Below are 57537 nucleotides of genomic sequence, written 5' to 3' on the forward strand. Positions count from 1 at the left end.
ACAAGGCGGAACCGCTGCCCGTGCCGAGCTTCCACAGCCGGGTCCCGTCCGCGGCGAAGCAGTACACCGACGAGGAGGAGTCGCCGGCGAAGACGTGCTGCCCGTCCGGCGAGGTCGCGCACGCGTACACCGCCGCATCGCAGCGGTACGTGGCCTCGATCGCGCCGGTCCCCTTCGCCAGCCGCTGCACCGCGTTGCGCCCCGTGCCGGCGAAGACCGCATCGGCCTCCTGCCAGCCGAACAGCACCCCGCCGCTGGTCGCGGTGTGCCACAACTCCCCGCTGCCGTCCGGGGCGTACGCCGTCACCCCGTGCGTGTGGCCGTGGTAGACCGCGTCCTCGTCCGCCCGTACCATCCACGCGTTCGAGCCGGCGGACCTGCGCGACCACTGGAACTCGTCCTCGTGGTCGATGACCGTCAGACCCCCGCGCGCATCCGACACGTTGAGCACGCCCTCCCGGATGTCCAGCCAGAAGATGTCCACGTCCTCTGCGATGTCGTACGCCTTGAACGGGACCTTCGCCGACAGGTCGTACACGGCGCCGTCGTCACAGCCCGCATAGATCCAGAACTCGTCCGCGACCAGGCACTTCACCCCGTCCGGCAGCGAGTACCGGGCCAGCACCTCGCCGCCGTGGCTCAACGTGTACACATCGCCCGCCTGGTTGCCGACCCAGGCGCGCTCCTCGTCCACATGGATCCCGAACGCCGCAGCGCCCGTGCGGAACCGCCACAGCACCGGGGCCACCGCGCGCGCCGTCGACGGCGCGGACGCCACCTGCCGGCGCGTCACCGGCCGCGCCGCGCGCTGCCCCTGCACCGCCGGCGCGTACCCCTTGCGGACCTTCTCGCCGATCTTCTTGGCGGCGGCCGCCCGCGCCTTCTCGGCGCTCGCGAAGGACGAGCTCTGCACCTGGCCGCCCGCGCCGATGCGCCCGTACCGCACGGTCACGGCCGTGCCGTCCACGGTCACCTCGTAGAACTTGTGCGCCCCGCCGCCGTCCTGCGACAGCTCCAGATACGTCGTCTCGCGAGCCATGACAGACCCCTCCCCAAGGCCGGGCCCGACGGCTCTCTCCCGCCGGTGATCCCTCGTGAAAAACGCTACGGGCGACCACTGACAATGGGCCCGTGCACCTCGAAGCGATCACCTGGCAGCGGATGGCCGAGCGGCTCGCAGGCCATCTGGACGACCACAGGCCCGACCCCGCGGAGCCGGCCTGGCAGCGCGTCGGCATCGACGGCGCGCCGGCCGCCGACACCGGCACGCTCGCCGGACTGCTCGCCGACGCCCTGCGGCTGAACGGGCGCACCGCGCTGGTCGTCCCGACCGACGGGTTCCTGCGCCCGGCCTCCCTGCGCTACGAGTTCGGCCGCCAGGACGTGGAGAGCTACCTCGGCGGCTGGTACGACACGGCCGCCCTGTGGCGGGAGGTGTTCGGCCCGACCGACCCCGGCGGCACCGGCCGCGTCCTGCCCGACCTGTGGGACCCGGTGACCGACCGGGCCACCCGCAGCCCGTACACCGAACTCCCGCCGGGCGCCGTCGTGATCGTCCACGGCCCGCTGCTGCTGGGCCGCTGGTTCCCCTTCGACCTCAGCGTCCACATCCGGCTCTCTGCCGGAGCGCTGCGGCGCCGCACGGAGGAGTCCGCCCGCTGGACCCTGCCCGCCTTCGCCCGCTACGAGGCCGAGACCGACCCCGCGGGGCTCGCCGACGCCGTCGTCAGGGCCGACGACCCGCGCCATCCCGCCTGGACGGGTCTCGCCGGCTGACCTCGCGCGCCCCGGTCCGGGCACGGACGTCAGGAATCCGCAACGAAGCGGTCCCGGCCGGGTGCCGATCGGGATCCGGCCATCGCCCCGGCCCGGGACCGGACCCTACGGTGCTGTCACGCTTCGACGGCGGCCACCCGGTGGCGCCCCGGCAGAGGGAGAGACGGCGATGGGAAGACGGTCGAGGGGGACGGCGCTCGCCGCGCTGGCCCTGGGCGGGGCCCTGACCCTGGCAGCCTGCAACGGGGACACCGGCGGGGGAGCCGCCGGCCCGGCCCCCGGCACCACCCCGGCCACGTCTCCCGCCGCGTCCGCGGCCCCGCCCGGCGGTCCGCTGCCCCCGGCGCCCGCGAAGGCCACGCCGAAGCCGACCGCTTCCACCACCGCCACCCCCGCCGGAAAGCCGAAGCCGCCGGCCCCCGCCCCCACGTGCAACCACAAGATGCCGATCTCGCCGGACGAGATCGCCGTCTACCGCTACACCCCCGAGGGCGGCGCCCACAGCCTGATCGTCAGGCACGGCAACTGGGGCTGCCCCGGACCGGGCGGGGCCGCCCCCTTCGTGACGGTCGGCGAGGAGACCTTCATCTCCGTCAACGAGGACGCCAAGATCAGCGCCCTCACCCCGATCGTCGCCGGCACGGTGAGCAAGCCGATCACCATCAACGAGCTCAGCGAATGGCTGATCGCCCACCCGAACAAGGGCCTGGTGTTCCACTACAACGTGGACCACCACGGCTGGATCGAGACCCTCGGCCAGGAGGAGTACACCCCCGCCCCGTAGCTCCGCAGCCTCCGGATCCGCGACGGCCGTACGCCGCTCCCGTCGGACGCGCTCCCGTCGTACGCCGCTACGGCCGCCCGCCCAGCCGGGTGACGGCCAGCGCCGCCGCCCGGCAGCCCGCGCGGGCCGCCTCCTGCGGGTCGGCGCCCGTGAGCCGGGCCGCCAGGAAACCGCCGGTGAAGGCGTCCCCCGCGCCCGTGGAGTCCACCGCCCGCACCGGCTCCGCGGCGACCTCGGCGGTGACCCGGCCGCCCTGCGCGACCAGCGCCCCGGCCGGGCCCCGGGTGACCACCACCAGCGGCACCCGCTCGCTCAGCACCGCCGCCGCGCGGGCCGCCCCGGCCGGCTCCGGCAGGCCGGCCAGCAGCCGGGCCTCGTCCTCGTTGGGCAGCAGGACGCAGGCCCCCGCCGCGGCGTCGAGGAAGCGCCGCGTGCCGAGGGTGAGCAGGAACCCCGCCGAGGCCGGGTCCACGCTGACCGGCACCCCGCGGGCCCGGGCGGCCGCCAGCGCGACCTGGGCCAGCTCCCGGCTGCTGTCGGCGAAGAACAGGTAGCCGGACAGGTGCAGATGGGCGACCCCGTCCAGCAGCTCGGGCGCCCAGTCGTCGGGCGAGAGCCGCAGGGCGGCGCCGCTGTCGGTCAGGAAGGTCCGCTCGGCGTCCTTGCCGACCAGCGCGACCACCGTCCCGGTCGGCTCCACCGGGTCGACCAGCAGCCGCGGCCGCACTCCCGCGTCCAGGAGCGCCTGCTCGTGCCACTGCGCCGACTCGGTGCCCACCCGGGCCAGCAGCCGTACGTCCGCCGCCCCGGTGCGGGCCGCCCAGCAGGCCACGTTGGCCCCGGCACCCCCGGGCAGGGTCCGGATGCGGGCGGCCGTGTCGGTCGCCGGTGCCAGCGGCTCCGGATGCACCGCCACGACATCGGTGACCACGTCCCCGATGACCAGCAGCGCCCCGGGCCCCGCCCCCGCCGCGGTCACGCCCGCTCCGCCCAGGCCCCCGCGATCCGGGCCCCCAGCACGACGTTGCCGCGCACCGCCGCGAGGTTGGCCTCCAGCGAGGCCCCGGCCGTCGCCCGTACCAGGAAGGACAGCAGGTACGGCGTCACCGCCTGCCCCGTGATCCCCTGCCGCCGGCACTCCTCCAGGGCCTCGGCCAGGACCCGGTCGTGCAGCGCCGGATCCAACTGCTCCGCCTCGTCGACCGGGTTGGCGACCAGCAGCGCCGACTCCGGCCCGTCCAGGGTGTCCTGGGCCGCCATCACGGCCGCGACCTCCTGCGGCCGGTGCACCGTCCAGTCCACCGGCTCGCCCGAACTGGCCAGGTAGAACCCGGGGAAACGTTCCGTTCCGTACCCGAGCACCGTCACCCCCAGCGTCTCCAGCCGCTGCAGTGTGGCCGGCACGTCCAGGATCGACTTCACCCCCGCGCACACCACCGTGATCCGCGTCCGGGCCAGCAGCGACAGGTCCGCCGACTCGTCCTGGGTCTGCGCGAACTCCCGGTGTACGCCGCCCAGCCCGCCCGTGGCGAAGACCCGCAGCCCGGCCCGGGCGGCCAGGAACGCCGTCGCCGAGACCGTCGTCGCGCCGCTCGCGCCGGCCGCGAAGGCGGGCGCCAGATCGCGGTGGCCCAGCTTGCGCACGCCCTCACCGCCGGCGATCCGCTCCAGCTGCTCCTTGTCCAGGCCGGCGTGCGCGACGCCGTCGATCACCGCGATCGTCGCCGGGACGGCCCCTTCCTCGCGGACCAGCCCTTCCAGTTCGGCGGCCACCGCCAGGTTGCGCGGGCGCGGCAGGCCGTGCGTGATGATCGTGGACTCCAGTGCGACGACGGGCCGCCCGTGTTCGAGGGCCTCGCGGACCTCCTCGGACAGGACGACGGGCCCGTCGGACGGGGATGCGGAAGTGGTGTGCTGTGGCATGTCCCCATCCATGGCACAGCAGGTGCGCCCCGAAACGCGCTCCCCGCAGGCCCGTCCGAACACCACCGCATACGGGCGCCCCGTACGCACCCCCTGGCCGAAACCCGCGGTCGGCCCGCTGGACAGGATGCCTCCTGCAGGGCGGCGAACCTGGACGCTGTGGCCACCCCGGCGCGCGTCCCGGCCGCACTACGCTGGCGCCCCATGAGCACCAGTGATCACTCCGCCGCAGCGGCGGCTCCCGCCTCCTTCGCCGTCTCCGTCCCGGACCTCCCGGACGCCGCCCTCGAGCCGGAGGACCTCGACCCCGGGCAGATCGTCTCCGGAGCGCCCGTCGTGACCGGCAAGGTGCTGTGGGAGTCCCCGGACGGCAAGCAGATCCGCGGCATCTGGCAGATCACCCCCGGCGTCGTCACGGACGTCGAGGCGAACGAGCTGTTCGTGGTGGTCAGCGGCCGCGCCACCATCGAGGTCGAGGGCGGCGCGACCCTGGAGGTCGGCCCCGGCTCCGCCTGCGTGCTCCGGGAGGGCGACAGGACCACCTGGACCGTGCACGAGACGCTGCGCAAGGCCTACCACATCAGCTGCTGACCGCCGGGTGTCGGCGCGAGGTGAACAGCGCGAGCGCCGCCAGCGGCAGCAGCAGGGCCGCGCCGATCGCGTTCAGCCAGCCGTAGCCGGCCTGCGACATGACCAGGCCGGCGGCCGCGCCGCCCAGACCCGCGCAGGTGTTCATCGTGAGGTCGCTCAGCCCCTGCACGGCGGCGCGCGCCCCCGAGGGCACCGAGTCGGTCAGCAGCGCCGAGCCGGAGACCATGCCGGCCGACCAGCCGAGGCCGAGCAGGAACAGCCCCAGCGCGCTCTGGCCGTGGTCCGGCCCCGCAGTGCCGGCGAGCAGCGCGGCCAGCGACAGCAGGCCGGCCGCGAGACCGATCACGGACAGCCGGCCGAGCCGGTCCGCGAGCCAGCCCATGACGGGCGAGAAGGCGAACATGCCGGCGATGTGCCCGCTGATCACCAGGCCGATCAGCTGCAGCCCGGCGCCGTGGTGGCCGAGGTCGACCGGGGTCATCACCATGATCGAAACCATGGTGGTGTGCGACACGGCGACGGTGGCCAGCGCGAGGCGGGCGCGCGGGGACGCCTTGACGGCCGCGACCCCGGCGCGCAGCGAGTGGCCGCCCTGGCCCTGCTCGGCGGGCGAGGCCAGCGCCCGGGCCGTCAGCAGCGGGTCCGGCCGCAGCAGGACGCCGATCAGGGTGCCGGTGAGGACGAAGACGGCGCCGGCCCACACGAAGGGGCCCGCCGTCTCGGGAACGGAGGTCCCGGCGAAGCTGCGGCTGGCCGGGGCCGAAAGGTTGGGGCCGAGCACCGCGCCCAGGGTGGACGCCCACACCACCACGGAGATGGCCCGGGCCCGGTGGTCCGGGGCGGCCAGGTCGGCGGCCGCGAACCGGGCCTGCAGGTTGGCGGAGGAGGCGGCTCCGAAGGCCGCCATGCCGAGCATCAGCAGCGGGAAGCTCTTGATCGCGGCGGCCAGCACCACCAAGGCCGCGCCGGCGGCACCGATCCCGTACGCGAGGACCAGCCCGGGGCGGCGGCCCCGGCGGGTCATCAGCGCAGCGAGCGGCAGCGAGACGAGGGCGGTGCCGACCACGGCGGCGGTGGAGGCGAAGCCGGACAGGGCCTCGGTGCCGCTGACCTCCGTCGCGAGGGCGGGGGCCAGGGCGATGCTGATGGGGACGCCGAGGCCGCCCAGCATCTGGGAGGCGATCAGGACGGAGGAGGTGCGGCGGCGCAGCCGGGGCAGTTCCGCGGGGTCGATGGTCGCCGTGCCGGTGCCGGTGCCGGTGCCGGTGCCGGTGCCGGGTATCGCGGTCACGCGGGACATCCCTGGTGCGGCTGGGGCGCGGGGTGGGCGGGGGCAGGGCCTGCTGCGGCGGAAGTAGTCACCGCAGCAGTGTCCCAGCCCTTACCGCCCGGCGGAACCGGCGAAGCGGCCCGACCGCCGCCGCTGCCGCTGCGCGGAGCCGCTTCCCCACCCCGCCCCTTCCCGAAACCGGGTCCTGCGGCCCCGGCCCCTGCTCCGCCTCAAACGCCGGCGCGGCTCAAAGATCGGGGCTCCGCCCCGGACCCCGCGCCTCAAACGCCGGCGAGGCTGGATTTCCCGCCGGGCGGGGCTGGATGGTGCCGGCGGCAATTCCAGCCCGCGCGGCGTTTGAGCGCACCGGGCGCGGAGCGCCCGGGTCTTTCAGCCCCGCCGGCGTTTGAGGCGAACGGGGGTCTGGGGCGGAGCCCCGGTTTCGGGAAGGGGCGGGGAGGGGACTGGCTCCGCGCAGCGGGAGCGGGAGGGGGCCGCCGGGTCCGGGCTACCCCGCGGGGCCCGGCCGGGGCCGAGGGGCGCGGCCGGTCAGAACAAGGGCTGCGGGAGGACGCCCTCCAGGGCCAGGAGGGTGCGCTTGGTCTCGACGCCGCCGCCGAAGCCGCCGATGCCCCCGTCGTTCTCCACCACCCGGTGGCACGGCACGACGAGGGGAAGCGGATTCGACCCCATCGCATGCCCGACGGCCTGGGCCGCCCCCGGCTGCCCGACGCGGGCGGCCAGCTCCCCGTACCCGACGACGGCCCCGTACGGCACCGACCGCTCCAGCTCCTGCAGGACCCTGCGGTTGAAGCCGGAGCTGAACCGCCAGTCCAGCGGCAGCTCGAAGCGCCGCAGCGTGCCCGCGAAGTAGGCGCCGAGCTGCCGCACCGGCTCGGCGAGCAGCACCTCCTCGCCGGGCGGCGGCCGCCACGCATCGGCGCCGAGCCGCTCGACCAGCCGGCGGGCCATCTCCTCGGCCCGGTCCGGGCCGGCGTGGAACCCGACCCGGACCAGCCCTGCCCCGGTGGCGGCCAGCAGCAGCGGGCCGATGTCGCTGGCGACGACGCTCCACTCCAGGTGCGGCCCGGCCGGCAGATCGGTGGTGTCCATCCCCCCACCGTACGGGCCGCCACCGACACCCCGGCCGGGCCCACCCCGACCCGCTCACCCCACCCGGTCCGCGAACGCCCCGATCCCGAGCACCGCCCGCTGCACCACGTCGGGGGCGTTGGTGATGATGCCGTCCACGCCCATCCCCTGGACCTTCCGGGCGGTCACCGCGTCGTCGACGATCCAGGTGTCGACCTCCATCGCCCTGCCGTGGGCCCCCTGCAGCCCGTGCACGGCCGTGACCCAGTCCGTGGAGATGGTGGTGTGCCAGGGGTTGATGCGGTCGGTGAACGCGGCGTACTTCGGCAGGTCCGCCACCGCCGGGGTGCCCAGGAAGGCCGTCACGAGGTCCGGCCGCAGGCCGTGCACGATGCGGACGGAGTCGGTGCTGAAGCTCTGCACGACCAGGCGGCGCCGCACGTGGTCCTCGTCGAGCCAGCCCGCCCCGTCCAGCACGCCCAGGGTCTGCTCCTCGATCCCCGGGTAGAGCTCCGGCTTCTTGATCTCCAGCAGCAGCCGCTGCCGGTTGCGCTGCACCCGGTCGAGGTACTCCCGCAGGGTCGGCACCCGGGCGCCCGCGTAGGAGTCGTCGAACCAGCTGCCCGCGTCCAGCGTGGCGATCTCCGCCGCGGTGAAGTCCTTCACCTTCCACGGCTTGCGGTCCGGGAAGCGCTGCTCGACGTCGGTGGTGCGGGCCAGGGTGTCGTCGTGGATCACGACCAGCTCGCCGTCCCTGGTGCGCTGGACGTCGTTCTCGACCCAGTCGAAGCCGAGCCGCATCGCCAGGTCGATCGAGGCCAGGGTGTTCTCCGGGGCGTACGCCGAGGCTCCCCGGTGGGCGTACACGACGGGGCCCGGCAGCCCCGGCACGGCGGGGGCGCCGGGGTCGGCAGCGGCGGCCGGGGCCGTCCCGCCGAACGCGGTGAGGGTGACCAGGAAGGCGGCGGCGGCCGCTGCGGCGGGTCGGACGTACATGTGCGTTCTCCTCGGGTCGTGACCCTGGTCCTGCGACAAGCGGGCGCAGAACGGCAGACGTTGCCGCGATGCACTTCACTGCGGTGTCCGTTACCGCGATCATGGGCTCGAAGATCACCGGGCCGCCACCGAACTACGACAAACGGACCAGAAAGGGGGAGTTCCGAGGGGGCTGCCGGACCCGCCCGGGCAGCCGCCCGCCCTGCGGGGACGTGAGTGTCAGTGCGGGGTCGTACGGTGGAGTCATGCGGCCTGTATCCAAGATCGAACGCACGGTGGCGCCCTTCGAGGTCGTCAGCCCCTACCGGCCCAGCGGTGACCAGCCCACGGCCATCACCGAGCTGGAGAAGCGCATCCGTGCAGGTGAGAAGGATGTCGTCCTGCTCGGCGCGACCGGCACCGGCAAGTCGGCGACCACCGCGTGGATGATCGAGAAGCTCCAGCGCCCCACCCTGGTGATGGCGCCGAACAAGACGCTCGCCGCCCAGCTGGCGAACGAGTTCCGCGAGCTCCTGCCGAACAACGCGGTCGAGTACTTCGTCTCGTACTACGACTACTATCAGCCCGAGGCGTACGTCCCGCAGTCCGACACGTACATCGAGAAGGACTCCTCGATCAACGAGGAGGTCGAGCGGCTGCGCCACTCCGCGACGAACTCGCTGCTCACCCGGCGCGACGTGGTCGTGGTCGCCTCCGTGTCCTGCATCTACGGCCTCGGCACGCCGCAGGAGTACGTCGACCGGATGGTCCCGCTCAAGGTCGGCGAGGAGATCGACCGGGACCAGCTGCTGCGCCGCTTCGTCGACATCCAGTACACCCGCAACGACGTGGCCTTCACCCGCGGCACCTTCCGGGTGCGCGGCGACACCATCGAGATCTTCCCGGTCTACGAGGAACTGGCCGTCCGCATCGAGATGTTCGGCGACGAGATCGAGGCCCTGTCCACCCTGCACCCGCTGACCGGCGAGGTGATCAGCGAGGACCGCGAGCTGTACGTCTTCCCCGCCAGCCACTACGTCGCCGGCCCCGAGCGCATGGAGAGCGCGATCCGCGGCATCGAGGCCGAGCTCGCCGAGCGCCTCGCCGAGCTGGAGAAGCAGGGCAAGCTGCTGGAGGCCCAGCGGCTGCGCATGCGCACCACGTACGACCTGGAGATGATGCGGCAGATCGGCTCCTGCTCGGGCATCGAGAACTACTCGCTCCACATGGACGGCCGTGAGCGCGGCTCGGCGCCCAACACCCTCATCGACTACTTCCCGGAGGACTTCCTCCTGGTCATCGACGAGTCGCACGTCACCGTCCCGCAGATCGGCGCCATGTACGAGGGCGACGCCTCGCGCAAGCGGACCCTGGTCGACCACGGCTTCCGCCTGCCGTCCGCGCTCGACAACCGGCCGCTGAAGTGGGAGGAGTTCCTCGAGCGGGTCGGCCAGACGGTCTACCTGTCGGCGACCCCCGGTCCGTACGAGCTCTCCCGCAGCGACGGCTTCGTCGAGCAGATCATCCGCCCCACCGGCCTCGTCGACCCCGAAGTCGTCGTCAAGCCCACCGAGGGCCAGATCGACGACCTGGTGCACGAGATCCGGCAGCGGGTGGAGAAGGACGAGCGGGTCCTCGTCACCACCCTCACCAAGAAGATGGCCGAGGACCTCACCGACTACTTCCTGGAGCTCGGCATCCAGGTCCGCTACCTGCACAGCGACGTCGACACGCTGCGCCGCATCGAGCTGCTGCGCGAGCTGCGCGCCGGCGAGTACGACGTCCTGGTCGGCATCAACCTGCTCCGCGAGGGCCTCGACCTGCCCGAGGTGTCACTGGTGGCGATCCTCGACGCCGACAAGGAGGGCTTCCTGCGCTCGGGCACCTCGCTGATCCAGACCATCGGCCGCGCCGCGCGCAACGTCTCCGGCCAGGTCCACATGTACGCGGACAAGATGACCCCGGCGATGGAGAAGGCCATCGAGGAGACCAACCGGCGCCGGGAGAAGCAGATCGCGTACAACACGGCCAACGGGATCGACCCGCAGCCGCTGCGCAAGAAGATCAACGACATCGTCGCCACGATCGCCCGGGAGGAGATGGACACCGAACAGCTGCTCGGCACCGGCTACCGGCAGGGGAAGGACGGCAAGGGGCCCAAGGCGCCCGTGCCCGCGCTCACCGGGGCCAAGGCCGTGTCCGACCGGGCCAAGGCGGGCGGAAAGGCGGCCAAGGGGGCCAAGGGCGCCAAGGCGGCCGTGGTGGCGACGGACCGGCCGGCCGAGGAACTGGCCGCGCTCATCGAGCAGATGACCGAGCGGATGCGGGGCGCCGCCGCCGAGCTCCAGTTCGAGGTTGCGGCCCGGATCCGCGACGAGGTGAGCGAGTTGAAGAAGGAGCTGCGTCAGATGAAGGAGGCGGGCCTCGCCTGACCCGGGGGCCGGTCAGTAGGGTTGGCGGCAGCCGCAGGTACACGCTGCCTGGGGGTGGCTATGAAAGGGGACAGCGCGTGACGGTCAACTTGTCCAAGGGGCAGGCCATCAGTCTGCAGAAGGGCGACGGGGGGACGCTGACCTCCGTCCGCATGGGGCTGGGCTGGCAGGCGGCCAAGCGCCGCGGGCTGTTCGGCTCGCGGACCCGGGAGATCGACCTGGACGCCTCGGCGGTGCTGTTCGCCGAGAAGCAGCCCGTGGACGTGGTGTTCTTCCGGCACCTGCAGAGCGACGACGGCTCGGTGCGGCACACCGGCGACAACCTGATCGGCGGCGCCGGCCAGGGCGGTGACGACGAGTCGATCCTCGTCGACCTCCAGCGGGTGCCGGTCCACATCGACCAGATCGTCTTCACGGTGAACTCGTTCACCGGCCAGACGTTCCAGGAGGTGCAGAACGCGTTCTGCCGCCTCGTCGACGAGACCAACGGCCAGGAGCTGGCCCGCTACACCCTCGACGGCGGCGGCCAGTACACGGCCCAGATCATGGCCAAGGTCTCGCGCGCGGGCGGCGGCTGGCAGATGACGGCCCTGGGCACCCCGGCCAACGGCCGGACCTTCCAGGACCTGATGCCGGCGATCCTGCCGCACCTGTAGGCCCGGCGCGGAAGAACCGAGCACCCGCGACACCGCGTCAGAACGCGTAGGACCGCGCAAGTACACACAGAACGCGCAAGTACGGGACGCGCAGCACACAGCACAGCACGGCACGGCAAGGCCACGGGGGAGGGCTGCACGATGACGGCCGAACTGGTCCGGGGGCAGAACCACCCCCTGTCCCTGAGCAGGGTGGAGATCAGGGTCTCGGCGGGCACGGACGTGCTCGCCCTGGCCTGTGCCTGCGACGACGAGGGCCGGCTGACCGGCCCCGACGCGCTGGCCCACCCCGCCGCCCCGGCCCTGCCCGGGTTCACGGTGCCGGGGGCGGCAGCGGGCGAACACCGCTTCGCCGTCGACCTCGACGCCGTCGGGCCCGCCGTGCAGCAGGTCCGGGTGGTGCTCGTGCTGCCGCCCGGCGGCCCGGCGCGCTTCGGTGCCGTCCCCGCGCCGCGCCTGGCCGTGGCCGACCCGGAGGGCGCCGAGCTCGCCGGGTACACGCTGACCGGCCTGGATGCCGAGACCGCCCTCGTCTCCCTGGAGCTGTACCGGCGCCAGGGCACCTGGAAGGTCCGCGCCGTCGGCCAGGGGTACGCCGACGGGCTGGCCGCGCTGCTCGCCGACGCGGGCCTCGGCGCCCCGGCCGCGACGGCGCTCGCCTCGGCCGTGGCGGGCACCGCCGCGCGCGACGGGCACAGCCTCGCCGCCGTCCCGGCCGCGGCCGCGCCGGGTGCGGCGCAGAGCCTCCCGGAGCCGGTGCCCGTCCCGGAGCCGGGCCCGGTGCCCGTCTCCGGCGTCCCGTACGCCGGTACGCCCGGCCCCGTGCCCGCGGACACCGCCGGCGGCCCGTCCACCGTCGACTACGTGCACCCGCGCCGACGCCGCAGTACCTCCGAGCCGCCCGAGCCGGCCCCGGCGGCCGCCGCTCCGGCGGGTCCGGGCGAGCCGCCCGCCCCCGTCGCGGGTGACGCCACCGGCTGGTCCATGGACGAGCGGCTCTACAACCAGGTCTGGGGCATGTTCGAGGACCTGGCCCGTACGGTCGCCGCCTACCGCAGCGCGTGCGACTTCGCCGACTCCCGCCTCGACCGCGAGCTCGACGAGGCCCTGTCCGACCCCGGCCACCGCCTGGCCGGCTCCGGTGAGGCCGCCCGCGACACCGCGAGGGCCCGCCGGGAGGAGCTCGTCGCCCAGGCCCGGGCCGCGCTCGACCGGGACCTCGCCCAGCTGGCCGCCGAGGCCGAGGTGGTCGAGCCCGCGCTGCCGGCCGCGTACGCCCGCTGGGCGGCCCCGGTCTGGCAGGGCCACCAGGTGCCCGACGAGGCCCCGATGGCCCTGCGCCTGGGCGATCTGCACCTGCCGGAGCGGCCCGGGCTGCGGATCCCCATGCTGGTGCGGCTCCCGCTGGAGCGCGGCCTGTGGATCGACAACGGCCGCACCGGCTCCGAGGCGGCGATGGCCATGGACACCGACCGGCTGCGCCGGGCCGCCATGGACATGGCCGTCGCCCATGCGGCGCGGATGCTCGCCGTCCACCCGGCCGGCGGGTTCTCCGTCCACGTCATCGACGCGGCCGGGGCCGGGGCCGCCGCCCTGGCGCCGCTCGTCCACGCCGGGGTGCTGGCCGCGCCGCCCGCCGTGGGGGCCGCCGGGGTCGCGGACACCCTGGCGCGACTGACCCGCCGGGTGGACCTCGTACAGATGGCGGTGCGGGCCGGTGCCCCCGAGGACCTGCCGCCCGACGTGGACACGGCCGAGCAGCTGCTGATCGTCCACGACTTCCCACACGGCTTCGACGACCGAGCCGTCACGCAGCTGCGCTACCTGGCGGACGAGGGCCCGGCGGTCGGCGTGCACCTGCTGATGGTCGCCGACCGCGACGAGGCCTCCGCGTACGGTCCGCTCCTCGACCCGCTGTGGCGCTCGCTGATGCGGCTCTCCCCGGTGCCCGACGACCACCTCGCCGACCCCTGGGTCGGCCACGCCTGGACCTTCTCGCCGGACCTGCCGCCGCCGGGCGGCCTGGCGCTGGAGGAGGCGCTGGAGCGGGCCGCCCGAGCCCGCCGCCATGCCCGCCCATGACCGGCCCTTGGCCTTCCCTTTACCTTTTCCGCCTCTGACGGGTACCCTGGTGCCCGCGGAGGGGAGTATTCCTGCTTTCCTGCCACGGCGTGCCCGTCAGTACGGACCACTGCGGTCCCGGGGCGCCGGCCCCCGGCCTCCAGGCCGCGCGGGTGGAAGAGACCTCCGGCAGCGATGACGCTGACCTCGTGCTGAGCCATCTGCCGGAGGCGTGGACCAATGGATGTTTCCCTGACCCTGTGGGTGCTGACCGTTCTCGGTCTCGGCATCCTCATCGGCGCCGACTTCATCATCGGACGCAAGCCGCACGACGTATCGATCAAGGAAGCGGGCATCTGGACCGTCGTCTGGATCGTCCTCGCCGTGCTCTTCGGACTCGGCCTGATGTTCTTCGGCCACGGCCAGGCCTCCCAGGAGTTCTTCGCCGGCTTCATCACCGAGAAGTCGCTCAGCGTCGACAACCTCTTCGTCTTCGTCCTGATCATGGCGAAGTTCTCGGTGCCCTCCCACCTCCAGCAGCGCGTCCTGCTCGTGGGCGTCCTCATCGCCCTGGTGCTGCGCGCGGTCTTCATCGCCGCCGGCGCCGCGATCATCACCACCTTCTCCTGGGTCTTCTACCTCTTCGGCGCGTTCCTGATCTACACCGCCTGGAAGCTGATCCAGGAGGCCCGCGCGGGCGAGGAGGAAGAGGAGTTCGAGGAGAACCGCCTCCTGAAGTCCGTCGAGAAGAAGTTCGGCGTCGCCGACAAGTACCACGGCACCAAGCTCTTCATCCGGACCAACGGCAAGCGCGTCCTGACCCCGCTGATGGTCGTCATGCTCGCCATCGGCACCACCGACGTGCTGTTCGCCCTGGACTCGATCCCCGCGATCTTCGGGCTCACCCAGGACCCGTACATCGTCTTCACCGCCAACGCCTTCGCCCTGATGGGCCTGCGCCAGCTGTACTTCCTCATCGGCGGCCTGCTCAAGAAGCTGGTCCACCTCAGCTACGGCCTGTCCGTCATCCTGGGCTTCATCGGCGTCAAGCTCGTCCTGCACGCCCTCCACGAGTCGGGCGTCCACGTCCCGCAGATCTCCATCCCGGTCTCACTGGGCGTCATCTGCGGCGTCCTGGTGATCACCACGATCACCAGCCTGACGGCCTCGAGGAAGCGGGCGGAGGCCGAGGCCGCCGCCCGCCCGGAGAGCATCGGCGCCTGACGCGTCCGCCGGCCCCGCGGGGCTACGCGGGGGCGGCCGCCCCGGCCGCCCCCGCCTCGGCGTCCGCACCCGCCCCGTCCGCCCTGCCCCGTGCGCGCCCGGGGTTGGTCTCGGGCAGCAGCGCGAAGCAGCCCAGGCTCACCACCGCCACCGCGGTCAGGTACGCGGCCACCCCCCACGGCGGACCGGAGCCGTCCGCCAGCGCCGTCGCCACGATCGGGGTCAGCGCCCCGCCGAGGACCCCGCCCAGGTTGTAGCCGACGGCCGCACCGGTGCAGCGGATCCGCGGGGCGTACAGCTCGGGCAGGTACGCGCCGATCACGGACAGCACCGTGCCGATGCACAGCAGCGCGCCCACCGCGCCCACGGCCACCAACAGCGGATGCGCCGTGCCGAGCAGCCCCACGAAGGGGAACATCCACACCGCGCACAGCGCACAGCCCGCCAGGCACAGCGGTCGCCGGCCGAAGCGGTCGCCGAGGACCGCCGCCACCGGGGTCCACAGGGCCATGATCCCGACCCCGGTCAGCACGCAGGCCAGCATCGTGGTGCGCGCCATGCCGAGGTGCTCGGTCCCGTACGCCAGGGCCCAGGTGGTGACCCCGTAGAACACGGCGTACGCGGCGGCCAGCGCCCCGCCGGTCAGCAGGAGCAGCCGCCAGTGCCCGCGCACCACCTCGGCCAGCGGGGCGTCGGCCCGCCGGCCCGTCTCGGTGAGCGCGCGGAACTGCGGGGTCTCCTCGACCGAGCGGCGCAGCCACAGCCCGCCGAGGGCCAGTACGCCCGCCGCCCAGAACGGCAGGCGCCAGCCCCAGGAGGCGAACTGGGCGTCGGTCAGCGTCACCGACAGGGTGAGGGTCATGCCGTTGGCCAGCAGGAAGCCCACCGAGGGGCCGACCTGCGGGAAGCTCGCCCACAGCCCGCGCCGGCCCTCCGGGGCGTGCTCGGCGGTCAGCAGGACCGCGCCGCCCCACTCGCCGCCGAGGCCGAGGCCCTGGAGGAAGCGCAGCACGAGCAGCAGGACCGGCGCGGCCAGGCCGATGGAGGCGTACGTGGGCACGAAGCCGACGGCCACCGTGGCCAGGCCCGTGAGCAGCAGCGAGGCCAGCAGCACCGGGCGGCGGCCGTAGCGGTCGCCGATGTGCCCGAAGAGCGCGGAGCCCAGCGGCCGGGCGAGGAAGCCGACCCCGAACGTGCCGAAGGCGGCGAGGGTTCCGGCGAGCGGGGAGAAGGACGGGAAGAACAGCGGGCCGAGGACGAGCGCGGCGGCCGTGCCGTAGACGAAGAAGTCGTAGAACTCGATGGCGGTCCCGGCGAGCGAGGCCGATGCCAGCCGCAGCATCGAGGGCCCGGCGGGAGAGGTCGAGGGCCCGGCGGGAGGGGAGGAGGCCGAGGCAGCGGGGGAGGAAGGGGCCGCAGCGGCAGGAGGGGCGGGAAGGGAGGCCGGGGACAGGGGCGGGGAGGGGTCGTGTTGCATGGTGCAGCAGTTACCCCTCCCCGCGGCCCCGGGACGGGCGTTCGGTCATCTTCGACCGGAACGAGTGCACGGCGCCCCGGAGATGACCGAGACCTACCAGCCGCGCTCGCGCCACTCGGCCAGATGCGGCCGCTCGGCACCGAGGGTGGTGTCGTTGCCGTGCCCCGGGTAGACCCAGGTCTCGTCGGGCAGCTGCGCGAACAGCTTGGTCTCCACGTCGTCGATGAGGCTGGCGAAGGCCTTCGCGTCGCCCCGGGTGTTGCCGACGCCGCCCGGGAAGAGGCAGTCCCCGGTGAACACGTGCGGGTGCCCGTGCGGGTCGTCGTAGATCAGGGCGATCGAGCCGGGGGTGTGTCCGACCAGGTGGCGGGCGGTCAGCGAGACCCGCCCGACCGTGATCGTGTCCCCGTCCGCCACGGGCACGTCGGTCGCGACCGGGATGCCCTCGGCGTCCAGGGCGCCCGCGTAGGTCCGCGCGCCGGTCGCATCGACCACGGCCTGGAGCGCGCCCCAGTGGTCGCCGTGGCGGTGGGTGGTCACGACGGACGCGATGCCGTCGTCCCCGATCAGGTTCAGCAGCGTCTCCGCCTCGGCGGCCGCGTCGATCAGCAGCTGCTCGCCGGTGGCCCGGCAGCGCAGCAGGTAGGCGTTGTTGTCCATCGGGCCCACGGCGACCTTGGAAATCATCAGGTCCGCGAGTTCATGCACGTCGGCGGGACCGCCGACCTTCACCGCTCCGCTGTACGTCATGTCCTGATCCTAGAGCGGGGGGAGCTCGGGCAGGCCGCCGCCGGCCTCGACGGCGAGGTGGGCGCCCTTGAGGCCGCGGCCGGCCAGCCAGCCGAGCAGCTCGTCCTTGGGGCCGCTGAGGGTCACCGGGGTGCCCTCGGTGCCGCCCGTGCGCGCGACCGGCTCGCCGTCGGAGGTGGTGAGGGTGACCGGGGGGACGCCGGGGCGGCCGGACCAGCGGTCGGCGAGGAAGGCGATCTCCCGGTCGGTGAACTCCTCGGGGAGGTCGGAGAGCCCGTAGCCGATGTTGAGGTCGACGTGGTGGAGCTCGATCTCGACGAGGCGGCGGAACGGCACGTTCGAGGCGAGGTCGGTCACCCCGTTGCGCAGCTCGACGGTGCGCGACCAGTCCTGGTCCCGGTCCGTCTCGGCGAGGAAGCCCTCGTGGGTGGCGCGCAGGTCGGCGAGCTGGGCGTCGAGCGGGCGCGGGGCGTCGCGCTCGATGTCCGCGTCGCGGGCCTCGCCGCTCTCGTACATCGGCCGGCCGGCGAGGACGTTGACGAGGGCGTCGGCGTTGCGGGAGAGGTGGGCCAGGACGTGGCCCCGCGACCAGCCGGGAAGGAGTGACTCCTCGGCGAGGGCGGCGTTGTCCAGTTTCGCGACCGCGGTCAGCAGCCGGTCCGTGGCTTCACGTACAGATCGCAGGTCGTGCACATGATCAGTCATGGAGTCGAGCCTAGTGCGCGGGCACCCCGGCCACACGAACGGGTGAAGCAGACGGCGGAGTGCCGTAAATCGAATGCGCGTGCTATACGCTCGGAAGTCCAGCTCCACTCCATTGCAGAGGCGCCCCCCATACCCTGGGACGGGGGCCCGTGCCCCCCGCTCTCTCAAGAAAGGTGCGGACCGGCGTGACCGACCGTCTCATCGTTCGTGGCGCTCGCGAGCACAACCTCAAGAACGTCTCGCTCGACCTGCCCCGCGACTCACTCATCGTCTTCACCGGACTCTCCGGGTCGGGCAAGTCCTCCCTGGCCTTCGACACGATCTTCGCCGAGGGCCAGCGCCGCTACGTCGAGTCGCTCTCGTCGTACGCCCGCCAGTTCCTGGGGCAGATGGACAAGCCCGACGTGGACTTCATCGAGGGCCTCTCCCCGGCCGTCTCGATCGACCAGAAGTCGACCTCGCGCAACCCGCGCTCGACGGTCGGCACCATCACCGAGGTCTACGACTACCTCCGCCTGCTCTTCGCGCGCATCGGCAAGCCCCACTGCCCCGAATGCCGCCGGCCGATCTCGCGGCAGTCGCCGCAGGCCATCGTCGACAAGGTGCTCGCGCTCCCCGAGGGCAGCCGCTTCCAGGTGCTCTCGCCGCTGGTGCGCGAGCGCAAGGGCGAGTTCGTCGACCTCTTCTCCGACCTCCAGACCAAGGGCTACAGCCGGGCCCGGGTGGACGGGCAGACCATCCAGCTCTCCGAGCCGCCGGTGCTGAAGAAGCAGGAGAAGCACACCATCGAGGTCGTCGTCGACCGCCTCACCGTCAAGGACAGCGCCAAGCGCCGCCTGACCGACTCGGTGGAGACCGCCCTCGGCCTCTCCGGCGGCATGGTCATCCTCGACTTCGTCGACCTCGCCGAGGACGACCCCGAGCGCGAGCGGATGTACTCGGAGCACCTGTACTGCCCGTACGACGACCTCTCCTTCGAGGAGCTGGAGCCGCGCTCCTTCTCCTTCAACTCGCCCTTCGGCGCCTGCCCCGAGTGCACCGGCATCGGTACGCGCATGGAGGTCGACCCGGAGCTGATCGTCCCGGACGAGGAGAAGTCCCTCGACGAGGGCGCGGTCTCCCCGTGGTCGCTCGGCCACACCAAGGACTACTTCCAGCGGCTGATCGGCGCGCTCGCCGAGGAGCTGGGCTTCCGTACGGACATCCCGTGGGCCGGGCTGCCGCAGCGGGCGAGGAAGGCCCTGCTGTACGGGCACAGGACGCAGATCGAGGTCCGCTACCGCAACCGGTACGGGCGCGAGCGGGCCTACACCACGGCCTTCGAGGGCGCCGTGCCGTTCGTCAAGCGCCGGCACGCGGAGTCCGAGAGCGACGCCAGCCGCGAGCGCTTCGAGGGCTACATGCGCGAGGTGCCCTGCCCGACCTGTGAGGGGACCAGGCTCAAGCCGATCGTGCTCGCGGTGACGGTGATGGAGCGGTCCATCGCCGAGGTCGCCGCGATGTCGATCAGCGAGTGCGCCGAGTTCCTCGGGCAGCTGCGGCTCGACGCCCGCGACAAGAAGATCGCCGAGCGGGTCCTCAAGGAGGTCAACGAGCGGCTCCGCTTCCTCGTCGACGTCGGCCTGGACTACCTCTCGCTGAACCGCGCCGCGGGCACCCTGTCCGGCGGCGAGGCCCAGCGCATCCGGCTGGCCACGCAGATCGGCTCCGGCCTGGTCGGCGTGCTGTACGTGCTGGACGAGCCCTCCATCGGCCTGCACCAGCGCGACAACCACCGCCTCATCGAGACGCTCGTGCGGCTGCGCGACATGGGCAACACCCTGATCGTCGTCGAGCACGACGAGGACACCATCAAGGTCGCGGACTGGGTCGTGGACATCGGCCCGGGCGCCGGCGAACACGGCGGCAAGGTCGTGCACAGCGGCTCGCTGAAGGAGCTGCTGAAGAACGGCCAGTCGATGACCGGGCAGTACCTGTCCGGGAAGAAGTCCATCGCGGTGCCGGAGATGCGCCGGCCCGTCAACGGCGACCGCAAGCTCACGGTCCACGGGGCCAAGGAGAACAACCTCCGCGACATCGACGTCTCCTTCCCGCTGGGCGTGCTGACGGCGGTGACGGGCGTGTCCGGCTCGGGCAAGTCGACGCTGGTCAACGACATCCTGTACACGCACCTGGCGCGCGAGCTGAACGGTGCCCGGTCCGTGCCGGGCCGGCACACCCGGGTCGACGGCGACGACCTCGTCGACAAGGTGGTCCACGTCGACCAGTCGCCGATCGGCCGGACCCCGCGGTCCAACCCGGCCACGTACACCGGCGTCTTCGACAACATCCGCAAGCTCTTCGCGGAGACGATGGAGGCGAAGGTCCGCGGGTACCTGCCCGGCCGCTTCTCCTTCAACGTCAAGGGCGGCCGCTGCGAGAACTGCTCCGGCGACGGCACCATCAAGATCGAGATGAACTTCCTGCCGGACGTCTACGTCCCGTGCGAGGTCTGCCACGGCGACCGGTACAACCGCGAGACGCTGGAGGTCCACTACAAGGGCAAGTCCATCGCGGACGTCCTCAACATGCCGATCGAGGAGGCGCTGGAGTTCTTCGAGGCGGTGCCGACGATCTCCCGGCACCTGAAGACCCTGACCGAGGTCGGCCTGGGCTACGTCCGCCTCGGGCAGTCGGCGCCGACGCTGTCGGGCGGTGAGGCGCAGCGCGTGAAGCTGGCCTCCGAGCTGCAGAAGCGGTCGACGGGCCGGACGGTGTACGTGCTGGACGAGCCGACGACCGGTCTGCACTTCGACGACATCTCGAAGCTGATCAAGGTCCTGTCGGGGCTGGTGGACAAGGGCAACTCGGTGATCGTCATCGAGCACAACCTCGACGTGATCAAGACCGCGGACTGGGTCATCGACATGGGCCCCGAGGGCGGCTACGGGGGCGGCCTCGTCGTCGCCGAGGGCACGCCCGAGCAGGTCGCGTCGGTGGGCGCGAGCCACACGGGCAAGTTCCTGCGGGACATCCTGGGCGCGGACCGGATCTCGGACGCGGCGGCCCTGGTGCCGGCCCCGGCCCGCAAGACGGCGGCCCGCAAAACGGCCGCCAAGAAGGCGACCCCGCCGAAGAAGACCACGACCCGGACCCGCAAGGCCTGACGCCGGTCCGGCGCCGACGAGAGGGCCCGACCCGCCCGCCAAGTGGCGGCCCCACCCCCGTGAGGGCCGCCCCCAGGCGTCGGCCGGCCCCGCCGAGCGCCTTCGGCTTCGGCGGGGCCGGGCTGCTGGGGCTTCGCCCCAGACCCCGCGCCTCAAACGCCGGCGGGGCTGAAGTGGCCCACCCCCGCTTCGAAGCGAGGCCTGGACGGCCCAGGCCTGGTCAACGTTCGACGCCGGGTCCGGCAAGATCCGGCCCCCCGGCCCGCCCGTTTCGATGCCGAGGGTCGGCGAATCCAGCCCCGCCGGCGTTTGAGTAGGCGTCCCCCGGACGGAGTCTGGGGGAGAGTCCGGGCGGAGCCCGGTGCCCGGCGGAGCCGGGTTTCTTGGGGCTCCGCCCCAAACCCCGCGCCTCAAACGCCGGCGAGGCTGAAGTGGCCCACCCCTGCTTCGAAGGGGGCGGGAACGGCCCATGCCTCGCCACCGTTCGAAGCCCGGCCCGATAAGTCCCACCTCGCCGGCGTTTCGAAGCTTGGGTCCGGCGAGGCTGAAGTGGCCCATCCCCGCTGCGAAGGCGGGAGGCGGGTTTGGGCCTACCCGGCGTTCGAAGCCGGGGTCCGGCAAAACCAGCCTCGCCGGCGTTTGAGGCGCGGGTCTGGGCAGAGCCCAGTGCCCGGCGGAGCCGGGATTTTTCGGGGCTTCCGCTCCTCGGCCCGGAGACGGGTTCAGGCGGCTACGCCCACCGGGCGGCGGGCGGTCGCCGGGTCGGTCAGGGACACCAGCAGGGCGTCCGCGACATCGGCCCGGGAGATCACCCGGCCGCCGGGCACATTGGCCCCGATGACCCGGCGGTAGCTCCCGGTCCGCGGCCGGTTCAGCAGCCGCGGCGGCCGGATCACCGTCCACTGCACCCCGCTCGCCCGGAGCTCCGCCTCCATGACCTCCAGGTCCGCGTACAGATCCCGCAACGCCCGCCGCAGCAGCGGCAGGAACACCTTGCGGGCCACCACCCCGTCACCCGGCACGTCCGGCCCTACCGGCGCCGCACTCACCGCCGCGAGGCGGCTCACCCCCGCCCGGTCCATGGCCGCCAGCACGGCCCGCAGGGCCGGCCCCGTCACCGGGCTCAGCCGCGCCTGCTTGTTGCTCGCGGCGCCCAGCGCCGAGACGACCGCGTCCCGGCCGGCCAGCACCGGTACCAGCGCGTCCTCGTCGGTCAGGTCGGGCACCACCGCCACCCGGAGCCTGTCGTGGTCCGCCACCCCCAGCCGGGCCGGGTCGCGGACGACCGCCGTGACCTCGTACCCCGCCTCGAGCGCCTGCCGCACGACTTCGCGGCCCACCCCACCCGTGGCCCCGAACACCGTCAGCCTCATGGGTCCCATCGCCGTCATCGTCGACCTCCGCGTCCATCTCCGGTCTCAAGGGTGGGTGAGTACTCACTCACCCCTCCGTCCCTTAGGGTGAGTGAATGCTCACCTCGAAGTCAAGCCGGCCCACCCCCGAGCGGCTCCTCGACGCCGCCGAGACACTCATGCGCACCATCGGCCTGGCCAACACCACCACCAAGGCCATCGCCCGCGAGGCCGGCTGCTCGGAGGCCGCGCTCTACAAGCACTACGCCAACAAGGAGGAGCTGTTCGTCCGCGTCCTCATGGAACGCACCCCCAACGCCGGCCCCCTCATGGCCGAGCTCACCGCCGAGCACCCCCAGCGCCCGGTGCCGGAGGGCCTCACCGCCATCGCCCGGCACGCCGCGCACTTCTACGCCGACGCCATGCCCCTGGCCGCCTCGCTCTTCGCCGAACCCGCGCTGCTCACCCGCCACCGCGAAGGCGTCCGGCAGATCGGCACCGGCCCGCACGTCGTACGCGACGCCCTCGCCCGCCACCTGCGCCGCGAGCTCGACGCCGGCCGGCTGCGCCCCGACGCCGACCCCGAGGCCGCCGCCGCGCTGCTGCTCGGCGCCTGCTTCCAGCGGGCGTTCTTCCTGCACTTCTCCGGCGAGGACGTGGTCACCCCGGTCGAGGAGTTCGCCCCCGCCGTGGCCCGGACCCTCTGGGCCGCTATCGGCTGAGCTCGGCCGCGTACGGGGGCTCCGCGCCGGTCCGGGTGCAGGTCAGCGCCGCCGCGCGGGCGGCGAAGGCCAGCACCTGCGGCCAGTCGACCGCCCCGTCCGCCGCCCGGTCCGGGCCCGCGAGGCGGTGCAGCAGCGCTGCGTTGACCGTGTCGCCGGCCCCGATCGTGTCCGCCACGGCCACCGCCGGCGCGGGCACCGCGTACTCGGCGTACCCGGCGCCTTCCCACGTCCGTACCGTCAGCCCCGCCGCGCCCCGGGTGAGGACCACCGCCGACGGCCCCGCCGCCAGCCAGTCGTCCACCCGGCCGCCGAGCCAGCCGGCGTCCTCCTCCGACAGCTTCAGCACCGACACCGAAGGCAGCCAGCCCAGGAAGCGGGTCCGGTACGCCGCCGGATCGGCGATCAGCGCCGGGCGGATGTTGGGGTCCAGCAGGGTCAGCAGCCCGCGTGCCGACTCCCGGCGCAGCAGGGCCTCGTACGCGCTCGCGCCCGGCTCCAGCGCCAGCGAGCAGGTGCCCAGCGCCAGTGCCCGGGCGCGGGCGGGCAGCGCCTCGGGCAGGGCGAACAGCCGGTCCGCCGTGCCCTCCACGTAGAAGCCGTACGCCGCCGAGCCGTCCGGGCCCAGGGAGGCCACGGCCAGCGTGGTCGGCTCCGGGCCGCGCTGCACCAGGGACAGGTCCACCCCGGCCGCCCGCAGCCCGGCCAGCAGGCTCTCGCCGAAGCCGTCCGCCGAGACGCGGGAGCAGAAGGCCGCCTCGGCGCCGAGGCGGCCGAGCGCGAGCGCGGTGTTGTACGGTCCGCCGCCCGGCCGCGGCAGCAGCGCACCCGGCGGCTGCGCCACGGGCACCAGGTCGATCAGGGCTTCTCCGCCGACGACGATCACGCGGGGGAAGGTATCCCATCCGGCCCCGGTATCGTCGGGTGGGCCCGGGCCCGCCGGGCCGGTGGCCCCGCCGCCGCCCGACCGCGCCGTACGCCATGGCGCGCGTCCCGCGTCCCGCACGCACCATCCCCGTCCCCATCCCCATCACCAGGAGAAACCGCATGTCCGCGACGCAGTCCGCCGCCCGCCGTACCGTGCTCAAGGGCGCCGCCGCGATCGTCGGAGCCGCCGGGACCGCCGGGGCCGGTGCGGCGCTCACCGCCTGCTCCCCCGGGCCCGCCGGCGGCGCGGGCGGCCCCGCGGTGCCGGCGGAGCCGGTCGAGCTGGGGGCCGCGGCCGAGGTCCCGGTCGGCGGGGCGAAGCTGTACCGGGAGAAGAAGCTGGTCGTCAGCTGCCCGGCGGAGGGCCAGTACAAGGCGTTCAGCGCGCAGTGCACGCACGCCGGCTGCGTCCTGGACAAGATCGTCGAGGGTGAGGGCAACTGCCCCTGCCACGGCAGCCGCTTCGACGTGACGACCGGCAAGGTGCTCCGTGGGCCGGCCGCCGAGCCGCTGCCGGCCGTGCCGGTCAAGGCCGAGGGCGGCAAGCTGATCGCCGGCTGAGCCGGCTCCTGCGCCGGCCCCGGCCCCCGGCTCCGCCGGTCCCGGGCTCCGCCCGCCCCGCGCCTCAATCGCCGGCGGGGCTGGTTTTGCCGGGCCCCCGGCTTGGGCGGTGGGGGAGCCGGGATTCCTGGGGCTCCGCCCCAGACCCCGCGCCTCAAACGCCGGCGGGGCTGGATGTGCCGGCCCGCGGTCCCCGGCGTCGGCGGTGCCCGGCTGGGCTTCTGGGGCGCTGTCCCAGGCCCTGCGCCTCAATGGCTGGCGGGGCTGTTTTGCCGCCCCCGGTTCCGGGCGTCGGCGGAGCCTCCCGGGCTTCTGGGGCGCTGCCCCAGACCCCGCGCCTCAATCGCCGCGGGGCTGGATTGGCCGGGCCCCCCGTTCCGGGCGTCGGCGGAGTTGGCTGGGTTTCTGGGGCGCTGTCCCAGGTCCCGTGCCTCAATCGCCGGCCGGGGAGTTCAGCCTCGCCGGCGTTTGAGGCGCGGGGTCTGGGGCGGAGCCCCAGGGGCTCGGCTCCGGCGGATGCCCGTACGCCGGCTACGCCCAGTCCCAGGCGATGCCGAGGATGCCGCGCCGGACCCCCGGTTCCACCAGGTGCACCGCCCGGTGCCGCCCGCTCGGCGTCAGGTCCGCGAGGCCGCTGCGCGGCGCCCCCGGGCCGGACCTGCTGAAGCGCCGGCAGCGTACCGGCAGCGCCGCCTCGTCGAAGCGGACCTGCAGGACGTACTGGCCGCCGGTGTAGCTGAACCCGCGCACGTACTCGGTGCAGCGCGCGCCGGTGCCGTCCTCGAAGCCGTAGCCGAAGACGTATGTCTCCCCGGCCCGCAACCGCGTGTCGAACAGCAGCTCCGCCACCAGCACCTCGGCCTCCCGATGCCACCGGACGCGGCCCGTGCGGCAGTTCTCCACCGCCCGGACGCGGACCCGGGCCGGGTCGCAGCCCGGATCGCCGTGGTGGACGGCCAGGTAGCGGTCCACCCCGTCGCGGTGGGCCCGTACGACGTGCTGCGACTCGCGCCCCAGCAGCTCCCCGCCCGCCCCGATCCGCACCCGCTCGTGGTGGCCCACCGTGTGCAGGCCGCCGTCGGAGGGCAGCTCCATTCCGGCCAGCAGGCCTTCCACGGCCGCGCCGACGCTGACCAGGGCCCGGTAGGAGCGGGCCGGCGGGCGCCCCGCCCCCTCCCCCGCGGTCCCGGGCAGTGCGGCCAGCAGCCGCAGCAGGGTGCCCTGCGGCAGCTCCAGGATCTGCTCCAGGGCGCGCACCGCCCGCAGCGACTCGGGCCGGCGCGGCCGGCGGGCGCCCTGCTGCCAGTAGCTGAGGCTCGTCACGCCGATCCGGATGCCGCGGGCGGCGAGCCGGTGCTGCACGCGGTGCAGGGGCAGGCCGCTGGCCGCGAGCGCGGCGCGCAGCGCGACGTGGAAGGGGCCGGTGTGCAGCAGGCGGGGGAGCTCCTGGGCGCTGTTGTCGGTCGGCGGCATGGCGGCTCCCTCCTGTGAACATTCACGTGCGGTGGGGCGGGAGAGCTCGCGGGTGCACCCGGGATCGAGGTGGGTCCAGGTGAAGGGTCGGCGGCCGTTCACACTGCTATCCCGCCATTCACACTGCAATGTCACCGCGTATTGAAGCGTGTTGACCTGGTCGCGACAACACCCTGATGCTCCTCCACAGCGTCCGGACGCGCTCCTCCGATCCCCACATCCCCACGGGAGGAACGCGATGCGCAACCGAAACCGGTGGCTCCCGCTGGCCGCCGTCGTGACCGCCTTGCTCTTCGCTCTGTCCACCGGCACCGCAACCGCCGCGGATGCCGGTACGCCTGCCCCTGCTACTGCTCCCGCCGCGGCTGGTGTCAGTGCTGTCACCGCCGACAGCGCTGCTCTGGCGTACAAGCGGCTCGACATCACCATGCAGGCCCAGCAGAAGACCAACTGGTGCTGGGCCGCCGCCGGCAACACCATCGCCACCTGGTTCGGCCGCACCTACACCCAGAACCAGTTCTGCAACGCCGCCTTCAACCGGCCGCAGGGCTACGACTGCCCCAACAACCAGGCCACGCTCGGCAACGTCCAGACCGCCCTGGACTGGGCCGGCATCAACTCCGGTTCGTACGTGAACGGCTGGCTGCGGTACTCCACCGTCCAGACCGAGATCAACGCCGACCGGCCGATCGAGACACGGATCCAGTGGTCCAACGGCGGCGGCCACATGCACGTCATCTACGGCTACGACACCTCGGGAAGCTGGGTGTACTGGGGCGACCCCTGGCCCTCCAGCGACCGCTACAACTGGGCCTCGCACGCCTGGTACGTGGACAACAGCACCTTCTCCTGGACCCACTCGCTCTACCGGATCGGGGCGTGACGCCGTGACCGCCATGACCGCCATGACGAAGCGTTGCGCTGCCGCCGGCGCGGTGTTCCTTGCGGCGACCGCCGCCGTGCTCGGACCGGTCCCGGCGGCCGGGGCGGTGCCCGTGCCGCAGCCGGCGGCCGCGACCGCCGAGGTGAGGGCCGCCGCGGCGCGGGCGGCCGGCGCGCCCGAGACCCTGGCCACCGTCTCCCGGTTCTTCGCCCGTGAGGGCAAGGTCGGCGAGGCCGCCGCGCAGCCGCGCATCGAGGGTGAGGCCGTCCCCGTCAACCACCTCTCGCCCGACTTCGTCGCGGGCAAGGCGGGGGCGGACGTGGCGCGGCTGGAGTTCCTCGCCAGCAAAGCCGTCTCCTCCGACGGGCAGGTGGCCGCGCTGTGGACCGCCCGGACCGAGGCGGGCTGGCAGGTGGTGAACATCGCCACCGGCGACGACGAATTCCGCTACGCGCAGCTCGGCGCCGTGAAGCTGCCGGGGGGTGTGGTGTTCCGGGAGCCGCAGATCGACGCGTGGTACGTCGCCGGGGGCGGGCGGGTGCTGCCGCTGGACGAGGACGCGGTGCGGGCGGTGGGTGAACGGGGGACCAGCCTGGGCCGGTACCGGGTGCGGGTGGTCGCCGCGTACGGGGACAAGCTGGCGGGGTCGGCGTACGCGGAGGCGGGGCGGGCCGGCGGGTACGCCGACGCGCCGCGGGGTGCGGGTGCCGGCTTCCCGGCCGCCGCCGGTGCCGTCGCTGCCGCCCTGGTCCTGGCCGCCGCCGGCGCCCTCCGGGTGCACCGCCGGCGCCACCCGGCCTGACCCCGCCCCGGCCTCCCGGGGCCCACGCTCCCGGGAGGCCGGGCCCCGCCCGCCACCTCGCGCAGTTCCCCGCGCCCCTGGGGTGGTCCTCGTGGTCCGGCCGTCTGCTGGCCGTGGGTGGCTGGTCGCGCAGTTCCCCGCGCCCCTGGGGTGGTCCCTGTGCTCCGCTGTCTGCGGGCTGTGGGTGGTTGTTCGCGCAGTTCCCCGCGCCCCTGGGGGGTGGCCCGTGCCCGGCTGCCTGCGGACCGTGCGTGGCTGATCGCGCAGTTCCTCGCGCCCCTAGGGTTCGCCCTCGTGGTCCGGTTGTCTGCGGGCTGTGGGGGGTTGCTCGCGCAGTTCCTCGCGCCCCTTGAGGGCGGCCCCGAAGGGGTGGCACTGCCGCAGTCAGCGGACCGCAGTAGCGCCCCAGGGGCGCGAGGAACTGCGCGATCAGCCACGCACGGTCCGCGGTGGGTGGACTGGCGGTGGACCCCTAGGGGCGCGGGGAACTGCGCGATCGGCCACGCACGGTCCGCGGTGGGTGGACTGGCGGTGGACCCTCAGGGGCGCGGGGAACTGCGCGATCGGCCACGCACGGTCCGCGGTGGGTGGACTGGCGGTGGGCCCTCAGGGGCGCGGGGAACTGCGCGATCGGCCACGCACGGTCCGCGGTGGGCGGACTGGCGGTGGGCCCTCAGGGGCGCGGGGAACTGCGCGATCAGCCACCCGCGGTCCGCGGTCGACGGACTTGGCGGTGGACCCCTCAGGGGGACTGCCCCGGGCAACCGCCCGGGGCGGTGGTCGGCGGGCCGGCGGACTCCGCGGGCGGTCGTGGCCGGGCGGGGCGCGGGCCGCGGGGGGTTTGTTGTCGGTCGGCGACAGTAGGGTGGGCGGCATGGCCGACCCTTCCAGCTACCGCCCCCAGCCGGGGCAGATCCCCGACTCCCCGGGGGTCTACCGCTTCCGCGACGAGCACCGCCGGGTGATCTACGTCGGGAAGGCCAAGAGCCTGCGCCAGCGCCTGGCCAACTACTTCCAGGACATCGCCGGCCTGCACCCCCGTACGGCCACCATGGTGACCACCGCGGCGTCCGTCGAGTGGACGGTGGTGTCCACCGAGGTCGAGGCGCTCCAGCTGGAGTACTCCTGGATCAAGGAGTACGACCCCCGGTTCAACGTGAAGTACCGGGACGACAAGAGCTACCCGTCCCTGGCCGTGACGCTGAACGAGGAGTACCCCCGGGTCCAGGTCATGCGCGGGCCCAAGAAGAAGGGCGTGCGGTACTTCGGGCCGTACGCGCACGCCTGGGCCATCCGGGAGACCGTGGACCTGATGCTGCGCGTGTTCCCGGTGCGGACCTGCTCCGCCGGGGTGTTCAAGCGGTCCGCGCAGATCGGTCGCCCCTGCCTGCTCGGCTACATCGGCAAGTGCTCCGCCCCCTGCGTCGGCCGCGTCACCCCCGAGGAGCACCGCGAACTCGCCGAGGACTTCTGCGACTTCATGGCCGGCCGGACGGGCGCGTACCTCTCCCGCCTCGAGCGGCAGATGCACGACGCCGCCGAGGAGATGGAGTACGAGAGGGCCGCCCGGCTGCGCGACGACATAGGGGCCCTGCGCCGCGCCATGGAGAAGAACGCGGTCGTGCTGGCCGACGCCACGGACGCGGACCTGATCGCCGTCGCCGAGGACGAGCTGGAAGCCGCGGTGCAGATCTTCCACGTCCGCGGCGGCCGGGTCCGCGGCCAGCGCGGCTGGGTCACCGACAAGGTGGAGGCCGTCGACACGGCCGGGCTCGTCGAGCACGCCCTCCAGCAGCTGTACGGGGAGGAGACCGGCGAGTCCGTGCCCAAGGAGGTGCTGGTCCCGGTGGTGCCGGAGGACGCGGCCACCCTCGGCCAGTGGCTCGCCGGGCGGCGCGGCTCCCAGGTGAGCCTGCGCGTACCGCAGCGCGGGGACAAGAAGGCGCTGATGGAGACCGTCCACCGCAACGCCCAGCAGTCCCTCGCCCTGCACAAGACCAAGCGGGCCGCCGACCTCACCACCCGCTCCCGGGCACTGGAGGAGATCGCCGAGGCCCTGGACCTCGACAGCGCGCCGCTGCGCATCGAGTGCTTCGACATCTCCCACCTCCAGGGCGAGGACGTCGTGGCCTCGATGGTCGTCTTCGAGGACGGGCTCGCACGCAAGAGCGAGTACCGGCGCTTCCAGATCAAGTCCTTCCAGGGCCAGGACGACGTCCGCTCCATGCACGAGGTGGTCTCCCGGCGCTTCCGCCGCTATCTGCAGGAGAAGCTGAAGACGGGGGAGTGGGAGCCCCAGGACGCCGAACGGGACGCTTCCGGTGAGGTCCCCGCCGAGGTCGCCGCCGACGACGGGCGGCCCAAGCGGTTCGCGTACCCGCCGCAGCTCGTCGTGGTCGACGGCGGGCAGCCGCAGGTGGCGGCCGCGCAGCGGGCCCTGCAGGAGCTCGGCATCGACGACGTGGCGGTGTGCGGCCTGGCCAAGCGCCTGGAGGAGGTCTGGCTGCCCGGCGAGGACGACCCGGTCGTGCTGCCCCGCACCAGCGAGGGCCTCTACCTGCTCCAGCGGGTCCGTGACGAGGCCCACCGGTTCGCCATCCAGTACCAGCGCAGCAAGCGCGGCAAGCGGCTCAAGGCCGGCCCGCTGGACGAGGTGCCCGGGCTCGGCGAGAGCCGCAAGCAGGCCCTGGTCAAACACTTCGGTTCGGTGAAGAAGCTGAGACAGGCGACAATCGACCAGATCTGCGAGGTCCCGGGCATAGGACGCAAGACGGCCGAGACGGTGGCCGCAGCCCTCGCCCAGGCGGTCCCCGCCGCTCCTGCCGTCAACACGGCGACAGGGGAGATCATTGAGGATGAGACCCCCGCACCCGCGGGGACGTCGTCCGAACGGGGGACCGCGCCATGACCGAGCACGAGACCGAGTACGACCGAGACGGAGCACAGGTGAGTACGGGCACGACACTGGAGCCCGGCGAGAGCGCCGAGGCCGCCATCCCCGAGCTGGTGATCATCTCCGGGATGTCCGGGGCCGGCCGCAGCACGGCGGCCAAGTGTCTGGAGGACCTCGGCTGGTTCGTCGTCGACAACCTCCCGCCCGCGCTGATCCCCACCATGGTGGAGCTCGGCGCCCGCTCGCAGGGCAACGTGGCCCGCATCGCCGTCGTCGTCGACGTCCGCGGCCGCCAGTTCTTCGACGCCCTGCGCGAGTCCCTCGCCGACCTCGAGCTGCGCGGCGTCACGCGGCGCATCGTGTTCCTGGAGTCCTCCGACGACGCGCTGGTCCGCCGCTTCGAGTCGGTGCGCCGCCCGCACCCCCTCCAGGGCGACGGCCGCATCGTCGACGGCATCGCCGCCGAGCGCGACCTGCTGCGCGAGCTGCGCGGCGACGCCGACCTGGTCATCGACACCTCCAGCCTGAACGTGCACGAGCTGCGCGCCAAGATGGACGCCCAGTTCGCGGGCGACGAGGAGCCTGAGCTGCGGGCCACCGTCATGTCCTTCGGCTACAAGTACGGCCTGCCCGTCGACGCCGACCTGGTCGTCGACTGCCGCTTCATCCCGAACCCGCACTGGGTCCCGGAGCTGCGCCCCTTCACCGGCCTGAACCCGGAGGTGTCGGGCTACGTCTTCAGCCAGCCCGGTGCCAAGGAGTTCCTGGACCGCTACACGGAGCTGCTCCAGCTCATCGCCGCCGGCTACCGCCGCGAGGGCAAGCGGTACGTGACCATCGCCGTCGGCTGCACCGGCGGCAAGCACCGCAGCGTCGCCATGTCCGAGAAGCTCGCCGCCCGCCTCGCCTCCGAAGGGGTCGAGACCGTCGTGGTCCACCGGGACATGGGGCGCGAGTGACCGGACGTACCCTGCGGCTGCGCCGCCTGCGCCGCCTCACCTCCGGGCGCGGTGCGGACGGCGCGGAACGCACCGGGCGGCGCCGTGGCGCCGCCCCCCAGGCGGCCGCGCCCAAGGTCGTCGCGCTCGGCGGCGGCATGGGCCTGTCGGCCTCCCTGGCCGCCCTGCGCCGGATCACCGGCGAGCTCACCGCCGTGGTCACCGTCGCCGACGATGGCGGCTCCAGCGGCCGGCTGCGCGAGGAGCTCGGCGTGCTCCCGCCCGGCGACCTGCGCAAGGCGCTGGCCGCGCTGTGCGGCGACGACGACTGGGGCCAGACCTGGGCCCGCGTCATCCAGCACCGCTTCCAGTCGGCGGGCGCCCTGCACGAGCACGCGGTGGGCAACCTGCTGATCGTGGCCCTGTGGGAGCAGCTCGGCGACCCCGTCCAGGCCTTGGACCTGGTCGGCAGGCTCCTCGGCGCGCAGGGCCGGGTGCTGCCGATGTCGGCGGTGCCACTGGAGCTCCAGGCGCTGGTGCGCGGCCACGACCCGGCGCGCCCGGCGGACGTGGACACCGTCCGGGGGCAGGCCACCGTGGCCACCACACCCGGCGAGGTGCTGTCCGTGCACGTCGTGCCGGGCGATCCGCCGGCGGTGCCGGAGGCGGTCGCCGCGGTCCTGGACGCCGACTGGGTGGTGCTCGGGCCCGGGTCCTGGTTCTCCTCGGTGATCCCGCACCTGCTGGTGCCGGAGCTGCTCGACGCGCTGATGGAGACCAAGGCCCGGCGGGTCCTGTCGTTGAACCTGGCCCCGCAGCCCGGCGAAACAGAGGGCTTCTCTCCGCAGCGTCATTTGGAGGTTTTGGCCCGACACGCCCCTAAACTCGCCCTGGACGTGGTGCTGGCCGACCAGGCCGCCGTGCCCGACCGCGAGTCCCTCGCCGATGCCGCCCAGCGCTTCGGTGCCGCGGTCGAGCTGGCGCCGGTGGCCAGGGAAGACGGCTCCCCCAAGCACGACCCGGAGCTGCTCGCCGCCGCGTACGACCGTATTTTTCGGATGCATGGAAGGATCGGCCCATGGCGATGACGCCAGCGGTGAAGGATGAGATCTCCCGGCTCCCCGTCACCCGGACCTGCTGCAGGAAGGCGGAGGTCTCGGCGATCCTTCGGTTCGCGGGCGGTCTGCACCTGGTGAGCGGCCGGATCGTCATCGAGGCGGAGCTGGACACCGGGATCGCGGCGCGGCGCCTGCGCAAGGACATCCTGGAGATTTTCGGACACTCCTCGGACCTGGTGGTCATGGCGCCCGGCGGGCTGCGCCGCGGCAGCCGCTACGTCGTCCGGGTCGTGGCCGGGGGCGACCAGCTGGCACGCCAGACGGGCCTCGTGGACGGCCGCGGCCGCCCCATCCGCGGTCTTCCCCCGCAGGTGGTCTCCGGGGCCACCTGTGACGCCGAGGCGGCCTGGCGCGGCGCCTTCCTGGCCCACGGTTCGCTCACCGAGCCGGGCCGGTCCTCCTCCCTGGAGGTCACCTGCCCCGGCCCGGAGGCGGCCCTGGCCCTGGTGGGCGCCGCCCGTCGGCTCTCCATCGCCGCCAAGGCGCGCGAGGTGCGCGGCGTGGACCGCGTCGTGGTCCGCGACGGCGATGCGATCGGCGCCCTGCTGACCCGGCTCGGCGCCCACGAGTCGGTGCTGGCGTGGGAGGAGCGGCGGATGCGGCGCGAGGTGCGCGCCACCGCCAACCGCCTGGCCAACTTCGACGACGCGAACCTGCGCCGCTCCGCCCGGGCCGCCGTGGCCGCGGGGGCCCGCGTCCAGCGCGCCCTGGAGATCCTCGGCGAGGAGGTGCCCGAGCACCTGGCCGCCGCGGGCCGGCTGCGCATGGAGCACAAGCAGGCCTCCCTGGAGGAGCTGGGCGCCCTGGCCGATCCGCCGCTGACCAAGGACGCGGTCGCCGGCCGGATCCGGCGCCTGCTGGCGATGGCCGACAAGCGGGCCCAGGACCTCGGGATCCCGGGCACGGAGTCGAACCTCAGCGAGGAGATGGCCGACAACATGGCCGGGTGACGGCCGGCACCGGCCGGCCGGCGCCACCGTACGCCGCACAGGGGGGCCCGCACAGCGCAGCACCGCGCCGTGTGCGGGCCTCCTCTCCTTTGCCGGCCTTCCGGCGACCGGTTCCCGGTACCGCCCCATTGACATGGGCACGCGGCGATCGTGAGCCTGTCGTGCGAACGCTTTCGTGGCAGTCGACGCCCAGGGGGGCACATGAGGCACCGCGCGAGACTGATCCTCGCCGCCACTGCACTGCTCATCGGAACCACTGCCGCCGCCTTTCCGGCGACGGCCCAGGCCCGCCCAGCGGAAGGCGCCGCATCCGGCGCCGACACCGACGAGGTACGGGTCTACGACGCGGAGATCACCAGGGAACAGGTCCCGCTCGTCCTCGCCGCCGGCCAGGACGCCCACGAACTCACCGAGCGCGCCCCGCAGAACGGCACCGCCAAGGTCGAGCTGATCCTCACCGGCGCCCAGGCGGACGGCCTCGCCGCCCGCGGCGTGAAGCTCGCCGAGCGCCAGGTCCGCCAAGGGGCCCGGGCCCAGGCGCCCGGCGACGGGGTCTTCCGCCCGTACAGCGGCAAGGGGGGCCTGCAGGAGGAGATCCTCAAGACCGCCCAGGACCACCCGGACCTGGCCAAGGTCGTCTCCATCGGCAAGACGGTCCAGGGCAAGGACATCCTCGCGCTGAAGGTCAGCAAGAACGCCCGCACCACCCGCGACGGCGGGAAGCCGGCCGTGCTCTACATGTCCAACCAGCACGCCCGCGAGTGGATCACCCCGGAGATGACCCGGCGGCTGATGCACCACACCCTGGACAACTACGGCAAGGACCAGCGGATCACCGGCCTGGTGGACTCCACCGAGCTGTGGTTCCTGCTGTCCGCCAACCCCGACGGCTACGACTACACGCACGCCGCGGACGGCAACCGCCTGTGGCGCAAGAACCTGCGCGACAACAACGGCGACGGGAAGATCACCACCGGCGACGGCGTCGACCTCAACCGCAACTTCGCCTACAAGTGGGGCTACGACAACGAGGGTTCCTCGCCGAACCAGTCGAGCGAGACCTACCGCGGCCCCGCGGCCTCCTCCGAGCCCGAGACCGTCGCCCTCGACCGGTTCGAGAAGCGCATCGGCTTCCGGTACGCCGTCAACTACCACTCCGCGGCGGAGCTGCTGCTCTACGGCGTGGGCTGGCAGGTGGCCACCCCCACCCCGGACGACGTCGCCTACAAGGCGCTCGCCGGCACCCCGGAGAACCCGGCCGTCCCCGGCTACCACCCGCAGGTCTCCTCCGAGCTGTACACCACCAACGGCGAGGCCGACGGCCACGCGTCCAACGTCAACGGCATCATGATGTTCACGCCGGAGATGACGACCTGCCAGACGGCCTCCGCGAGCGACCCGAACGACCGGTGGAAGCCCGAGGACTGCCGCTCCGGCTTCAACTTCCCGGACGACGAGAAGCTGATCCAGGCCGAGTTCGCAAAGAACGTGCCCTTCGCGCTCGCCGTCGGCGAGAGCGCCGCGCACCCGGACCGGCCGGCCTCCCCGGTGGGCCTGAAGGCCGCCGACTTCACGGTCGACCCCTTCACCACCTCCTACGCGGCCAAGGGCGAGGACCAGACCGTCTCCGTCACGGCCCGCAAGGCGCTGAAGGACAAGCGGCTCAGGTTCCGCATCAACGGCGGCCGCACCCACGACGACGGCCTCAAGCCCTGGAAGGGCGGCTCCGTCTACGGCGGCGACGACAACAACTGGTTCGACGAGTACCGCGCGAAGGTGGACGGCGCCCGCCCCGGCGACCGGGTCGAGGTCTGGTTCACCGGCCGCGACGGCGCCGGCAAGGAGGTCTCCAGCGAGCACTTCACGTACACGGTCGCCCAGCGGCCCCGCGCCGACGTCCTCGTGATCGCCGAGGAGGGCGCACAGGCCAAGCACGCGCAGGAGTACGTCGACGCCCTGCGCGCCAACGGCAAGTCGGCCGCCGTCTGGGACGTCGCCGTCCAGGGAGCCCCGCACCACCTCGGCGTGCTCTCCCACTTCCGTACGGCCGTCCACTCCACCGGAGCCGTCACCCCCGGCGGCCCCACCCAGCTCGCCCTGCGCGACTTCCTCAACGAGGGCGGCAAGCTGATCGAGGCCGGTGAGCTCGCCGGCGGCAACGCCCAGGTCGGGCCCGCCGTGACCGACGACTTCAGCCAGTACTGGCTCGGCGCCTACGCCCGCACCACCGCCCGCGGCGCCACCGGATTCACCGGCACCGGCGCCCTGGCGGGGGCCGGCGGCGCCCTGCGCGGCGCGGAGGGCAACCCGCTCGACGCCCCGGGCTCCTTCGCGCTGACGTCCGAGGCCCTGCCCCCGGCGCAGTTCCCGCAGTTCAAGAGCGCGCAGGGCGGTTCGTACGCCGGGGTCGTCAATCCGTACGCCCCCTACGCCGGCGCCGGCATGGCCGCGGCCCTGCACGCGGACGACGACTACAAGCGCCTGACCCGCACCCTCGACCTGACCAAGGTCACCGCAGCCGACCGGCCCCAGCTGAAGACGGCCCTCAACTGGAACACCGAGCAGGGCTACGACCACGCCGTCCTCGAGGCCCGCACCGCGGGCGGCGACGACTGGACCACCCTGCCCGACGCGGGCGGCCTGAGCAGCACGGCCGTCCCGGCGGAGTGCGAGGCCGGGTTCTTCGTGGGCGGCCATCCGTTCCTGCGCCACTACCTGACGGTCGGCAGCGGCAGCTGCTCCGCGCAGGGCACCAGCGGCACGTGGAACAGCTTCACCGGCTCCTCCGAGGGCTGGAAGCAGGTCTCCTTCGACCTGAGCGCGTACGCGGGCCGCACCGTCGAGGTCTCCCTGGCGTACGTCACGGACGGCGGCGCGGGCGGCCGCGGCGTCTTCGCGGACGAGGCGCGCCTGTCGGTCGGCGGAGCGGACCAGGCCGCCGAGGGCTTCGAGACCTCGCTGGGCGCCTGGACCGCGCAGCCCGCACCGGCCGGGAGCCCCGAGACGCCGGGTGACTGGGCCCGCTCCGGGGAGCTGTTCAAGTCCTACGCGTCGGTCACCACGCGTAACACGGTCCTGCTCGGCTTCGGCCTGGAACACCTGGCGACGGCGAAGGACCGCACCCTACTCGTCGGTAAGGCGCTGCGCGCGCTGAACCGCTGATCAGAGGCCCCGCAGCCGCTCACCCGGAGTGACGGGGACCGAGGTCGCGAACGGTCCCGCACCGGCCCCGCCGGTGCGGGGCCGGGGGTGTGTCCGGTCCGGACGATGTCACTCACGAGCTCACGGAGAGGTAGGGTCGTAAGCGGTCGGGGACATCCCATTTACAGCTCGCCGGCGCACAGACCGGCGCACCAACGAGGAGATCGGTTCGTGACGATCCGCGTAGGAATCAACGGTTTTGGCCGCATTGGCCGCAACTACTTCCGAGCTCTCCTGGAGCAGGGGGCGGACATCGAGGTCGTAGGTGTCAACGACCTGACGGACAACGCCACCCTGGTGCACCTGCTGAAGTACGACACCATCCTCGGCCGCCTCAAGCAGGAGGTCACGCACACCGAGGACACCATCACGGTCGGCGGCAACACCTTCAAGACCTTCGCCGAGCGTGACCCCGCCAACCTCCCCTGGGGTGAGCTGGGCGCCGACATCGTCATCGAGTCGACCGGCATCTTCACGAAGAAGGCCGACGCCGCCAAGCACATCGCGGCCGGCGCGAAGAAGGTCCTCATCTCGGCCCCGGCCAAGGACGAGGACATCACCATCGTGATGGGCGTCAACCAGGACAAGTACGACGCGGCCAACCACCACGTCATCTCCAACGCCTCCTGCACCACCAACTGCGTGGCGCCGATGGCCAAGGTCCTCGACGAGAACTTCGGCATCGTCAAGGGCATGATGACCACGGTCCACGCGTACACGAACGACCAGCGCATCCTGGACTTCCCGCACTCGGACCTGCGCCGCGCCCGCGCCGCCGCCGAGAACATCATCCCGACCTCGACCGGTGCCGCCAAGGCCACCGCCCTGGTTCTCCCGCAGCTCAAGGGCAAGCTGGACGGCATCGCCATGCGCGTCCCGGTCCCGACCGGCTCGGTCACCGACCTCGTCCTGGAGCTCGACCGCGAGGTCACCAAGGACGAGATCAACGCCGCCTTCCAGAAGGCCTCCGAGGGCCAGCTCAAGGGCATCCTCGACTACACCGAGGACGCGATCGTCTCCTCCGACATCGTGAACTGGCCGGCCTCCTGCACCTTCGACTCCTCCCTGACGATGGTCCAGGGCAAGCAGGTCAAGGTCGTCGGCTGGTACGACAACGAGTGGGGCTACTCCAACCGCCTCGTCGACCTCACGGTCTTCGTCGGCGGCCGGCTCTGATCAGCAGGGCAGACACCACGATGTGAAGCACAGGGTCCGGGCAGCGCGACGAGGCGCCGCACGGACCCTGTAGCTTTCCTGTCGTTCTTCGCCCCGACATGGGCGCCAAAGGAGTCAAAAACACATGAAGACGATCGACGAACTTCTCGCCGAGGGCGTCGCCGGCAAGCGGGTCTTCGTCCGCGCGGACCTCAACGTGCCGCTCGCCGACGGCAAGATCACCGATGACGGCCGCATCCGCGCCGTCCTGCCGACCATCGCGAAGCTCGCCGAGGCGGGCGCCCGCGTGGTCGTCGCCTCGCACCTGGGCCGCCCCAAGGGCGAGCCGGACCCGGCCTTCTCCCTCGCCCCCGCCGCCGCGCGGCTCGGCGAACTGCTGGGCGCCGAGGTCGCGTTCGCGGCGGACACCGTCGGCTCCTCCGCCAAGGAGACCGTCGCCGCCCTCGCCGACGGCCGGGTCGCCGTCCTGGAGAACCTCCGCTTCAACGCCGGCGAAACCTCCAAGGACGACGCCGAGCGCGGCGCCTTCGCCGACCGGCTCGCCGAGCTCGCCGACCTCTACGTCGGCGACGGCTTCGGCGCCGTCCACCGCAAGCACGCCTCGGTCTTCGACCTGCCCGCGCGCCTCCCGCACGTGGCCGGCTACCTGATCGCCACCGAGGTCGGCGTCCTGAAGCAGCTGACCGCCGAGGTCAAGCGGCCCTACGTCGTCGTCCTGGGCGGCGCCAAGGTCTCCGACAAGCTCGCCGTCATCGACGAGCTCCTCGGCAAGGCCGACCGCCTCCTGATCGGCGGCGGCATGGCCTACACCTTCCTCTACGCCAAGGGCTACGAGGTCGGCATCTCCCTGCTCCAGAAGGACCAGGTGGAGAAGGTCAAGGAGTACATGGCCCGGGCCGAGGCCGGCGGCGTCGAGCTGGTGCTCCCGGTCGACATCCTCGCCTCCGCGGACTTCCCCGACCTCAAGGGCAAGACCCCGGCCGAGTACACCACCGTCGACGCGGACAAGATCCCCGCCGACAAGGAGGGTCTCGACATCGGCCCGAAGACCCGTGAGCTGTACGCGTCGAAGATCGCGGACGCGGAGACCGTCTTCTGGAACGGACCCGTCGGCGTCTTCGAGCACCCCGACTACGCCGGCGGCACCCGCGCCGTCGCGCAGGCCCTCGTCGACTCCGACGCGTTCACCGTCGTCGGCGGCGGCGACAGCGCCGCCGCGGTCCGCACCCTGGGCTTCGACGAGAACGCCTTCGGCCACATTTCCACCGGTGGTGGCGCCAGCCTCGAATACCTCGAGGGCAAGACGCTCCCCGGCCTCGCCGCCCTGGAGGGCTGAACCCGCATGACCACCCGTACCCCGCTCATGGCGGGCAACTGGAAGATGAACCTCAACCACCTCGAGGCCATCGCGCACGTCCAGAAGCTCGCCTTCGCCCTCAACGACAAGGACTACGACGCGGTCGAGGTCGCGGTCCTGCCGCCCTTCACCGACCTGCGCTCCGTCCAGACCCTGGTCGACGGCGACAAGCTGAAGATCAAGTACGGCGCCCAGGACCTCTCGGCGCACGACTCCGGCGCGTACACCGGTGAGATCTCCGGCGCGATGCTGTCCAAGCTGAAGTGCACGTACGTGGCCGTCGGCCACAGCGAGCGCCGCCAGTACCACGGCGAGTCCGACGAGCAGTGCAACGCCAAGGTCAAGGCCGCCTACCGGCACGGGATCACCCCGATCCTCTGCGTCGGCGAGGGCCTGGACGTCCGCAAGGCCGGCGAGCAGGTCCCGCACACCCTCGCCCAGGTCGACGGCGGACTGAAGGACGTCCCGGCCGAGCAGGTCGAGTCCATCGTGATCGCGTACGAGCCCGTGTGGGCGATCGGCACCGGCGAGGTCGCCACCCCCGAGGACGCCCAGGAGGTCTGCGGGGCGATCCGCGGCCGCCTCGCCGAGCTGTACTCCCAGGAGCTGGCCGACAAGGTCCGCATCCAGTACGGCGGCTCGGTCAAGGCCGGCAACATCGCGGCGATCATGGCCCAGCCCGACGTCGACGGCGCCCTGATCGGCGGCGCGGCCCTCGACGCGGACGAGTTCGTCAAGATCGTCCGGTTCCGCGACCAGTAGAGCGCACGCTCGCGGCAGCGAGTATGCGGCGGAGCGGATCCGTCGTACCCTTGCGGGGGCCAGGGGCTGAACCATCAGCCGCTGGCCCCCGCGCCATCCAGCACAGCCGGAAAGCCAGAGAAGCCAGAAAGTAGGAATCAGCCGTGGTTATCGGGTTCTCGATCGCCCTGATCGTCTTCAGCGCCCTGCTGATGCTGCTCGTGCTGATGCACAAGGGCAAGGGCGGCGGCCTTTCGGACATGTTCGGCGGCGGCATGCAGTCGTCCGTCGGCGGCTCCTCGGTCGCGGAGCGGAACCTGGACCGCATCACCGTCGTGGTCGGTCTGCTGTGGTTCGCGTCCATCGTCGTGCTCGGCCTGCTGACCAAGTCCGGCAGCTGACCGTCCCCGCACACGGTTCTCGCCATTCGGGCCGTCCGGCCGGCCCGGCCCTGCCTATCATGAGGAACGGCGTCACAGCGTGGAGTGAGTAACTCCATTTGCTGGACGTGCGTTGGGCCTTACGTAGACTGGGGCGCCCGCGACGGAAATCCACTCACGCTTCGCGGCACCATCACGCAGGGAGTTACGACCGTGGCAAGTGGCAACGCGATCCGTGGTAGCCGGGTCGGAGCGGGGCCGATGGGCGAGGCCGAGCGCGGCGAGTCCGCGCCCCGCCTGCGCATCTCCTTCTGGTGCTCGAACGGGCACGAGACGCAGCCGAGCTTCGCCAGCGACGCGCAGGTCCCCGACACCTGGGACTGCCCGCGCTGCGGATTCCCGGCCGGCCAGGACCGGGACAACCCCCCTGCGCCGCCCCGCACCGAGCCGTACAAGACGCACCTGGCGTACGTGCGCGAGCGGCGCACCGACGCCGACGGCGAGGCGATCCTCGCCGAGGCGCTCGCCAAGCTTCGCGGCGAGATCTGACGCGGCGGAAGTGACCGGCCGTGTGACTGTGTGACAAGGGCCCGGCCCGCAGGAGTCTTCTCCCGCGGGCCGGGCCCCTTTGCGTACGGTGTGGCCCTTCCCATCCCTTAAGTTGGTGATCGGCGGGGCACGACAGGACGGAAGAAACGGGTTGATGTCCGAGATGAACGCAGACGGCCGTGTGAGGCTCAACCGGACCCCCGAATGGCTTGCCCTCGGCAAGCACCGGGAGGAGCTGGGACAGACGCACCTGCGCGAGCTGTTCGAGACGGATCCGCAGCGGGCCACGCGGTACACGCTGGAAGTCGGGGACCTCCACATCGACTACTCCAAGCACCTCGTGACGGACGAGACGCTGACGCTGCTGCGCGAGCTGGCGGACGCGACGGGCGTCGCCGGGCTGCGCGAGGCGATGTTCCGCGGCGAGAAGATCAACACCACGGAGGACCGGGCGGTCCTGCACACCGCCCTGCGGGCGGCGCCCGACGCCGTCATCGAGGTCGACGGGGAGAACGTCGTCCCCGCCGTGCACGCGGTCCTCGACAAGATGGCCGACTTCAGCGAGCGGATCCGCTCGGGGGAGTGGACCGGCTTCACCGGCGAGCGCATCACCAACGTCGTCAACATCGGCATCGGCGGCTCCGACCTCGGCCCGGCCATGGCCTACGACGCGCTGCGCGCCTTCACCGACCGCGGCCTGACGGTGCGGTTCGTCTCCAACGTGGACGGCGCCGACCTGCACGAGGCGGTCCGCGACCTCGACCCGGCGCGGACGCTGTTCATCATCGCCTCCAAGACCTTCACCACCATCGAGACCATCACCAACGCCGAGTCGGCGCGCGCATGGCTCCTCGCCGGCCTCGGAGGCGACCAGGCCGCCGTCGCACGGCACTTCGTCGCCCTGTCGACGAACGAAGAGAAGGTGGCCGGCTTCGGCATCGACCCGGCCAACATGTTCGGGTTCTGGGACTGGGTCGGCGGCCGCTACTCCTTCGACTCGGCCATCGGGCTGTCCCTGATGATCGCGATCGGACCGGACGCCTTCCGCGAACTCCTGCGCGGCTTCCGGCTGATGGACGAGCACTTCCGCACCGCGCCCGCGGAGCGGAACGCGCCGCTGCTGATGGGGCTCCTGGGCATCTGGTACGGGGCCTTCCACGACGCCCAGTCACATGCCGTCCTGCCCTACAGCCACTACCTGTCCCGCTTCACCGCGTACCTGCAGCAGCTGGACATGGAGTCCAACGGCAAGTCCGTGGACCGCGACGGGCGGCCCGTGGACTGGCAGACCGGGCCGGTGGTGTGGGGCACGCCCGGCACCAACGGGCAGCACGCGTACTACCAGTTGATCCACCAGGGCACCAAGGTGATCCCGGCGGACTTCATCGGCTTCGCCCGGCCGGTGGAGGAGCTCGCGCCGCGACTGGCCGCGCAGCACGACCTGCTGATGGCGAACTTCTTCGCGCAGACGCAGGCGCTGGCCTTCGGCAAGACGGCGGAGGAGGTCCGGGCGGAGGGCGTGGCGGAGGAGCTGGTCCCCCACAAGACCTTCCGCGGCAACCACCCGACGACGACGGTCCTGGCGGCGGAGCTGACGCCGTCGGTCCTCGGGCAGCTGATCGCCCTGTACGAGCACAAGGTGTTCGTCCAGGGGGCGGTGTGGAACATCGACTCCTTCGACCAGTGGGGAGTCGAGCTCGGGAAGGTGCTCGCCAAGCGGATCGAGCCGGCGCTGGTGTCGGGGGCCGAGGTGGGAGGCCTCGACGCCTCCACCGCGGCCCTGGTCGCCACGTACCGCACCCTGCGCGGACGCAGCTAGCCCTTGGGCTCCGCCGCTGCGCGGAGCAGTTCCCCACCCCGCCCCTTCCCGAAACCGTGGCTCCGCCCCGGACCCCGTTCGCCTCACACGCCGGCGGGGCTGAAAAACCCGGGCGCTTCGCGCCCGGTGCGCTCAAACGCCGCGCGGGCTGGATTTTCCAGCCCCGCCGGCGTTTGAGGCGTTTCTGGGGGCACCTCCCAGCGGTAGCTGGGGGAGAAGGGGCGGGGTGGGGGAACGGCTCCGCGCAGCGGTAGCGGGCCCGCTCTCCGGGGAGGGCGGGCCCAGGGGACAGCGGGGTCAGGCCGAGGCCGGGGGGTACAGGGCCGGGGGGAGCTTGGCGGCGGCGGCGCGGTCCAGGAGCCACAGGGTCCGGGAGCGCCCGTACGCCGCGGCCGCCGGGGCCTGGACTTCACCGGCACCCCCGAGGGCGATGGCCACCGCGCCCGCCTTGTCCTCGCCCGCCGCCAGGAGCCACACCTCCCGGGCCGCCCGGATCGCCGGCAAGGTGAGGGAGACACGGGTGGGCGGCGGCTTCGGCGCGCCGTGGACGCCGACGACCGTCCGCTCGGTCTCCCGCGCCGCCGGATGCTCCGGGAACAGCGAGGCCACGTGCGTGTCGGGCCCGACGCCCAGCATCAGCACGTCGAACCGCGGCACCGGCCCGTGGTCCTCCGGCCCGGCGGCCTTGCGCAGCTCCGCCGCGTACGCCTCGGCCGCCGCGTCCACGTCGGCCCCGTACGGCCCGTCCGAGGCCGGCATCACGTGCACCCGCGCCGGGTCCACCGGTACGGAGTCCAGCAGCGCCTCCCGCGCCTGGACGTGGTTGCGCTCGGGGTCGTCGGCCGGGACGTACCGCTCGTCGCCCCACCACAGGTCCAGCCGGGCCCAGTCGATCGCGTCCCGGGCGGGCGCGGCGGCCAGCGCGGCGAGCAGCCCGTTGCCGTTGCGGCCGCCGGTGAGGACGATCGAGGCGCTGCCCCGGGCGGCCTGCGCGTCCACGATCTTCGTGATGAGCCGGGCCGCCGCGGACTGGGCCATCAGCTCCTTGTCCCGGTGGACGACGACCTGAGGAGTCGTCATACCCATGTTGTTGCCGCCTTCTTGGTCGGGAAATGGCTCGGCCGCCGGTCGGCCCGCACCCCGCAGGGGGAGGGAGCCGGCCGACGGCCTCGGTGCTTCACGGCGTCACCGTGTCACTGTCACTGCGTCACTGCTTGGCCTCGGACGGGGCCGGGGCCGCCTTCTTGCCCGCCGCCTTCGCAGCCGGCTTGGCCTCCTGCTGCGAAGCCGCCTCCTCGGCCGGAGCCAGCTTCGCCTCCGACTTCGCCGACTTCGCCGGCTCCGCCTTCACCTGTTCCAGCTTCGCCACGCCGAACTTCAGCGCCTCCGCGTAGGTGTTGTCCGGGTCCAGCCGGCGCAGCTCCTCCGCCAGCAGCTCGGCCGTGTCGCGGCGCTTGAGCGCCACCGCACGGTCGGGCTGGCCCGGCATGGACAGCGTGGCCAGCAGGCCGTCCGCCCGGTCCAGGACGATCTCGCCGTCCTTGGTCTCCAGGCGGACCGCGGTCAGACCGGGGCCCGAGGACAGGGTGCGCCTGACGGGAACGGCGAGCCGGTCCGCCAGCCACATGGCCAGCAGTTCGCAGCTCGGGTTCTCGTCCTCGCCCTCGACGATCGCCGAGGTCACCTTGACGGCCTGCTGGTCCAGGGCCGCCGCGAGCATGGAGCGCCACGGCGTGATCCGGGTCCAGGACAGGTCGGTGTCGCCGGGCGCGTACGTCGCCGCCCGCTCGCCGAGCGCCCCGGTGGGCTCCTCGCAGGAGTAGGTGTCGGTGATCCGGCGCTGCCCGAGCGCACCCAGCGGGTCGCCCGCCAGGTCCGCGGGGGCGCCTTCCGGCCACCAGACGACCACGGGTGCGTCCGGCAGGAGCAGCGGGAGAACCACCGACTGGGCGTGGTTGACCAGTTCACCGTGGAGGCGGAGCACGACCGTCTCGCCGCTGCCGGCGTCCGCCCCGACGCGGACTTCCGCGTCGAGACGGGCGTCACGGCGGCTGCGCGGCGAGCGGCTGACCCGCTTGATGACGACGATGATCCGCGAAGGGTGTTCGTGGGATGCGTCGTTCGCCGACTTGAGCGCGTCGTACGCGTTCTCCTCGTCGGTCACGATCACCAGCGTGAGCACCATGCCGATGGCCGGCGTGCCAATGTCCCGGCGCGCCTGCACCAGCGCAGAGTTGATCTTGCTGGAGGTGGTCTCCGTGAGGTCGATCTTCATGGCCGGCGCCAGCTCCGTCCGTCTCGTGCGAGCATCTCGTCCGCCTCGACCGGCCCCCAGGTGCCCGCCGGGTACTGCGCGGGCTTGCCGTGCTTGTCCCAGTACTCCTCGATGGGGTCGAGGATGTTCCAGGAGAGCTCGACCTCCTGGTGCCGCGGGAAGAGGTTCGCGTCACCCAGCAGGACGTCGAGGATCAGCCGCTCGTACGCCTCCGGGCTCGACTCCGTGAAGGACTCGCCGTACGCGAAGTCCATCGTCACGTCCCGGACCTCCATGGAGGTGCCCGGGACCTTGGAGCCGAAGCGGACCGTCACGCCCTCGTCCGGCTGGACCCGGATGACCAGGGCGTTCTGCCCCAGCTCCTCGGTCGCCCCCGACTCGAACGGCAGGTACGGGGCCCGCTTGAAGACGACCGCGATCTCGGTCACCCGGCGGCCCAGGCGCTTGCCCGTGCGCAGGTAGAACGGGACGCCCGCCCAGCGGCGGTTGTTGATCTCCAGGCGGATGGCCGCGTAGGTGTCGGTCTTCGACTTGGGGTCGATGCCGTCCTCTTCGAGGTAGCCGACGACCTTCTCGCCGCCCTGCCAGGCCGCCGCGTACTGGCCGCGCACGGTGTGCTTGCCCAGGTCCTCGGGGATCTGGACGGCGCTGAGCACCTTCAGCTTCTCCGCCACCAGGGCCTTGGGGTGGAAGGAGCCGGGCTCCTCCATCGCCGTCAGCGCGAGCAGCTGCAGCAGGTGGTTCTGGATGACGTCGCGGGCCGCGCCGATGCCGTCGTAGTAGCCGGCCCGGCCGCCGATGCCGATGTCCTCGGCCATAGTGATCTGCACGTGGTCGACGTACGACCGGTTCCAGATCGGCTCGAACATCGTGTTCGCGAAGCGGAGCGCCAGGATGTTCTGGACGGTCTCCTTGCCCAGGTAGTGGTCGATGCGGAAGACCTCGTCCCGGGGGAAGACCTCGTGGACGACCTGGTTCAGCTCCTGCGCGCTCTTCAGGTCGTGCCCGAAGGGCTTCTCGATGACGGCACGCCGCCAGGAGCCGGGCTTCTGCGCCAGACCGTGGTCCTTGAGCTGCTGGACCACCTTGGGGAAGAACTTCGGCGGGACGGACAGGTAGAAGGCGAAGTTGCCGCCCGTTCCCTGCTGCTTGTCGAGCTCCTCGATCGTCGCCTTCAGCGTCTCGAACGCCTGGTCGTCGTCGAAGTCGCCCTGCACGAACCGGCAGCCCTGCACCAGCTGCTGCCAGACCTCCTCGCGGAACGGGGTGCGCGAGTGCTCCTTGACGGCCTCGTACACCTCCTGGGCGAAGTCCTCGTGCTCCCACTCCCGGCGGGCGAAGCCGATCAGCGAGAAGCCCGGCGGAAGCAGGCCGCGGTTGGCCAGGTCGTACACCGCGGGCATCAGCTTCTTGCGCGACAGGTCACCCGTAACGCCGAAAATGACCAGGCCGGACGGCCCCGCGATGCGCGGGAGCCGTCGGTCCTGTGCGTCACGAAGCGGGTTCGCTCCGTTAACAAGCAAGGCGCACTCAGCCTTCCGTGGGGGCGAGGCGCTCAAGCTCCGCCTCGGTCGACTTCAGCAGGTCGTTCCAGGACGCCTCGAACTTCTCGACGCCCTCGTCCTCGAGCAGCTGAACCACATCGTCGTACGAGATGCCCAGCTTCGCGACCGCATCGAGCTCGGCGCGCGCCTGCTCGTAGGTGCCGCGCACGGTGTCGCCCGTGACCTCGCCGTGGTCGGCGGTGGCCTCCAGGGTGGCCTCCGGCATGGTGTTCACCGTGTTCGGGGCGACCAGGTCGACCACGTACAGGGTGTCCTTGTACGCCGGGTCCTTGACGCCGGTCGAGGCCCACAGCGGGCGCTGCTTGTTGGCGCCGAGGCGCTCCAGGGCGGCCCAGCGGTCGGAGGAGAAGACCTCCTCGTACGCCTCGTAGGCCAGTCGGGCGTTGGCGAGGGCCGCCTTGCCCTTCAGGGCCTTGGCCTCGGCGGTGCCGAGGGCGTCGAGGCGCTTGTCGATCTCGGTGTCCACGCGGGACACGAAGAAGGAGGCGACCGAGTGGATCTCGGACAGGTCCAGGCCCGCGGCCCTGGCCTTCTCCAGACCCGTCAGGTACGCGTCCATCACCGCGCGGTAGCGCTCCAGCGAGAAAATCAGCGTGACGTTGACGCTGATGCCCTTGCCGATGACCTCGGCGATCGCCGGCAGGCCGGCCTTGGTCGCCGGGATCTTGATCAGCGTGTTCGGGCGGTCCACCAGCCAGGCGAGCTGCTTGGCCTCGGCGATCGTCGCCACCGTGTCGTGGGCCAGGCGCGGGTCGACCTCGATCGACACGCGGCCGTCCTGGCCGTCGGTGCGGTCGAAGACCGGGCGCAGGATGTCGGCGGCGTCGCGGACGTCGGCCGTCGTGATCATGCGGATGGCCTCGTCGACGGTGACCTTGCGGGCGGCGAGGTCGGCGAGCTGCTGCTCGTAGCCGTCACCGCTGCTGATCGCCTTCTGGAAGATCGACGGGTTGGTGGTGACACCGACCACGTGGGACTGGTCGATGAGCTCGGCCAGGTTGCCCGACGTGATGCGCTTGCGGGACAGGTCGTCCAGCCAGATCGCCACGCCCTCGTCGGAGAGGCGCTTGAGTGCGTCTGTCATGGGAATTGCATCTCCTACTTGGTTGCGTACCGGCGTCAGCGCGCGGCGGCTTCGAGGGATTCCTTGGCGGCGGCGGTCACGGCCTCGGCGGTGAAGCCGAACTCGCGGAAGAGGACCTTCGCATCGGCCGACGCACCGAAGTGCTCCAGCGAGACGATCCGGCCCGCGTCGCCGACGTAGCGGTGCCAGGTCAGGCCGATGCCGGCCTCGACCGCGACGCGCGCCTTCACCGACGGCGGCAGGACGCTGTCCTTGTACGCCTGGTCCTGCTCCTCGAACCACTCGACGGACGGCATCGAGACGACCCGGGCCGGGATGCCCTCGGCCTGCAGCGCCTCGCGCGCGGCGACGGCGAGCTGGACCTCGGAGCCGGTGCCGATGAGGACGACCTGCGCGTCAGCGGTCTCGCCCTGGGGGCCCGTCGCCTCGAACAGCACGTAGCCGCCCTTGGCCGCGTCGTCGTTGCGCTCGTACGTCGGCACGCCCTGGCGGGTCAGCGCCAGGCCGTGCGGGGCGCCCTTGCCGAAGACCTTGGTGTGGCGGCGCAGGATCTCGCGCCAGGCGACGGCGGTCTCGTTGGCGTCGGCCGGGCGGACCACGTTCAGGCCCGGGATGGCGCGCAGCGAGGCCAGGTGCTCGACGGGCTGGTGCGTCGGGCCGTCCTCGCCGAGGCCGATGGAGTCGTGCGTCCACACGTACGTCACCGGCAGGTGCATCAGGGCCGACAGGCGCACGGCGTTGCGCATGTAGTCGGAGAACACCAGGAAGGTGCCGCCGTAGATACGGGTGTGGCCGTGCAGGGCGATGCCGTTCATGGCCGCGGCCATGGAGTGCTCGCGGATGCCGTAGTGCACGGTGCGGCCGTACGGGTCGGCCTCCGGCAGCGGGTTGCCCTTCGGCAGGAACGAGGAGTTCTTGTCGATGGTGGTGTTGTTGGAGCCGGCCAGGTCGGCCGAGCCGCCCCACAGCTCCGGGATGACCGCGCCGAGCGCCTGGAGCACCTTGCCGGAGGCCGCGCGGGTGGCGACGCCGGTGCCGGGCTCGAAGACGGGCAGCTTGTCCTCCCAGCCCTCGGGCAGCTCGTTGGCCTGGATGCGGTCGAAGGCGGCGGCGCGCTCGGCGTTGGCGGTGCGCCAGGCGGAGAAGTCCTTCTCCCAGGCGGCCTTGGCCTCGCGGCCGCGGTCGAGGGCCTTGCGGGTGTGGGCGATGACCTCGTCGGAGACCTCGAAGGTCTGCTCCGGGTCGAAGCCGAGGACGCGCTTGGTGGCCGCGACCTCGTCGTCGCCGAGGGCCGAGCCGTGCGAGGCCTCGGTGCCCTGGGCGTGCGGGGCCGGCCAGGCGATGATCGAGCGCATCGCGATGAAGGAGGGGCGCTCGGTCTCGGCCTTGGCGGCGGCCAGGGCCTCGAACAGGGCCTTGGGGTCGAGGTCGCCGTTGGGCTGCTGGGCGATGCGCTGGACGTGCCAGCCGTACGCCTCGTAGCGCTTGAGGGTGTCCTCGGAGACGGCCGTCTCGGTGTCGCCCTCGATGGAGATGTGGTTGTCGTCCCACAGCAGCACCAGGTTGCCGAGCTTCTGGTGGCCCGCGAGGGAGGAGGCCTCGGCGGAGATGCCCTCCTGCAGGCAGCCGTCACCGGCGATGCAGTAGACCATGTGGTCGAACGGGGAGGTGCCCGGGGCGGCCTCCGGGTCGAACAGGCCGCGCTCGTAGCGGGCGGCCATGGCCATGCCCACCGCGTTGGCGACGCCCTGGCCGAGCGGGCCGGTGGTGGTCTCGACGCCGGCCGTGTGGCCGTACTCCGGGTGGCCCGGGGTCTTCGAGCCCCAGGTGCGGAACGCCTTGAGGTCGTCCAGCTCCAGACCGAAGCCGCCGAGGTAGAGCTGGGTGTAGAGGGTCAGGGAGGAGTGACCCGCGGAAAGCACGAAACGGTCACGGCCGACCCATTCCGGGTCCGCCGGGTCGTGCCGCATCACCTTCTGGAAGAGCGTGTACGCGGCGGGGGCGAGGCTCATGGCCGTGCCGGGGTGGCCGTTACCGACCTTCTGGACCGCGTCGGCGGCCAGGATGCGGGCGGTGTCGACGGCCCGCTGGTCCAGTTCGGTCCATTCGAGCTCTGTGGTCGTCGGCTTGGTGCTCACCGTGGGTCAGGGCTCCTCTCCACATGTCTGTTCCCGGTGACGAACGGTGCACCGGCGCGATTCCGAGCCTACCCCCGCTGCGGCGTGCAGCTATTCGAGTGCACGCAGTCCGTCACAACGTCGCGGACTCCGATCGGACCAACACGAGGCGACCCCCGCGCGGGGCGACGCAAGCGCAACGTCTAAAGTGGCGTGGTACGCGCAAGCTCCGGACCACCCGTCCGGAGCTTGCTGGATTCTCTGTCAGGGGTGTGCGTGACGGCCGTCGAATCCCGTCCAGCGGGGGTGCTCGGGACGAGCCCCGGCCACCGGCCGTTCGGGGCCCGTGCGAAGGCTTTCGTGGCTTTGACCAAGCCGCGAATCATCGAACTTCTGCTGATCACCACAGTGCCGGTCATGTTCCTGGCCGAGCAGGGCGTGCCCTCGCTGTGGCTGGTTCTCGCGACCTGCTTCGGCGGCTATTTGTCCGCCGGCGGGGCCAATGCGCTGAACATGTACATCGACCGGGACATCGACGCGCTGATGGACCGCACGTCGCAGCGCCCGCTGGTGACCGGCATGGTGAGCCCGCGCGAGTGCCTCGTCTTCGGCATCACCCTCGGCGTCGTGTCCACCGTGTGGTTCGGACTGCTCGTCAACTGGCTGTCCGCCGCGCTCGCGCTCGGTGCGCTCCTCTTCTACGTCGTCATCTACACGATGCTGTTGAAGCGGCGCACCGCCCAGAACATCGTCTGGGGCGGCATCGCCGGCTGCATGCCGGTGCTCATCGGCTGGTCCTCGGTCCGCAACGAGGTTTCCTGGGCCGCCGTCATCCTCTTCCTCGTCATCTTCTTCTGGACGCCGCCGCACTACTGGCCGCTGTCCATGAAGGTGAAGGAGGACTACGCGCGCGTCGGCGTGCCGATGCTGCCGGTCGTCGCGGGCAACCGGGCCGTGGCGCGGCAGATCGTCCTCTACAGCTGGGTCATGGTCGCCGTCTCGCTGCTGCTGACCCCGCTGGGGTACACCGGCTGGTTCTACACGGCGGTCGCGCTGGCGGCCGGCGGCTGGTGGCTGTGGGAGGCGCACGCGCTGCACGCCCGGGCCAAGGCCGGGGTCACGGGCGCGAAGCTCAAGGAGATGCGCCTGTTCCACTGGTCGATCACCTACGTGTCGCTGCTCTTCGTGGCGGTGGCCGTGGATCCCTTCCTCCGCTGATTACTCGCCGGTAGCATGCTTTCCATGGCAGACACCACCGCCGCGGACGCCGCGGACAAGAAGCAGGAGCGGGCGGCCGCCAAGCTCGCCAAGCAGATCGGCGCCTTCGCGCGGCAGCACGGCGGCGCCGAGGGCCAGCTCGCGCACATCGGCCAGGCCGGCACCCGGATCGTGCTCGTGGGTACGGACGGCGGCTGGGGCGACCTGGTGGCCTCCACGTACGAGGTGGCCCGGCTGGCCGCGGAGAAGGCCGGCCTGACCCTCCACGAGGAGTTCGACGGCGAGCTCGCCGCCCGCGTGAAGACCGGCCCGTACGAGTGGACCCGGATGGCGGGCATCCAGCTCGGCGGCGCGGACAACCCGGCGGCCTGACGCCCGGCCCGGGGGCCTGACGCCCGGCCCGGCGGCCTCGACACCCGCCCGGCGGCCTCGACACCCGCCCGGCGGCCTCGACACCCGCCCGGCGGCCTGACGCCCGCCCCGGTGGCCGCTCGGTCAACAGCGCGAGCAACACCTCGCACCCCGCTCACCCGTTAGGACGTGTGGAAGCCCCTTCCTCACGTCCGCAAACGGGATGCCCGGATGATCGAAACGCCGCCCCTGGTGGACCAGTACTGCCACGGAGTGCTCCGCCACGAGCTGGGCCTCGGCACCTTCGAGGCCGAACTGGCCCCCGCGGCCGGACCGCCCGCCGCCGGGACGACCTTCTTCGACACCCAGGCCGGCTTCGCCGTGCGCCGCTGGTGCGCGCCGCTCCTCGGCCTGGAGCCGCACTGCGCCCCGGCCCGCTACCTGGCCCGGCGGCGCGAGCTCGGCCCGTTCGAAGCCCGGCGCAGGCTGCTGCGCGGCGCGGGCATCGCCGCCCACCTGGTCGACACGGGCGTACCCGGGGACCTGGCCGGGCCCAAGGAGCTGGCCCTCGCGGGGGACGCCGAGGCCTTTGAACTCGTCCGGCCGGAGCTGCTCGCCGAGCAGGTCGCCGACACCTCCGGCACCGTGGCCGCCTTCCTCGCCAACCTCGCCGAGGCGCTCCACCACGCCGCCGCCGGCGCCGTGGCCTTCACCTGCGGCCCCGACGCGGGATATCCGGCCGCCGTCGCCGACGCCCCCGGCCCGCCCGACCCGGGCGAGGTGGGGGCGGCCGCCGGGCAGTGGCTGGCGGCACGCTCCAAGGGCTGGCCCGTACGCGACCCCGTCCTGCTGCGGCACCTGCTGTGGAGCGCGGTGGCCACCGGGTTGCCGCTCCAGCTGCACACGGGCGCGGTGGAGCCGGGGGAGCGGCCGGAGCGGGCCGATCCGGCGCAGCTGGCCGAGTTCGTACGGGCCACCGCGGGGCGGGGCAGCCGGATCGTGCTGCTCGGCGGGTACCCGTACCACCGCCGTACCGCGCAGCTCGCGGCCGCCTTCCCGCACGTCCACGCCGACCTGGGCGCCGCCCTCGGGCGCAGCGGGGCCCGGGCCGCGGGCGTGCTCGCCGAACTGCTGGAGCTCGCCCCCTTCGGGAAGCTGCTGTTCTCCAGCGGCGGGCGGCGGCTGCCCGAACTGCACGCGGTGGGCGCCCTGGTGTTCCGGGAGGCGCTGAGCAGGGTGCTGGGCGGCTGGGTCGGCGACGGGGCCTGGTCCTGGCGGGACGCCGAGCGGGTCGCCGCCCTGGTCGCGGCGGACAACGCCCGGCGCGTCTACCGCCTGGACGAACGCGGCTGAGCCGGCCGGGACCCCACGGCCCGGCCGGCTCGGCGGATGCGGTCGGGCCGCGCGGCTCAGAGGGCGGTGAGCTGCGGGTCGCTCTGGGCCGGGATCCCGGCCCGGTCCAGGGGCCGCTCGCGCAGGCTCAGCGCCACGCGGAGCACGCCGATCCACACCAGGCAGGAGCCGAGCATGTGGACGCCGACCAGGACCTCGGGCAGGTCGGTGAAGTACTGCACGTACCCGATGCCGCCCTGCGCGGCGAGCACGACCAGCAGGTCGCGGGCGCGGGCCCGGGTGTCGTCCGGGGCGTCCACCACGCGCAGCACCAGCCACATCGCGACGGCGAGCGCGCACACCAGCCACGCCGAGATCGCGTGGACGTGCGCCGTCGTCGCCCAGTCGAGCGGCATGCGCTTGATCTCGCTGCGGTCGCCGGCGTGCGGGCCGGAGCCGGTGACCACCGTGCCCGCGGCGATCAGCACCACTGTGGTCGCGAGCAGCGCCCACGACAGCTTGCGCACCGGTCCGGGCACCCGCGGCCGGGGCGCGGTGTCGCCCTCACCGGTGCGGTGCCAGGCGACGACGGTCACCGTGATGAGCGAGGTGGCGAGCAGGAAGTGCCCGGCCACGCTGTACGGGTTGAGGCCCGTCATGACGGTGATGCCGCCGAGGACCGCGTTGCCCATGACGATGGCGAACTGCACCCAGCCGAGCCGGGTCAGCGAGCGGCGCCACGGCTTGGCCGAGCGGGCCGCGACGATGCCCCAGCCGACGGCCGCGCAGAGCACGTACGTCAGCATGCGGTTGGTGAACTCGATCGCGCCGTGCAGACCCTGAGCAGGTGTCGCGACCAGGCTGTCGTCGGTGCACTTGGGCCAGGTGTCGCAGCCGAGACCGGATCCGGTCAGCCGCACCGCGCCGCCGGTGACGACGATGGCCACGCTCATGAGGAGTGCGGCGAACGCGGCCCGCCGGACGGTCCGGGGTGACGGAGTCCAGCGGCTGGCGATGTAAGCGAGAGGGGTCAACACGGCCCTTATCGTACGCGGCGCCTTGTGCAAACTTTCACGAGGGGGTGCCGCCGCCGGCCCGGCCCCCGGGGGCATCGGCCCCGGCGACGTGGCGGAACCGCGCCCCCGCGGGATCGCCCTCCTCGTGCCACCACAGCAGGACGCGCCAATAGCCGCCGTCCCCCGGGTGGTCCGCGGACTCCCGGAAACCGCGCACCAATTCGGTGCCTATGTCACTTGCTGTCCGGTTTCGTATCTCGGTGCTGCTGCGCCACGGGCCGTCCAGCGCGCTCCACAGTCCGTCAGGACCGCGCACCTCGAAGCGCCAGGCGGCCCGCCACGGGGTGACCTCCAGCATCGTGCCCACCTGGTCGGCGCCGAGCCCGAGCCCGGCGGCGATCCCGGCCTCGGCCACCCCCTGGATCCGGGCGGCCACCACGGCCCGGGGCAGCAGCCGTTCGGGCAGCAGGCCGCGGGCGCGCAGGTTCACCAGGGACTCGAAGGACAGGAAGCGCAGCCGCAGCTCCAGCTGCCGGCCGATGTGGTCGAGGGCCTCCTCCGCCTCCTCGGCCTCCCGGGCGCCGGGCGCGGAGAGCAGCAGCCGGCGGAACCCGCCCTCCGCATCCACCGCCCACGCCACCGCCTCCTCGGCCAGGCCCAGCTCCGCCAGGCGGTCGCCGAGGAACACCTCCGCCTGGGCGAGGCCGCGCCGGTTGACCGGGTCCTGCTGGTCCAGGCCGTGCCAGACGTCGACCGCGGCCCGGGTCAGGTCCCGGGCGCGCTCGCCGGCCGCCCGCTCGATCGCGGTGGGGCCGCTCTCCGCGGCCGCGCCGAGCGGATGCCGGGGCAGCCGGCCGGCGTCGCTGAGCGGCCAGGCCAGCCAGACCCCCTGGTTGATCAGCCCCCGGGCGTACCACCGGGCGTACTCCGGATCGTGTCCGGCGGCCTGCTGCCCGTACCGCAGGCCCTCCTCGACGGCCGCCAGCGCCCCGGCCCGGTCCCCGCCGGCGAACCGGCGCGCCGCCAGGTCCCCCAGCCGCAGCCCGAGCCGCGCCGCGCAGGCGGGATCCGTCCGCGCCGGCCCGCGCAGCGCGCCGATCAGCTCCGCCAGCAGCCCTTCGGCCTCGGCGTACTCCGCATGCTCCGCGCCCGACCGGATCCGCGCCCAGCGCTCGTCCAGCCGCAGCGCGGCCTCCCGTTCCCCCATGGTCCGCCCCCCGGCGTTCTGGTGGGCGCCGCCCCTGTGCGGCGGTGCCCGTCCTCCTGCCGGACCAACGTACGGGGGAGGGGAATCACTCCCACCGGAACAGCTTCGCCGCGGCGCCCAGGCCCAGCACGGCCCACACGCCCAGCACGGCCGCGTCGCCCCACGGCAGTGCGGCCCCGTGCCGCAGCACCTCGCGCAGCCCGTCGGACAGCGCCGAGATCGGCAGCAGGCCCAGCACCTCCCGGACCGCGCCGGGGAACTTCTCCAGCGGCACGATCACCCCGCCGCCGACCAGCAGCAGCAGGAAGACCAGGTTCGCCGCGGCCAGCGTCACCTCGGCCTTGAGGGTGCCCGCCATCAGCAGCCCGAGCCCGGAGAACGCGGCCGTGCCCAGCAGGAGCAGCAGCGCCACCGACAGCGGGTCGCCCTGCGGTGACCAGCCCAGCGCCAGGGCGATCACCGTCAGCAGCGCGATCTGCAGCACCTCGGTGACGAGCACGGACAGCGTCTTGGCGGCCATCAGGGCCCAGCGCGGCAGCGGGGAGGCCCCGAGCCGCTTGAGCACCCCGTAGCGCCGGTCGAAGCCGGTGGCGATGGCCTGGCCGGTGAAGGCGGTGGACATCACGGCGAGCGCCAGCACGCCCGGCGCGAGGAAATCGACGGACTTCTCGCCGGCGGCGGCGTCCAGCGGCACCGAGACGATGTCGACGGAGGAGAACAGCACCAGCAGCAGCGCCGGGATGATCACCGTCAGCAGCAGCTGCTCCCCGTTGCGCAGCAGCATCCGGGTCTCGAGGGCCGTCTGGGCGGCGATCATGCGGGACACGGGCGCGGCCGCCGGGCGGGGGGTGAACGTACCGGCGCTCATGCGCGCAGCTCCTTACCGGTGAGCTCGAGGAAGACGTCTTCGAGGGTGTGGCGCTCCACGGAGAGGCTGCTCGGCATCACGCCGTTCTGGGCGCACCAGGAGGTGACGGTGGCCAGCATCTGCGGGTCGACGTCGCCGGTGACGCGGTAGCTGCCCGGGAGGAGCTCGGCGGCCTCGGTGCCGTCGGGCAGGGCCTTCAGCAGCGAGGCGAGGTCCAGGGAGGGGCGGCCGGTGAAGCGCAGGGTGTTCTCGGCGCCGCCGCGGCACAGCTGCTCGGGGCTGCCGTGGGCGATGACCCGGCCCGCGTCGACGATGGCCACCTCGTCGGCGAGCTGCTCGGCCTCGTCCATGTGGTGGGTGGTGAGGACGACGCCGACCCCGTCGGCGCGCAGCTCCCGTACGAGCTCCCAGGTCGCGCGACGGGCCTGCGGGTCCAGGCCGGCGGTGGGCTCGTCCAGGAAGACCAGCTCGGGGCGGCCGACGACGGCCATGGCCAGCGACAGGCGCTGCTGCTGGCCGCCGGACAGCCGGCGGTAGGGGGTGCGGCCGCAGCCGCCGAGCCCGAGCCGCTCCACCAGGGAGCCCACGTCGAGGGGGTCGGCGTACAGCGCGGCCATGTGGCGCAGCATCTCGACGGCGCGGGCGCCGGAGTAGACGCCGCCGGACTGGAGCATCACGCCGATGCGCGGGCGCAGGGCCGCGGCCTGGGCGACGGGGTCGAGGCCGAGGACGCGGACGGTGCCGGCGTCGGGGCGCAGGTAGCCCTCGCAGGTCTCCACGGTGGTGGTCTTGCCCGCGCCGTTGGGGCCGAGTACGGCGGTGACCGAGGCCTTGCGGACGGTGAGGTCCAGGCCGTCCACCGCGGTCTTCGGGCCGAACCGCTTCACCAGTCCGCGGATCTCCACGGCGGGGTCGTTGCTCATGCGGGTGAGTCTACGGAGCTCCGCGGGGGGTCCGGGGGCCCGGGTCGGGGGCTCGGGAGGGCGCACGCGGGCGGAATCGGGGCGCACGCATCGCCGCTGGTCGGGCCGGGGAAAGGCCCCTCCGGGGGATCACTCTGCGTAGACAGGTTAGGTGACCCTTAGTGATGGAGGACACCGGGGGTGGCGTCCGTCACGGCTTGTCGGGGCTGGAGTAATTACGCAACAATGGCGTTGTGAAATACGGCGAACGGCTGATCGAGGCCTCTCAGGGGGAGCTCGCTACCGGGGAGCGGTCAACCCGCAACCGGGTCGCGCGGTCCATCCTGGACCACGGGCCCTCCACCGTCGCCGACCTCGCCGCGCGGCTCGGCCTCACCCAGGCCGCCGTCCGACGCCACCTCGACACCCTCGTCGCGGACGACGTCGTCGAAGCCCGTGAACAGCGGGTCTACGGCACGCGCACCCGGGGCCGGCCCGCCAAGGTCTTCGCACTCACCGACTGCGGTCGCGACGCCTTCGACCAGTCCTACGACTCCCTCGCCGCGGACGCCCTGCGCTGGATCGCGCAGTCCGCCGGCGGCGGCGAGCAGGGCGAGGCGGCCGTGGCCGCCTTCGCCAGGGCGCGGATGGAGGCCCAGGCCCAGAGCTACCGGGAGTCGGTCGACGCGGCAGCCCCCGCGGACCGCACCGAGGCCCTGGCCAAGGCGTTGACCGCGGACGGGTACGCTGCTACGGCGAAGAGCGCTCCCGGTCCGCACAGCGGTGAACAGCTCTGCCAGCACCACTGCCCGGTGGCCCACGTAGCCGAGCAGTTCCCGCAGCTCTGCGAGGCGGAGACCGAGGTCTTCTCCCGTCTGCTCGGGACCCACGTGCAGCG

The 57537-nt window shown here is 72.9% G+C and carries 48 protein-coding genes (2 of these 48 only partly in view); 27 read left to right on the top strand and 21 right to left on the bottom strand.

Going from position 1 to position 57537, the window contains the following annotated elements:
• On the bottom strand, positions 1-1039 hold the 5' portion of the coding sequence (locus tag ABZ924_RS01310; RefSeq protein ID WP_361902098.1) for a WGR domain-containing protein. Its footprint begins 407 nt before the window's first position; 1039 of the gene's 1446 nt are visible here — the first part of the coding sequence; its start codon is at positions 1037-1039; its stop codon lies off the left edge, out of view.
• A gap of 92 nt (positions 1040-1131) precedes the next feature.
• On the opposite strand from ABZ924_RS01310, the gene ABZ924_RS01315 reads away from it, so the two are divergent.
• Together ABZ924_RS01315 and ABZ924_RS01320 are read left to right on the top strand one after the other, a co-directional pair.
• Positions 1132-1776: a uridine kinase gene (locus tag ABZ924_RS01315; protein ID WP_361902100.1), complete on the top strand. Its 645-nt coding sequence runs from the start codon at positions 1132-1134 to the stop codon at positions 1774-1776.
• A gap of 169 nt (positions 1777-1945) precedes the next feature.
• Positions 1946-2560 (top strand): hypothetical protein, encoded by a 615-nt coding sequence (locus tag ABZ924_RS01320; RefSeq protein WP_361902103.1) that lies wholly within the window; start codon positions 1946-1948, stop codon positions 2558-2560.
• Positions 2561-2627: 67 nt separating this feature from the next.
• Here the strand turns inward: ABZ924_RS01320 and ABZ924_RS01325 are convergent, their stop codons facing one another.
• Positions 2628-3539 carry a PfkB family carbohydrate kinase gene (locus ABZ924_RS01325; protein WP_361902106.1) on the bottom strand — a complete coding sequence of 304 codons (912 nt, stop codon included), beginning with the start codon at positions 3537-3539 and terminating at the stop codon, positions 2628-2630.
• Positions 3536-4483, bottom strand: a complete 948-nt coding sequence (locus ABZ924_RS01330) for a pseudouridine-5'-phosphate glycosidase (RefSeq protein ID WP_361902109.1) — start codon at positions 4481-4483, stop codon at positions 3536-3538. The genes ABZ924_RS01325 and ABZ924_RS01330 overlap by 4 nt, the downstream gene beginning before the upstream one ends.
• A 204-nt stretch (positions 4484-4687) precedes the next feature.
• Here ABZ924_RS01330 and ABZ924_RS01335 point away from each other — a divergent pair, with 204 nt between their 5' ends.
• Entirely contained in the window at positions 4688-5074 is a 387-nt protein-coding gene (locus ABZ924_RS01335; protein ID WP_361902112.1) for a cupin domain-containing protein, read from the top strand.
• Here ABZ924_RS01335 and ABZ924_RS01340 read toward each other — a convergent pair.
• The 3 genes from ABZ924_RS01340 to ABZ924_RS01350 form a co-directional block, all read right to left on the bottom strand.
• Positions 5064-6356, bottom strand: a complete 1293-nt coding sequence (locus ABZ924_RS01340; protein WP_361902386.1) for an MFS transporter — start codon at positions 6354-6356, stop codon at positions 5064-5066. The genes ABZ924_RS01335 and ABZ924_RS01340 overlap by 11 nt on opposite strands.
• A gap of 537 nt (positions 6357-6893) precedes the next feature.
• On the bottom strand, positions 6894-7457 hold the full coding sequence (locus ABZ924_RS01345; protein WP_361902115.1) for a methylated-DNA--[protein]-cysteine S-methyltransferase: 564 nt from the start codon (positions 7455-7457) through the stop codon (positions 6894-6896).
• A 54-nt stretch (positions 7458-7511) separates the two neighbouring features.
• Positions 7512-8432, bottom strand: a complete 921-nt coding sequence (locus ABZ924_RS01350) for a glycerophosphodiester phosphodiesterase family protein (protein ID WP_361902118.1) — start codon at positions 8430-8432, stop codon at positions 7512-7514.
• Between the two features lie 245 nt (positions 8433-8677).
• Here ABZ924_RS01350 and uvrB point away from each other — a divergent pair, with 245 nt between their 5' ends.
• The 4 genes from uvrB to ABZ924_RS01370 all read left to right on the top strand — a co-directional run bounded on the left by uvrB (position 8678) and on the right by ABZ924_RS01370 (position 14784).
• Positions 8678-10843 (top strand): excinuclease ABC subunit UvrB, encoded by a 2166-nt coding sequence (gene uvrB, locus ABZ924_RS01355; protein ID WP_361902121.1) that lies wholly within the window; start codon positions 8678-8680, stop codon positions 10841-10843.
• A gap of 77 nt (positions 10844-10920) precedes the next feature.
• Positions 10921-11499 (top strand): TerD family protein, encoded by a 579-nt coding sequence (locus ABZ924_RS01360; RefSeq protein WP_361902124.1) that lies wholly within the window; start codon positions 10921-10923, stop codon positions 11497-11499.
• Positions 11500-11640: 141 nt separating this feature from the next.
• Positions 11641-13581 carry a TerD family protein gene (locus ABZ924_RS01365; RefSeq protein WP_361902127.1) on the top strand — a complete coding sequence of 647 codons (1941 nt, stop codon included), beginning with the start codon at positions 11641-11643 and terminating at the stop codon, positions 13579-13581.
• Positions 13582-13800: 219 nt separating this feature from the next.
• Positions 13801-14784: a TerC family protein gene (locus ABZ924_RS01370; protein WP_361902130.1), complete on the top strand. Its 984-nt coding sequence runs from the start codon at positions 13801-13803 to the stop codon at positions 14782-14784.
• Between the two features lie 22 nt (positions 14785-14806).
• On the opposite strand, the gene ABZ924_RS01375 is transcribed toward ABZ924_RS01370, so the two are convergent.
• The 3 genes from ABZ924_RS01375 to ABZ924_RS01385 form a co-directional block, all read right to left on the bottom strand.
• Positions 14807-16126 carry an MFS transporter gene (locus ABZ924_RS01375; protein ID WP_361902132.1) on the bottom strand — a complete coding sequence of 440 codons (1320 nt, stop codon included), beginning with the start codon at positions 16124-16126 and terminating at the stop codon, positions 14807-14809.
• A 228-nt stretch (positions 16127-16354) separates the two neighbouring features.
• The gene (locus tag ABZ924_RS01380) at positions 16355-17011 is read right to left on the bottom strand and encodes an MBL fold metallo-hydrolase (protein WP_361902135.1); all 657 of its coding nucleotides are present in this window, start codon (positions 17009-17011) and stop codon (positions 16355-16357) included.
• A 9-nt stretch (positions 17012-17020) separates the two neighbouring features.
• Positions 17021-17716 (bottom strand): maleylpyruvate isomerase family mycothiol-dependent enzyme, encoded by a 696-nt coding sequence (locus ABZ924_RS01385; protein ID WP_361902138.1) that lies wholly within the window; start codon positions 17714-17716, stop codon positions 17021-17023.
• 185 nt (positions 17717-17901) lie between these two features.
• On the opposite strand from ABZ924_RS01385, the gene uvrA reads away from it, so the two are divergent.
• Positions 17902-20862: an excinuclease ABC subunit UvrA gene (uvrA, locus tag ABZ924_RS01390; RefSeq protein ID WP_361902141.1), complete on the top strand. Its 2961-nt coding sequence runs from the start codon at positions 17902-17904 to the stop codon at positions 20860-20862.
• 722 nt (positions 20863-21584) lie between these two features.
• On the opposite strand, the gene ABZ924_RS01395 is transcribed toward uvrA, so the two are convergent.
• Complete coding sequence (locus ABZ924_RS01395) at positions 21585-22244, bottom strand: NAD(P)H-binding protein (RefSeq protein ID WP_361902144.1); 660 nt, start codon at positions 22242-22244, stop codon at positions 21585-21587.
• Between the two features lie 86 nt (positions 22245-22330).
• Here ABZ924_RS01395 and ABZ924_RS01400 point away from each other — a divergent pair, with 86 nt between their 5' ends.
• Complete coding sequence (locus ABZ924_RS01400; protein ID WP_361902148.1) at positions 22331-22936, top strand: TetR/AcrR family transcriptional regulator; 606 nt, start codon at positions 22331-22333, stop codon at positions 22934-22936.
• Here the strand turns inward: ABZ924_RS01400 and ABZ924_RS01405 are convergent.
• Positions 22926-23822 (bottom strand): carbohydrate kinase, encoded by an 897-nt coding sequence (locus ABZ924_RS01405; protein WP_361902151.1) that lies wholly within the window; start codon positions 23820-23822, stop codon positions 22926-22928. The genes ABZ924_RS01400 and ABZ924_RS01405 overlap by 11 nt on opposite strands.
• A gap of 161 nt (positions 23823-23983) precedes the next feature.
• On the opposite strand from ABZ924_RS01405, the gene ABZ924_RS01410 reads away from it, so the two are divergent.
• Complete coding sequence (locus ABZ924_RS01410) at positions 23984-24424, top strand: Rieske (2Fe-2S) protein (protein WP_361902154.1); 441 nt, start codon at positions 23984-23986, stop codon at positions 24422-24424.
• A gap of 531 nt (positions 24425-24955) precedes the next feature.
• On the opposite strand, the gene ABZ924_RS01415 is transcribed toward ABZ924_RS01410, so the two are convergent.
• Positions 24956-25897, bottom strand: coding sequence for a hypothetical protein (locus tag ABZ924_RS01415; RefSeq protein WP_361902157.1), 942 nt, complete (start codon positions 25895-25897; stop codon positions 24956-24958).
• Positions 25898-26135: 238 nt separating this feature from the next.
• Between ABZ924_RS01415 and ABZ924_RS01420 the strand changes: the two genes are divergently transcribed.
• The 13 genes from ABZ924_RS01420 (at position 26136) to pgi (ending at position 42704) form a co-directional block, all read left to right on the top strand.
• Entirely contained in the window at positions 26136-26780 is a 645-nt protein-coding gene (locus tag ABZ924_RS01420; protein ID WP_361902160.1) for a papain-like cysteine protease family protein, read from the top strand.
• Between the two features lie 22 nt (positions 26781-26802).
• Complete coding sequence (locus tag ABZ924_RS01425; protein WP_361902163.1) at positions 26803-27582, top strand: hypothetical protein; 780 nt, start codon at positions 26803-26805, stop codon at positions 27580-27582.
• An 874-nt stretch (positions 27583-28456) separates the two neighbouring features.
• Positions 28457-30490 (top strand): excinuclease ABC subunit UvrC, encoded by a 2034-nt coding sequence (gene uvrC, locus ABZ924_RS01430; RefSeq protein WP_361902166.1) that lies wholly within the window; start codon positions 28457-28459, stop codon positions 30488-30490.
• Entirely contained in the window at positions 30487-31434 is a 948-nt protein-coding gene (gene rapZ, locus ABZ924_RS01435; RefSeq protein ID WP_361902169.1) for an RNase adapter RapZ, read from the top strand. The genes uvrC and rapZ overlap by 4 nt, the downstream gene beginning before the upstream one ends.
• Positions 31431-32501 carry a uridine diphosphate-N-acetylglucosamine-binding protein YvcK gene (gene yvcK, locus ABZ924_RS01440; RefSeq protein WP_361902172.1) on the top strand — a complete coding sequence of 357 codons (1071 nt, stop codon included), beginning with the start codon at positions 31431-31433 and terminating at the stop codon, positions 32499-32501. Before rapZ ends, yvcK begins: the two co-directional genes overlap by 4 nt.
• A complete protein-coding gene (gene whiA / locus ABZ924_RS01445) occupies positions 32492-33481 on the top strand; it encodes a DNA-binding protein WhiA (protein WP_361902175.1) in 990 nt (329 codons plus the stop codon). The genes yvcK and whiA overlap by 10 nt, the downstream gene beginning before the upstream one ends.
• 201 nt (positions 33482-33682) lie before the next feature.
• A complete protein-coding gene (locus ABZ924_RS01450; RefSeq protein WP_361902178.1) occupies positions 33683-36643 on the top strand; it encodes a M14 family zinc carboxypeptidase in 2961 nt (986 codons plus the stop codon).
• A 210-nt stretch (positions 36644-36853) separates the two neighbouring features.
• Positions 36854-37858, top strand: coding sequence for a type I glyceraldehyde-3-phosphate dehydrogenase (gene gap, locus ABZ924_RS01455; protein ID WP_361902181.1), 1005 nt, complete (start codon positions 36854-36856; stop codon positions 37856-37858).
• Positions 37859-37982: 124 nt separating this feature from the next.
• Positions 37983-39194: a phosphoglycerate kinase gene (locus ABZ924_RS01460; RefSeq protein WP_361902184.1), complete on the top strand. Its 1212-nt coding sequence runs from the start codon at positions 37983-37985 to the stop codon at positions 39192-39194.
• 6 nt (positions 39195-39200) lie between these two features.
• Positions 39201-39977, top strand: a complete 777-nt coding sequence (gene tpiA / locus ABZ924_RS01465) for a triose-phosphate isomerase (protein WP_361902186.1) — start codon at positions 39201-39203, stop codon at positions 39975-39977.
• Positions 39978-40120: 143 nt separating this feature from the next.
• Positions 40121-40357: a preprotein translocase subunit SecG gene (gene secG / locus ABZ924_RS01470; protein ID WP_361902189.1), complete on the top strand. Its 237-nt coding sequence runs from the start codon at positions 40121-40123 to the stop codon at positions 40355-40357.
• Between the two features lie 192 nt (positions 40358-40549).
• Entirely contained in the window at positions 40550-40885 is a 336-nt protein-coding gene (locus ABZ924_RS01475) for an RNA polymerase-binding protein RbpA (protein WP_007263454.1), read from the top strand.
• A 163-nt stretch (positions 40886-41048) separates the two neighbouring features.
• Entirely contained in the window at positions 41049-42704 is a 1656-nt protein-coding gene (gene pgi / locus ABZ924_RS01480) for a glucose-6-phosphate isomerase (protein WP_361902389.1), read from the top strand.
• A 297-nt stretch (positions 42705-43001) separates the two neighbouring features.
• On the opposite strand, the gene pgl is transcribed toward pgi, so the two are convergent.
• The 5 genes from pgl to tkt all read right to left on the bottom strand — a co-directional run bounded on the left by pgl (position 43002) and on the right by tkt (position 49766).
• Positions 43002-43784 (bottom strand): 6-phosphogluconolactonase, encoded by a 783-nt coding sequence (gene pgl / locus ABZ924_RS01485; protein WP_361902192.1) that lies wholly within the window; start codon positions 43782-43784, stop codon positions 43002-43004.
• A 127-nt stretch (positions 43785-43911) separates the two neighbouring features.
• Entirely contained in the window at positions 43912-44979 is a 1068-nt protein-coding gene (gene opcA / locus ABZ924_RS01490; RefSeq protein ID WP_361902195.1) for a glucose-6-phosphate dehydrogenase assembly protein OpcA, read from the bottom strand.
• Positions 44976-46502: a glucose-6-phosphate dehydrogenase gene (gene zwf / locus ABZ924_RS01495; RefSeq protein WP_361902198.1), complete on the bottom strand. Its 1527-nt coding sequence runs from the start codon at positions 46500-46502 to the stop codon at positions 44976-44978. Before zwf ends, opcA begins: the two co-directional genes overlap by 4 nt.
• Before the next feature lie 7 nt (positions 46503-46509).
• Positions 46510-47628 (bottom strand): transaldolase, encoded by a 1119-nt coding sequence (tal, locus tag ABZ924_RS01500; protein ID WP_361902201.1) that lies wholly within the window; start codon positions 47626-47628, stop codon positions 46510-46512.
• 35 nt (positions 47629-47663) lie between these two features.
• Entirely contained in the window at positions 47664-49766 is a 2103-nt protein-coding gene (tkt, locus tag ABZ924_RS01505; protein WP_361902204.1) for a transketolase, read from the bottom strand.
• A gap of 249 nt (positions 49767-50015) precedes the next feature.
• On the opposite strand from tkt, the gene ABZ924_RS01510 reads away from it, so the two are divergent.
• From ABZ924_RS01510 to ABZ924_RS01520, 3 genes are all read left to right on the top strand, one after another.
• Positions 50016-50963: a heme o synthase gene (locus ABZ924_RS01510; protein WP_361902392.1), complete on the top strand. Its 948-nt coding sequence runs from the start codon at positions 50016-50018 to the stop codon at positions 50961-50963.
• Positions 50964-50987: 24 nt separating this feature from the next.
• Positions 50988-51335, top strand: a complete 348-nt coding sequence (locus ABZ924_RS01515; RefSeq protein ID WP_361902207.1) for a hypothetical protein — start codon at positions 50988-50990, stop codon at positions 51333-51335.
• A gap of 210 nt (positions 51336-51545) precedes the next feature.
• Positions 51546-52667, top strand: a complete 1122-nt coding sequence (locus ABZ924_RS01520; protein WP_361902210.1) for an amidohydrolase family protein — start codon at positions 51546-51548, stop codon at positions 52665-52667.
• Positions 52668-52723: 56 nt separating this feature from the next.
• Here ABZ924_RS01520 and ABZ924_RS01525 read toward each other — a convergent pair whose 3' ends face one another.
• The 4 genes from ABZ924_RS01525 to ABZ924_RS01540 all read right to left on the bottom strand — a co-directional run bounded on the left by ABZ924_RS01525 (position 52724) and on the right by ABZ924_RS01540 (position 56660).
• On the bottom strand, positions 52724-53713 hold the full coding sequence (locus ABZ924_RS01525) for a COX15/CtaA family protein (RefSeq protein WP_361902213.1): 990 nt from the start codon (positions 53711-53713) through the stop codon (positions 52724-52726).
• A 4-nt stretch (positions 53714-53717) separates the two neighbouring features.
• Positions 53718-54869 carry a hypothetical protein gene (locus tag ABZ924_RS01530; protein WP_361902215.1) on the bottom strand — a complete coding sequence of 384 codons (1152 nt, stop codon included), beginning with the start codon at positions 54867-54869 and terminating at the stop codon, positions 53718-53720.
• An 85-nt stretch (positions 54870-54954) separates the two neighbouring features.
• The gene (locus ABZ924_RS01535) at positions 54955-55737 is read right to left on the bottom strand and encodes an ABC transporter permease (protein WP_361902218.1); all 783 of its coding nucleotides are present in this window, start codon (positions 55735-55737) and stop codon (positions 54955-54957) included.
• A complete protein-coding gene (locus ABZ924_RS01540; protein ID WP_361902221.1) occupies positions 55734-56660 on the bottom strand; it encodes an ABC transporter ATP-binding protein in 927 nt (308 codons plus the stop codon). The genes ABZ924_RS01535 and ABZ924_RS01540 overlap by 4 nt, the downstream gene beginning before the upstream one ends.
• Positions 56661-56893: 233 nt before the next feature.
• On the opposite strand from ABZ924_RS01540, the gene ABZ924_RS01545 reads away from it, so the two are divergent.
• Positions 56894-57537, top strand: partial view of an ArsR family transcriptional regulator gene (locus tag ABZ924_RS01545; RefSeq protein WP_361902224.1) — the 5' portion only. 118 nt of this gene lie beyond the right edge of the window; the window shows 644 of its 762 coding nt (coding positions 1-644); the start codon lies at positions 56894-56896; its stop codon lies off the right edge, out of view.

This window comes from Streptomyces sp. NPDC046876, from assembly GCF_040645035.1.
Taxonomy (GTDB): domain Bacteria; phylum Actinomycetota; class Actinomycetes; order Streptomycetales; family Streptomycetaceae; genus Streptomyces.

Excerpts from the sequence above, each read along its gene's own strand:
- tal (WP_361902201.1), bottom strand. The coding sequence starts at position 47,628 with ATGACAGACGCACTCAAGCGCCTCTCCGACGAGGGCGTGGCGATCTGG.
- rapZ (WP_361902169.1), top strand. The coding sequence starts at position 30,487 with ATGACCGAGCACGAGACCGAGTACGACCGAGACGGAGCACAGGTGAGT.
- ABZ924_RS01395 (WP_361902144.1), bottom strand. The coding sequence starts at position 22,244 with ATGGGACCCATGAGGCTGACGGTGTTCGGGGCCACGGGTGGGGTGGGC.
- ABZ924_RS01450 (WP_361902178.1), top strand. The coding sequence starts at position 33,683 with ATGAGGCACCGCGCGAGACTGATCCTCGCCGCCACTGCACTGCTCATC.
- uvrC (WP_361902166.1), top strand. The coding sequence starts at position 28,457 with ATGGCCGACCCTTCCAGCTACCGCCCCCAGCCGGGGCAGATCCCCGAC.
- ABZ924_RS01320 (WP_361902103.1), top strand. The coding sequence starts at position 1,946 with ATGGGAAGACGGTCGAGGGGGACGGCGCTCGCCGCGCTGGCCCTGGGC.
- ABZ924_RS01380 (WP_361902135.1), bottom strand. The coding sequence starts at position 17,011 with ATGACGTACAGCGGAGCGGTGAAGGTCGGCGGTCCCGCCGACGTGCAT.
- ABZ924_RS01535 (WP_361902218.1), bottom strand. The coding sequence starts at position 55,737 with ATGAGCGCCGGTACGTTCACCCCCCGCCCGGCGGCCGCGCCCGTGTCC.
- ABZ924_RS01420 (WP_361902160.1), top strand. The coding sequence starts at position 26,136 with ATGCGCAACCGAAACCGGTGGCTCCCGCTGGCCGCCGTCGTGACCGCC.
- ABZ924_RS01335 (WP_361902112.1), top strand. The coding sequence starts at position 4,688 with ATGAGCACCAGTGATCACTCCGCCGCAGCGGCGGCTCCCGCCTCCTTC.
- tpiA (WP_361902186.1), top strand. The coding sequence starts at position 39,201 with ATGACCACCCGTACCCCGCTCATGGCGGGCAACTGGAAGATGAACCTC.
- ABZ924_RS01415 (WP_361902157.1), bottom strand. The coding sequence starts at position 25,897 with ATGCCGCCGACCGACAACAGCGCCCAGGAGCTCCCCCGCCTGCTGCAC.
- ABZ924_RS01385 (WP_361902138.1), bottom strand. The coding sequence starts at position 17,716 with ATGACTGATCATGTGCACGACCTGCGATCTGTACGTGAAGCCACGGAC.
- opcA (WP_361902195.1), bottom strand. The coding sequence starts at position 44,979 with ATGAAGATCGACCTCACGGAGACCACCTCCAGCAAGATCAACTCTGCG.
- ABZ924_RS01400 (WP_361902148.1), top strand. The coding sequence starts at position 22,331 with ATGCTCACCTCGAAGTCAAGCCGGCCCACCCCCGAGCGGCTCCTCGAC.
- whiA (WP_361902175.1), top strand. The coding sequence starts at position 32,492 with ATGGCGATGACGCCAGCGGTGAAGGATGAGATCTCCCGGCTCCCCGTC.
- ABZ924_RS01520 (WP_361902210.1), top strand. The coding sequence starts at position 51,546 with ATGATCGAAACGCCGCCCCTGGTGGACCAGTACTGCCACGGAGTGCTC.
- ABZ924_RS01530 (WP_361902215.1), bottom strand. The coding sequence starts at position 54,869 with ATGGGGGAACGGGAGGCCGCGCTGCGGCTGGACGAGCGCTGGGCGCGG.
- ABZ924_RS01375 (WP_361902132.1), bottom strand. The coding sequence starts at position 16,126 with ATGCTGCGGCTGGCATCGGCCTCGCTCGCCGGGACCGCCATCGAGTTC.
- ABZ924_RS01345 (WP_361902115.1), bottom strand. The coding sequence starts at position 7,457 with ATGGACACCACCGATCTGCCGGCCGGGCCGCACCTGGAGTGGAGCGTC.
- ABZ924_RS01330 (WP_361902109.1), bottom strand. The coding sequence starts at position 4,483 with ATGCCACAGCACACCACTTCCGCATCCCCGTCCGACGGGCCCGTCGTC.
- ABZ924_RS01460 (WP_361902184.1), top strand. The coding sequence starts at position 37,983 with ATGAAGACGATCGACGAACTTCTCGCCGAGGGCGTCGCCGGCAAGCGG.
- ABZ924_RS01410 (WP_361902154.1), top strand. The coding sequence starts at position 23,984 with ATGTCCGCGACGCAGTCCGCCGCCCGCCGTACCGTGCTCAAGGGCGCC.
- uvrB (WP_361902121.1), top strand. The coding sequence starts at position 8,678 with ATGCGGCCTGTATCCAAGATCGAACGCACGGTGGCGCCCTTCGAGGTC.
- ABZ924_RS01365 (WP_361902127.1), top strand. The coding sequence starts at position 11,641 with ATGACGGCCGAACTGGTCCGGGGGCAGAACCACCCCCTGTCCCTGAGC.
- ABZ924_RS01370 (WP_361902130.1), top strand. The coding sequence starts at position 13,801 with ATGGATGTTTCCCTGACCCTGTGGGTGCTGACCGTTCTCGGTCTCGGC.
- ABZ924_RS01350 (WP_361902118.1), bottom strand. The coding sequence starts at position 8,432 with ATGTACGTCCGACCCGCCGCAGCGGCCGCCGCCGCCTTCCTGGTCACC.
- pgi (WP_361902389.1), top strand. The coding sequence starts at position 41,049 with ATGAACGCAGACGGCCGTGTGAGGCTCAACCGGACCCCCGAATGGCTT.
- ABZ924_RS01540 (WP_361902221.1), bottom strand. The coding sequence starts at position 56,660 with ATGAGCAACGACCCCGCCGTGGAGATCCGCGGACTGGTGAAGCGGTTC.
- pgl (WP_361902192.1), bottom strand. The coding sequence starts at position 43,784 with ATGACGACTCCTCAGGTCGTCGTCCACCGGGACAAGGAGCTGATGGCC.
- ABZ924_RS01425 (WP_361902163.1), top strand. The coding sequence starts at position 26,803 with ATGACGAAGCGTTGCGCTGCCGCCGGCGCGGTGTTCCTTGCGGCGACC.
- ABZ924_RS01515 (WP_361902207.1), top strand. The coding sequence starts at position 50,988 with ATGGCAGACACCACCGCCGCGGACGCCGCGGACAAGAAGCAGGAGCGG.